Annotated in this window: 58 protein-coding genes and 5 pseudogenes (2 of these 63 running past the window's edge); 52 read left to right on the plus strand and 11 right to left on the minus strand. The window is 36.7% G+C overall.

The window, feature by feature from the left end; genetic code table 11:
- On the plus strand, positions 1 to 325 hold the 3' portion of the coding sequence (locus tag LIT25_11400; GenBank protein ID USK35846.1) for a UPF0489 family protein. It extends 185 nt beyond the left edge of the window; only the last 325 of its 510 coding nucleotides appear in the window; its start codon lies beyond the left edge, outside the window; the stop codon is at positions 323 to 325.
- A 479-nt stretch (positions 326 to 804) separates the two neighbouring features.
- Here the strand turns inward: LIT25_11400 and LIT25_11405 are convergent, their stop codons facing one another.
- The gene (locus tag LIT25_11405; protein ID USK35847.1) at positions 805 to 1281 is read right to left on the minus strand and encodes a GNAT family N-acetyltransferase; all 477 of its coding nucleotides are present in this window, start codon (positions 1279 to 1281) and stop codon (positions 805 to 807) included.
- Between the two features lie 143 nt (positions 1282 to 1424).
- Between LIT25_11405 and LIT25_11410 the strand changes: the two genes are divergently transcribed.
- From LIT25_11410 to LIT25_11420, 3 genes are all read left to right on the plus strand, one after another.
- Positions 1425 to 1859 carry a MarR family transcriptional regulator gene (locus LIT25_11410; GenBank protein USK35848.1) on the plus strand — a complete coding sequence of 145 codons (435 nt, stop codon included), beginning with the start codon at positions 1425 to 1427 and terminating at the stop codon, positions 1857 to 1859.
- Between the two features lie 311 nt (positions 1860 to 2170).
- Entirely contained in the window at positions 2171 to 2401 is a 231-nt protein-coding gene (locus LIT25_11415) for a hypothetical protein (GenBank protein ID USK35849.1), read from the plus strand.
- Positions 2402 to 2624: 223 nt separating this feature from the next.
- Positions 2625 to 3179 carry a cysteine hydrolase gene (locus tag LIT25_11420; GenBank protein USK35850.1) on the plus strand — a complete coding sequence of 185 codons (555 nt, stop codon included), beginning with the start codon at positions 2625 to 2627 and terminating at the stop codon, positions 3177 to 3179.
- A 336-nt stretch (positions 3180 to 3515) separates the two neighbouring features.
- Here LIT25_11420 and LIT25_11425 read toward each other — a convergent pair whose 3' ends face one another.
- Positions 3516 to 3752 carry a hypothetical protein gene (locus tag LIT25_11425; GenBank protein USK35851.1) on the minus strand — a complete coding sequence of 79 codons (237 nt, stop codon included), beginning with the start codon at positions 3750 to 3752 and terminating at the stop codon, positions 3516 to 3518.
- Positions 3753 to 3904: 152 nt separating this feature from the next.
- On the opposite strand from LIT25_11425, the gene LIT25_11430 reads away from it, so the two are divergent.
- From LIT25_11430 to LIT25_11460, 7 genes and pseudogenes are all read left to right on the plus strand, one after another.
- On the plus strand, positions 3905 to 4279 hold the full coding sequence (locus tag LIT25_11430; protein USK35852.1) for a hypothetical protein: 375 nt from the start codon (positions 3905 to 3907) through the stop codon (positions 4277 to 4279).
- 1 nt (position 4280) lies between these two features.
- Positions 4281 to 5036 (plus strand): lipase family protein, encoded by a 756-nt coding sequence (locus LIT25_11435; GenBank protein ID USK36240.1) that lies wholly within the window; start codon positions 4281 to 4283, stop codon positions 5034 to 5036.
- Entirely contained in the window at positions 5029 to 5337 is a 309-nt protein-coding gene (locus tag LIT25_11440; protein ID USK35853.1) for a hypothetical protein, read from the plus strand. Before LIT25_11435 ends, LIT25_11440 begins: the two co-directional genes overlap by 8 nt.
- A gap of 382 nt (positions 5338 to 5719) precedes the next feature.
- Positions 5720 to 7011: pseudogene (locus LIT25_11445) on the plus strand (IS110 family transposase).
- 312 nt (positions 7012 to 7323) lie between these two features.
- Positions 7324 to 8444, plus strand: a protein-coding gene (locus LIT25_11450; GenBank protein USK35854.1) for an IS3 family transposase whose coding sequence is annotated in 2 segments (ribosomal slippage) — positions 7324 to 7573 and positions 7573 to 8444 — 1122 coding nt in all. Because the reading frame shifts where the segments join, the coding sequence is not laid out codon by codon here.
- A 248-nt stretch (positions 8445 to 8692) separates the two neighbouring features.
- Positions 8693 to 9160: a hypothetical protein gene (locus tag LIT25_11455; protein ID USK35855.1), complete on the plus strand. Its 468-nt coding sequence runs from the start codon at positions 8693 to 8695 to the stop codon at positions 9158 to 9160.
- A 59-nt stretch (positions 9161 to 9219) separates the two neighbouring features.
- Positions 9220 to 9513 (plus strand): hypothetical protein, encoded by a 294-nt coding sequence (locus tag LIT25_11460; protein ID USK35856.1) that lies wholly within the window; start codon positions 9220 to 9222, stop codon positions 9511 to 9513.
- A 112-nt stretch (positions 9514 to 9625) separates the two neighbouring features.
- Here LIT25_11460 and LIT25_11465 read toward each other — a convergent pair whose 3' ends face one another.
- Both LIT25_11465 and LIT25_11470 read right to left on the minus strand, forming a co-directional pair.
- A complete protein-coding gene (locus tag LIT25_11465) occupies positions 9626 to 10351 on the minus strand; it encodes a hypothetical protein (GenBank protein ID USK35857.1) in 726 nt (241 codons plus the stop codon).
- 30 nt (positions 10352 to 10381) lie between these two features.
- Complete coding sequence (locus LIT25_11470) at positions 10382 to 10939, minus strand: signal peptidase I (GenBank protein ID USK35858.1); 558 nt, start codon at positions 10937 to 10939, stop codon at positions 10382 to 10384.
- Positions 10940 to 12020: 1081 nt separating this feature from the next.
- Between LIT25_11470 and LIT25_11475 the strand changes: the two genes are divergently transcribed.
- The 4 genes and pseudogenes from LIT25_11475 (at position 12021) to LIT25_11490 (ending at position 13884) form a co-directional block, all read left to right on the plus strand.
- Positions 12021 to 12098, plus strand: a complete 78-nt coding sequence (locus LIT25_11475; GenBank protein ID USK36241.1) for a peptidoglycan-binding protein — start codon at positions 12021 to 12023, stop codon at positions 12096 to 12098.
- Between the two features lie 523 nt (positions 12099 to 12621).
- The gene (locus LIT25_11480; GenBank protein USK35859.1) at positions 12622 to 12825 is read left to right on the plus strand and encodes a hypothetical protein; all 204 of its coding nucleotides are present in this window, start codon (positions 12622 to 12624) and stop codon (positions 12823 to 12825) included.
- 404 nt (positions 12826 to 13229) lie between these two features.
- Positions 13230 to 13601 carry a hypothetical protein gene (locus LIT25_11485; GenBank protein USK36242.1) on the plus strand — a complete coding sequence of 124 codons (372 nt, stop codon included), beginning with the start codon at positions 13230 to 13232 and terminating at the stop codon, positions 13599 to 13601.
- A 16-nt stretch (positions 13602 to 13617) separates the two neighbouring features.
- Positions 13618 to 13884: pseudogene (locus tag LIT25_11490) on the plus strand (hypothetical protein).
- 62 nt (positions 13885 to 13946) lie between these two features.
- Here LIT25_11490 and LIT25_11495 read toward each other — a convergent pair.
- Positions 13947 to 14444 (minus strand): annotated as a pseudogene (locus LIT25_11495) (transposase).
- Between the two features lie 235 nt (positions 14445 to 14679).
- On the opposite strand from LIT25_11495, the gene LIT25_11500 reads away from it, so the two are divergent.
- The 16 genes from LIT25_11500 to LIT25_11575 all read left to right on the plus strand — a co-directional run bounded on the left by LIT25_11500 (position 14680) and on the right by LIT25_11575 (position 33706).
- Positions 14680 to 16413 (plus strand): sensor histidine kinase, encoded by a 1734-nt coding sequence (locus LIT25_11500; protein USK35860.1) that lies wholly within the window; start codon positions 14680 to 14682, stop codon positions 16411 to 16413.
- Complete coding sequence (locus tag LIT25_11505; GenBank protein ID USK35861.1) at positions 16391 to 17572, plus strand: response regulator; 1182 nt, start codon at positions 16391 to 16393, stop codon at positions 17570 to 17572. The genes LIT25_11500 and LIT25_11505 overlap by 23 nt, the downstream gene beginning before the upstream one ends.
- Before the next feature lie 117 nt (positions 17573 to 17689).
- Complete coding sequence (locus LIT25_11510) at positions 17690 to 18967, plus strand: sugar ABC transporter substrate-binding protein (GenBank protein ID USK35862.1); 1278 nt, start codon at positions 17690 to 17692, stop codon at positions 18965 to 18967.
- Positions 18968 to 19051: 84 nt separating this feature from the next.
- The gene (locus LIT25_11515; protein USK36243.1) at positions 19052 to 19936 is read left to right on the plus strand and encodes a sugar ABC transporter permease; all 885 of its coding nucleotides are present in this window, start codon (positions 19052 to 19054) and stop codon (positions 19934 to 19936) included.
- Between the two features lie 36 nt (positions 19937 to 19972).
- The gene (locus LIT25_11520; GenBank protein ID USK35863.1) at positions 19973 to 20803 is read left to right on the plus strand and encodes a carbohydrate ABC transporter permease; all 831 of its coding nucleotides are present in this window, start codon (positions 19973 to 19975) and stop codon (positions 20801 to 20803) included.
- A gap of 122 nt (positions 20804 to 20925) precedes the next feature.
- On the plus strand, positions 20926 to 22188 hold the full coding sequence (locus LIT25_11525; GenBank protein ID USK35864.1) for an MFS transporter: 1263 nt from the start codon (positions 20926 to 20928) through the stop codon (positions 22186 to 22188).
- On the plus strand, positions 22178 to 25354 hold the full coding sequence (ebgA, locus tag LIT25_11530) for a beta-galactosidase subunit alpha (GenBank protein ID USK35865.1): 3177 nt from the start codon (positions 22178 to 22180) through the stop codon (positions 25352 to 25354). The genes LIT25_11525 and ebgA overlap by 11 nt, the downstream gene beginning before the upstream one ends.
- Positions 25347 to 27041: a hypothetical protein gene (locus LIT25_11535; protein ID USK35866.1), complete on the plus strand. Its 1695-nt coding sequence runs from the start codon at positions 25347 to 25349 to the stop codon at positions 27039 to 27041. The genes ebgA and LIT25_11535 overlap by 8 nt, the downstream gene beginning before the upstream one ends.
- 1035 nt (positions 27042 to 28076) lie before the next feature.
- Complete coding sequence (locus LIT25_11540) at positions 28077 to 28373, plus strand: antibiotic biosynthesis monooxygenase (GenBank protein USK35867.1); 297 nt, start codon at positions 28077 to 28079, stop codon at positions 28371 to 28373.
- Between the two features lie 230 nt (positions 28374 to 28603).
- Positions 28604 to 29890: an IS110 family transposase gene (locus LIT25_11545; protein ID USK35868.1), complete on the plus strand. Its 1287-nt coding sequence runs from the start codon at positions 28604 to 28606 to the stop codon at positions 29888 to 29890.
- A gap of 522 nt (positions 29891 to 30412) precedes the next feature.
- Entirely contained in the window at positions 30413 to 30727 is a 315-nt protein-coding gene (locus tag LIT25_11550; GenBank protein ID USK35869.1) for a hypothetical protein, read from the plus strand.
- A gap of 166 nt (positions 30728 to 30893) precedes the next feature.
- Positions 30894 to 31079: a hypothetical protein gene (locus LIT25_11555; protein ID USK35870.1), complete on the plus strand. Its 186-nt coding sequence runs from the start codon at positions 30894 to 30896 to the stop codon at positions 31077 to 31079.
- Positions 31080 to 31221: 142 nt separating this feature from the next.
- Complete coding sequence (locus LIT25_11560; protein USK35871.1) at positions 31222 to 31518, plus strand: hypothetical protein; 297 nt, start codon at positions 31222 to 31224, stop codon at positions 31516 to 31518.
- A gap of 206 nt (positions 31519 to 31724) precedes the next feature.
- Positions 31725 to 32282 (plus strand): hypothetical protein, encoded by a 558-nt coding sequence (locus LIT25_11565; protein USK35872.1) that lies wholly within the window; start codon positions 31725 to 31727, stop codon positions 32280 to 32282.
- A 591-nt stretch (positions 32283 to 32873) separates the two neighbouring features.
- On the plus strand, positions 32874 to 33044 hold the full coding sequence (locus LIT25_11570) for a hypothetical protein (protein USK35873.1): 171 nt from the start codon (positions 32874 to 32876) through the stop codon (positions 33042 to 33044).
- A gap of 401 nt (positions 33045 to 33445) precedes the next feature.
- A complete protein-coding gene (locus LIT25_11575; GenBank protein ID USK36244.1) occupies positions 33446 to 33706 on the plus strand; it encodes a DUF5063 domain-containing protein in 261 nt (86 codons plus the stop codon).
- A 90-nt stretch (positions 33707 to 33796) separates the two neighbouring features.
- On the opposite strand, the gene LIT25_11580 is transcribed toward LIT25_11575, so the two are convergent.
- Together LIT25_11580 and LIT25_11585 are read right to left on the minus strand one after the other, a co-directional pair.
- Positions 33797 to 34507, minus strand: a complete 711-nt coding sequence (locus LIT25_11580) for a substrate-binding domain-containing protein (protein USK36245.1) — start codon at positions 34505 to 34507, stop codon at positions 33797 to 33799.
- Entirely contained in the window at positions 34504 to 34779 is a 276-nt protein-coding gene (locus LIT25_11585) for a LacI family transcriptional regulator (protein ID USK35874.1), read from the minus strand. Before LIT25_11585 ends, LIT25_11580 begins: the two co-directional genes overlap by 4 nt.
- Positions 34780 to 34863: 84 nt before the next feature.
- On the opposite strand from LIT25_11585, the gene LIT25_11590 reads away from it, so the two are divergent.
- From LIT25_11590 to LIT25_11610, 5 genes are all read left to right on the plus strand, one after another.
- The gene (locus tag LIT25_11590; protein USK35875.1) at positions 34864 to 35691 is read left to right on the plus strand and encodes an HAD-IIB family hydrolase; all 828 of its coding nucleotides are present in this window, start codon (positions 34864 to 34866) and stop codon (positions 35689 to 35691) included.
- A 175-nt stretch (positions 35692 to 35866) separates the two neighbouring features.
- Positions 35867 to 36187, plus strand: a complete 321-nt coding sequence (locus LIT25_11595) for a MazG-like family protein (GenBank protein ID USK35876.1) — start codon at positions 35867 to 35869, stop codon at positions 36185 to 36187.
- 153 nt (positions 36188 to 36340) lie between these two features.
- Entirely contained in the window at positions 36341 to 37090 is a 750-nt protein-coding gene (locus LIT25_11600; GenBank protein ID USK35877.1) for a class I SAM-dependent methyltransferase, read from the plus strand.
- 127 nt (positions 37091 to 37217) lie between these two features.
- On the plus strand, positions 37218 to 37823 hold the full coding sequence (locus tag LIT25_11605; protein ID USK36246.1) for a helix-turn-helix domain-containing protein: 606 nt from the start codon (positions 37218 to 37220) through the stop codon (positions 37821 to 37823).
- Positions 37792 to 38742, plus strand: coding sequence for an IS3 family transposase (locus tag LIT25_11610; protein ID USK35878.1), 951 nt, complete (start codon positions 37792 to 37794; stop codon positions 38740 to 38742). The genes LIT25_11605 and LIT25_11610 overlap by 32 nt, the downstream gene beginning before the upstream one ends.
- Before the next feature lie 114 nt (positions 38743 to 38856).
- On the opposite strand, the gene LIT25_11615 is transcribed toward LIT25_11610, so the two are convergent.
- A complete protein-coding gene (locus tag LIT25_11615) occupies positions 38857 to 39546 on the minus strand; it encodes a GntR family transcriptional regulator (protein USK35879.1) in 690 nt (229 codons plus the stop codon).
- Between the two features lie 424 nt (positions 39547 to 39970).
- On the opposite strand from LIT25_11615, the gene brnQ reads away from it, so the two are divergent.
- Both brnQ and LIT25_11625 read left to right on the plus strand, forming a co-directional pair.
- Positions 39971 to 41320 (plus strand): branched-chain amino acid transport system II carrier protein, encoded by a 1350-nt coding sequence (gene brnQ, locus LIT25_11620; protein ID USK35880.1) that lies wholly within the window; start codon positions 39971 to 39973, stop codon positions 41318 to 41320.
- Between the two features lie 161 nt (positions 41321 to 41481).
- Positions 41482 to 41631, plus strand: a pseudogene (locus tag LIT25_11625) (low temperature requirement protein A).
- 459 nt (positions 41632 to 42090) lie between these two features.
- On the opposite strand, the gene LIT25_11630 reads toward LIT25_11625, so the two are convergent.
- The gene (locus tag LIT25_11630; protein ID USK35881.1) at positions 42091 to 42717 is read right to left on the minus strand and encodes an FMN-dependent NADH-azoreductase; all 627 of its coding nucleotides are present in this window, start codon (positions 42715 to 42717) and stop codon (positions 42091 to 42093) included.
- 71 nt (positions 42718 to 42788) lie between these two features.
- The gene (locus LIT25_11635; protein ID USK35882.1) at positions 42789 to 43373 is read right to left on the minus strand and encodes a DUF3238 domain-containing protein; all 585 of its coding nucleotides are present in this window, start codon (positions 43371 to 43373) and stop codon (positions 42789 to 42791) included.
- A gap of 151 nt (positions 43374 to 43524) precedes the next feature.
- Here LIT25_11635 and LIT25_11640 point away from each other — a divergent pair, with 151 nt between their 5' ends.
- The 13 genes from LIT25_11640 (at position 43525) to LIT25_11700 (ending at position 55695) form a co-directional block, all read left to right on the plus strand.
- On the plus strand, positions 43525 to 43998 hold the full coding sequence (locus LIT25_11640; GenBank protein ID USK35883.1) for a MarR family transcriptional regulator: 474 nt from the start codon (positions 43525 to 43527) through the stop codon (positions 43996 to 43998).
- 275 nt (positions 43999 to 44273) lie between these two features.
- Positions 44274 to 44597 carry a helix-turn-helix domain-containing protein gene (locus LIT25_11645; GenBank protein ID USK35884.1) on the plus strand — a complete coding sequence of 108 codons (324 nt, stop codon included), beginning with the start codon at positions 44274 to 44276 and terminating at the stop codon, positions 44595 to 44597.
- A 231-nt stretch (positions 44598 to 44828) separates the two neighbouring features.
- Positions 44829 to 44930 carry an IS3 family transposase gene (locus LIT25_11650; protein USK35885.1) on the plus strand — a complete coding sequence of 34 codons (102 nt, stop codon included), beginning with the start codon at positions 44829 to 44831 and terminating at the stop codon, positions 44928 to 44930.
- Between the two features lie 135 nt (positions 44931 to 45065).
- A complete protein-coding gene (locus tag LIT25_11655) occupies positions 45066 to 45362 on the plus strand; it encodes an antibiotic biosynthesis monooxygenase (protein ID USK35886.1) in 297 nt (98 codons plus the stop codon).
- A gap of 1294 nt (positions 45363 to 46656) precedes the next feature.
- Positions 46657 to 47364: a GntR family transcriptional regulator gene (locus LIT25_11660; GenBank protein ID USK35887.1), complete on the plus strand. Its 708-nt coding sequence runs from the start codon at positions 46657 to 46659 to the stop codon at positions 47362 to 47364.
- Positions 47365 to 47385: 21 nt separating this feature from the next.
- Positions 47386 to 48789 (plus strand): extracellular solute-binding protein, encoded by a 1404-nt coding sequence (locus LIT25_11665; protein ID USK35888.1) that lies wholly within the window; start codon positions 47386 to 47388, stop codon positions 48787 to 48789.
- Positions 48790 to 48820: 31 nt separating this feature from the next.
- Entirely contained in the window at positions 48821 to 49780 is a 960-nt protein-coding gene (locus LIT25_11670; GenBank protein USK35889.1) for a sugar ABC transporter permease, read from the plus strand.
- On the plus strand, positions 49777 to 50655 hold the full coding sequence (locus LIT25_11675; protein ID USK35890.1) for a carbohydrate ABC transporter permease: 879 nt from the start codon (positions 49777 to 49779) through the stop codon (positions 50653 to 50655). Before LIT25_11670 ends, LIT25_11675 begins: the two co-directional genes overlap by 4 nt.
- A 12-nt stretch (positions 50656 to 50667) precedes the next feature.
- A complete protein-coding gene (locus tag LIT25_11680) occupies positions 50668 to 51813 on the plus strand; it encodes an ABC transporter ATP-binding protein (protein USK35891.1) in 1146 nt (381 codons plus the stop codon).
- Positions 51801 to 52598, plus strand: a complete 798-nt coding sequence (locus tag LIT25_11685; protein USK35892.1) for an HAD family hydrolase — start codon at positions 51801 to 51803, stop codon at positions 52596 to 52598. The genes LIT25_11680 and LIT25_11685 overlap by 13 nt, the downstream gene beginning before the upstream one ends.
- 10 nt (positions 52599 to 52608) lie before the next feature.
- Positions 52609 to 53283, plus strand: coding sequence for a hypothetical protein (locus LIT25_11690; protein ID USK35893.1), 675 nt, complete (start codon positions 52609 to 52611; stop codon positions 53281 to 53283).
- Between the two features lie 209 nt (positions 53284 to 53492).
- A complete protein-coding gene (locus LIT25_11695) occupies positions 53493 to 54881 on the plus strand; it encodes an MATE family efflux transporter (GenBank protein USK35894.1) in 1389 nt (462 codons plus the stop codon).
- Between the two features lie 409 nt (positions 54882 to 55290).
- Complete coding sequence (locus LIT25_11700) at positions 55291 to 55695, plus strand: IS110 family transposase (protein USK36247.1); 405 nt, start codon at positions 55291 to 55293, stop codon at positions 55693 to 55695.
- Positions 55696 to 55967: 272 nt separating this feature from the next.
- Here LIT25_11700 and LIT25_11705 read toward each other — a convergent pair.
- Positions 55968 to 56305: pseudogene (locus LIT25_11705) on the minus strand (IS4 family transposase).
- 367 nt (positions 56306 to 56672) lie between these two features.
- On the opposite strand from LIT25_11705, the gene LIT25_11710 reads away from it, so the two are divergent.
- A protein-coding gene (locus LIT25_11710; GenBank protein USK35895.1) for a thiolase family protein crosses the window boundary here: on the plus strand, positions 56673 to 57671 show its 5' portion. The gene runs 180 nt beyond the window's last position; the window shows 999 of its 1179 coding nt (coding positions 1–999); its start codon is at positions 56673 to 56675; its stop codon lies off the right edge, out of view.

The following is a 57671-nucleotide window of genomic DNA, read 5'->3' on the forward strand; positions in this document are numbered from 1 at the left end:
AAAAGTAATGGAAGTTAAATCAAAACAAGATGCTCTTAAAACCGGTGAAAAATTACATATTTTTGAATTCATTATAGCAGCTGAAGAAACCGGAACCATAGAAGACGTATATATGATAGGTGACTATGACAGGCCAGCCGGTAACGTTATTCATTCTTATACTTATAATCAGTTTGAAACCGAGCATCGAATGAAGTTTTTTCGACCGGAGTGTCAGAGCTTTATTTTAGACTTGGACTTGGATTTTTTTAACTTACATGCCTATCAAAACATAGAGAATAACTTTGATAGTAATCCTTATCTTTATAGCGATGAATATATATAAAAACATTTAGAACGTTTCAAACAATATGAAGAAGATTGGAGTCTAATTACGGTATGTATTTCTCCTGAATATTGTGGAGGAAGTGAATCTGCTCAACGCCTTCTCGACTTATTCATTGAATACTTTGAACTAAAAGATGAGGAGTATGTTCATTGGTAAAAAGGTGTAAGAAAAGCTGATTCAAGAAGCTTAATACTAGCACTCGATTAAACTTGGATAGTAGATATAAATGAGTAGATTAGAAATCATTCGACATATTCCAGAAAAGGGGTGTTTACGAAATAACCCCTCAGCAATGTAGTTGAAGATCCTTCTTCAACAATCGGGCGCAATTGTTGAATAATATGGTATGGAAACTGGATTTTCATACCATCTTTTGTTGATTGATTTTAAACTTCCTTGGTTATGGAGGGGGTTTACCGATGTACATCTTGATTCAATGGAAGTTGTTATCTATAAGAAAAAAGTTTTTCTTATGGTTAATTCAAATCTTTTATATACCACGCATTCATAGCAGAATGGTCAGAACCTAATAGTGGTTCATGTAAAAGTGTAAATTCAAATTTTTCATATAATATACATGCAGTTTTTAATTCATGCTGTGTTTCTAAGTAGCACTTTGTATAATGTTTAGAGGCAAATGACAAAGCTGTTTCCATTAGCTTCTTTGCAAACCCTAAACCTTGTGTTTTTGAACTTAAGTATAGCTTTTGCAATTCGCAAACTTTGTCTTGTTCGTTAAACGGCGCTATACCAATTCCGCCAACAACTTCTCCCTCCATTTCTACTACCCAATAGTTCGCATGTTTTAAATTAGTATAATATTGGTGAAGGTCGTTAAGTTGAGGATCAAAATAAGCTGTTCCAGGAATCGCTAAGCCAAGTGATTTTAGTGAATCTTGTATTATTTCTTTTACTTTTGCATTGTCTTCTTTTTTAATTTCTCGAATAATCATATATTATCTCCTTCAATTAGGTCTTAATAAAGATAGCTAAAGTTTTTTGAAAATGGCACACCTAAAATGTTGACTAAGTCCACATTTTAGGGATATAGTTATATTAATATTAAATGTGGACAAAGTCAACTAAAGGAGAATGTATGAATAAAGAAATCATTTATGATATCAGACAATTCAATCGATTTTATACAAAGGTACTTGGTTTATTTAATAACCAAATTCTAGATACAGATTATTCATTAACCGAAGCACGAATACTATTTGAAATTAGCGAGAGAACTGAGTGTATTGCGAATAATCTAGTTCAAGAACTTAATATTGATAGAAGCTATATGAGCAGAATTTTACGTAAATTAGAGAGGGAAGAATTAATAGAGAAAAAAAGCTCAACAATAGACAATAGAAAAAACTTTCTCTTTTTGACAAAAAAAGGAGAGGAACTGCTGGATAAAATTAATATTCAGTCAGATGAACAAATAAATCAGTTGTTTAATGGACTAACTGATAGTGAAATTAATGAAATTCGTATTTCGATGATGGTGATAAAAGGAAAATTGGAGAAAAATAAATTTTGAAAGTTTTAGGAAAAAAAATGAATACACAAAAACAAGTTAAAGGCTGGGCTTAAGTGGTTCTAATCCTGTACTATATGAATTAGTAGTAGACGGGGGTGTATTCCACACAGGGACCAAATCGGGCTTGCTTTATTCAAAAGGTGAAGCAAATGAGCAAGAATTCGCGACAATGATGCAGGGTTTCCAAGCACATGATTACAAAGGAAAACGATTAAAACTTTCCTGTTTCTTAAAAACAGAGCAGGTGAGAAAAATGCGGTGCATGGCTTCGTATTGATAATGCTTCCGGGGATACGCTTCAATTTGATAATATGGATAATCGTTCTATTCAAGGTACAACAGATTGGAATCACTATTCCATCGTTTTAGATGTGCCAGAAGAAAGTGCCTCCATTTACTTTGGTGTTTTACTTATTAGTAAAGGAAAAGTATGGGCAGATGGTTTCAGTTTTGAAGAAGTGAACGAGAAAGTAGCTACAACAAATATGCTTTCACAGGAGCATTTGCCAAAACAACCGATCAATTTGAATTTTAGTGAGTAACCCAAGTTAGAAGTAATAAAAGGAAAGTTAAATGAAAAATCGAAAACCTTTATATAATCATTCAATACATCTTCACCTAAAGGATACTATGATCGAAGTTCCTTATTGAATATTAGGTGATCATATACTAATAACGCTCGGAAAGATCGAAATCTTTTATTTCTATGTAAACGTATCAGAGTTTCGTTATTATTAAAATTAAGTGAATAAGGAGATGTTACGGTTGGGAAATAAAGTATTAGTTGTCATTGATGTGCAAACAGAAGTCGTGGAACATGGGTATAAACGTGATGAGACCATTGATAACATTAACCGATTAATTCATTGTGCAAGAGAGCAACAGATACCGATAATCTATATTCAACACGAAGAACAAGAAGGTCCCATGATTAAGGGCGAACCTGGATGGCAGTTTCACGCACGACTTGAGAAACCCCTCCATCAAGAGGTGACCATCCATAAAACTGTACCGAATTCATTTACAAACACATCTTTAAGACAAACACTCGACAAGCTGGACGCAACACATCTCTATATTTGTGGTGCACAGACAGAATTCTGTGTTGATTCCACATGTCGAGGAGCCTTTGATTTAGGTTATAATGTTACCCTTATCACAGATGCTCACACCACGAATGATGCAGATCATCTATCAGCTTCCAGCATTATCGAACATGTTCATGGAACGTTAAAGTATTTTTGGAGTCCAAATGGAGCGATAACTTTGAAAAAATCATCAGATTTAGACTGGATGAAAAATGAAGTAAACCTCAAATAAGGAATATCTCAGTAACCTTTCTTGGTTCTTCAGCAATCGGGCGCAATAATTGAAGAACAAAAAGGAACTCCAAAGTAATCGGAGTTCCTCTTTTTGGTTTATCTCATTTAAATCAGAGTTAATATCAGCAATACAGTTAGCAAGTGTCTGCTGGTCAACAGATACTTGCTAATTCCAATGCTATTCAAGTGCTAAAATAGGCTTTAATTTAATAACAAACCCTATCAAATTAATAAAAAAGCATACCAAACAATATGCTAATTGTGCTGTTAATTAATATGTTTGCACCCTTCAACCGAACCCGTTACATTTTAGCTGTTTTTTTATTGGCTTTGGTTATTCCTCTTTAGTTTCCCCGGACCCATACCCTTCAACTTCAAAGTCATTTAAATAATTTACCATAACCGAATATTCTTCTTTCTTGTCATTCTTCTCATACCCATTTACAAAAGCTACTCCAACATCGTCGTTCGTGATCTGTACATCAGTTACTACTAAATCAATATCCTCTTCGACCAGCATATATTCTATGGCCACATTAGTTGCCATTTCTTCAATCTCTTTCTTCTCCATTCCACCCTCCCGACCGCATCCACTGATGATAAATATTGCTAATAAAGAACTAATTAGTACATGCTTTTTCATCATTCATGCCCCAACCTATTGGTAAATTTTATATAATAGAATTATAACATATCCTAATAAATAGGGGTGAGGTGACCGGAATGTCTGATATTAATTCAGTTCGCGATAAACTGTACCATCGGTTAAGTCGCTATGCCTATAACGATAAATCTCTTCCAAATTTCAATATAAAGTTTCAGGACAGTAAGCAGACCTGGACACAAACAGGTGAGGAAGATTTTCTTCTGGATGACGAAGATACCGGTTTTAATGCAGTCATATATAAAAACAAAGATTATATCGTAATTTCTTTTCGTGGGACAGAAGGAGACCAATTATTTGGAGATGGTTTTAAAGATATAGTTGCAGATGTCCAGTATGTAGTCGGAAAGGACAAAGTAGATAAATTTGGCCTTAACATCCATACAGCCGGTGATAAGATTAATATAGACTTTCATAAAAAAAAATCAATTTAGACTGGCTGAGAATCTAGTTAAAGGTGTAAAGGAAAAATACCCCGATGCGAATATCTCTTTAACCGGCCATTCATTAGGAGGAGCCCTCGCTTCTTACGTAGCTGCAATGTGTAACGTACAAGCAGTCACCTTTAATTCGCCAAGCGTTGTTGGTTTACTTCCTAAGGATATGCAGCAAGAAGTAAAAGAGGGTAAATATGATAATCAAATAGTGAATTACGTCAATCCTAGAGATTCCATTAGTGCGGGTGCATTCAAAGAATATGAAAGACACATTGGATCCACATATTATATAGGAACTTTATTTGAATATGAAAATGCAGAGATTAATCCATTCTCCAGGTTTTTAAAATCCATTTCCGAGGAGAATTATCATGCACTGGATCATTACACATTTGACGAGTACGGAAACATAAATAATGCTGTTATTACAAATGTAGTAACCGGTAAGATGAGTTGGCAATCTCCGAGATTTTTCTCTAATTCTGTTGCAAGCATAGAAGTAACTCCAAGAGAACTTGAGGATACTGCAGAACGATTGGATGCTTATATAAACCGGATTGAAGATTTGTGCAATGATATAAAAAGAACTGCAAATAGGCTGGATAATGTTAAAAAATCAGAATATGTTGTTGATGAAGTCATTCAATCAGCTCAACAATTTAATGTTTGGTTCTCACAAAAAACTTTAGAGATTAAACATAATCTTAAATCTTCTGCACTTGCATATATAGAGGCGGATAAATTACATGATTAATAATGAAATTGAAATATTACTTAAAGAGCACAGTGACCTTGTAGAATTAAAATCTTCCTTTGATTTTTTTGTTGAACGAATTAGAGCTGAACAGGCAATCATCAAAAATATAATGGAGAATGTGTACACTTGGAAATCAGGGCAGGGAAATGAAGCATTTCTATCTGAATTAGAATATTATAATTATCAATATACAATGAAGATACTGCAGCTGGAATCTACATATCGTGAAATCGGACGAGCTGAGAAGAATATACGTAACAGGATAAATGTTGAATTATCTAAAGGCCCCAAATTTTAGTTTAGAGAAGAACTCAACTTGAAGAAAATATTTTTATCAATTCTCAACATGAGCTGAACTATAAAAGAACTTTATTGAAATGGCCAAAAGCTAAAAAGAACAGAGAATATCAAACAGCATGTTACATTCTTTCAATGCTGCTTCAGGCGCATATACCATGACAAAACTCAAGACGGTTTAACCGTCTGTCTTTGCATTATTTGCCCAAGTCTCATTGGGATTTTTAAATATAATTAAAAAAATGGTTCTTCCGTTAAAGGGCAGCATTCCTGTAATGAAGAAAAATGAGGTTTGAACAAAAAAATAACCTCTTGGTATGATATGAGTGTCCTGAAGCTAGGCAGAGAAAAGGACAAAACATATATACCAGGAGGCCTTCAATATGAATTATAACAAAAATGAAAAGATTGCTCAAATTACTTCTGAAACACTGATTATAGGTGTAGATATTGCGAAGTACAAGCATGTAGCTCGTGCTCAAGACTTTAGAGGCCTAGAGTTTGGTGCACCTTGTCACTTTGAAAATACCAAATCACATTTTGATCTTTTTTTAGGCTGGATAAAACATTTGATGGAACAACAAGGCATGGATAAGGTGATTATTGGAATGGAGCCGACAGGTCATTATTGGCTCAACCTCGCTCATTTTCTGAAAGAAGAGGAGATTAAGTTTGTCGTGGTAAATCCTATGCATGTGAAGAAGTCTAAAGAATTAGATGATAATTCTCCAACCAAAAATGATGTGAAGGACGCAAAAGTCATTGCACAGCTAGTCAAAGATGGAAGATATGCCGAACCTAATATTCCACAAGGAGTTTATGCAGAACTTCGTGTGGCAAGGAAAATACGCGATCTTTTATTTGTTGACTTACAAGCTGTGCAGGGGCAAATTCATAACTGGTTAGATCGATATTTCCCTGAATTCTTAACAGTGTTTAAAGATTGGGAAGGAAAAGCAGCACTACAATTATTAAAGTTAAATGTATTACCACATGAGTTAGAGATAGTCTCGGAACAAGAGATCCTCATTCATCTCAGAAAAGCTGTAAAACGTGCGGTTGGACTCAGTAAAATTCAAGAACTTAAACGAGTAGCCAAAGACTCTATTGGTATTCGTGAAGGTTCAAGGATGGCTAAATTAGAGCTTCGCACTTTACTAGACAAGTATGAATTAATAAATGAAAAGTTCGAAGAACTAGAATCTGATATTGATGGACTCCTTGAACGGATACCAGGTGTTCAACAAATGTTGGCCATCACAGGAATCGGCAAGGACACTGTAGCTGGCTTCTTTTCAGAAGTAGGGAATTTAAGTTACTATTCTCACCCTCGACAAATCATCAAGTTAGCTGGGTTAAGCCTAAAGGAGAATACCTCTGGAAAGCACAAAGGGCAAACGAAGCGAAGATTACAAAGAGAGGTAGGAAGACACTAAGGGCTCTCCTCTTCCGAGTAGCGATGCCTTTGGTAGCTAAGAACACTGCTTTTAAAGCTTTACATGAGTATTTTACAACACGTAAAAATAATCCTCTAAAGAAAATGCAATCGCTGATAGCGATATGTAATAAACTGATACGAATTCTATTTACGATTGGTACAAAACAATGTGAATTTAGTGAAGATAGAATGTTGAAGGATATTCCTCATATGGCACCATTACAGGACGTAGCTTAGGATTCATTTGATTTTGTTTTTACTTAAGTTTTATTAGATATATTATTTAGACATTTGAAGCACGGATTAGTCAGTAAAACCATTAAAGTACGGACTCTGATCCTGTCGGGCAGCATCACTGACATCCACCTCATGGAAAGGTTGGACGAAGGAATTTTGGAGCGAAGACTCTGTGAGACATGGGAGGGTTGACCTCCATGAGACATGTGGACATCCACCAGTGCGACCATACTTGAATCGGCTACACTAAGTTAGACAATTATTTTAAGGTCAAGTAGACTAACGGAAACAATGAAAAAAGGAGATTCTACTATGACTAAACGAGAGCGCCGAACATTCACACAAGAATTTAAAGAACAAATCGTACAACTATACCTAACTGGAAAGCCACGTAAAGAAATTATAAGAGAGTACGATTTGACGCCTTCCTCGCTGGATAAATGGATCAGTCAACAACGCAACTCAGGTTCGTTTAAAGAAAAAGATAATTTAACGCCTGATCAAGTGAAATTAGCTGAGGTAATGAAGAGAAATAAACAGCTAGAAATGGAGAATGATATTTTAAAGCAAGCCGCGCTGATCATGGGACGAAAGTAAATGTGATTCGAAACAACACCCACAAATACTCGGTATCAGCAATGTGTAACGTCCTCGAGATTCCAAGAAGCACGTATTATTACGAAGAAAAAATTCACCCTCAAACAGATGAGGTAACCCTCAAGGTGATTGAAATCTTTCATGCCAGCCGCCAAAACTATGGGACGCGGAAAATTAAAGTGGAACTCCAGAAATGTGGATACCAGGTTTCAAGAAGACGGATTGGCAGAGTGATGAAAGAGCAAGGTCTAGTGTCCACTTATACCATTGCCCAGTTCAAGCCCCATGCATCAACGTGTAACGAATCGAAACAAAAGAATGAGCTTAACCGTGAGTTCAGACAAAAAGCAGCTTACAACGTGGTTGTCAGTGATTTAACGTATGTGAGAGTCGAGAAAAAATGGCATTACATATGTGTATTTGTTGATCTTTACAATCGGGAAATTATCGGGTACAGTGCTGGTCCGCAGAAGGACGCACAGCTTGTGTACCGAGCCATTTCTTCAATTGAAATTGATCTAAGCAAGATCAAGCTATTTCACACGGATCGAGGAAGTGAATTCAAGAATAAATTGATTGACGAAGCCCTAGCAACATTTAAAATCAAGCGTTCTTTGAGTATGAAAGGCTGTCCATATGATAATGCGGTGGCGGAGGCAACATTTAAAATTATCAAGACAGAGTTTGTGAAAAAACGCCACTTCGAATCATTATCCGACTTAAATAGAAAACTATTTGATTATGTGAACTGGTTTAATGGAACAAGAATACATGGTACATTGGGTTATTTAAGTCCAAGAGAATACAAAAATTTACACCTTAAAAAAACTGTCTAGTTTAGTGTTGACATACCAACTTTTACTAGGTAACCACTTTTTGGATAGGAGTGGTTAGGCAGTTAAGGACTTTTTTTTTTTGACACTCCAAAAATATCCTTATTTTCAACTTACATCCATAACTTTGATATCTAATTAAAATAAATCATGTTGAAATCTTAAGAAAAAGCTAGAAATCCAGAGCTATTCCTTTCTTTATAGAGGGAGGATTGTTGAATAAGGGTTTATATTAAATTGGAGTGAGAATAGTGAAGTTTCGAGGAAAAAAACGTTACTTTCGTGAATTGGAAATTAGAGCATCTGGAGATCAATATAACTTAGATTTTAGTAACGATGGGTGGTTTGACTTGTGGCATACTCACCTTGATTTTTTTGGAGTAGGAAATATTAGACCAAAGTACAGAAGAGAGCACATAAATGCACATCTAGCTTTATATAATGATTTATTAAAAAAGCTAGATTCTTTTGAAAAACCTTACCAATCTTGGATTGAGTTAAACGAAAAAGATGCTGCTGTAGATGCCGTCTATATTCATACTCCAAATCCCAATGAAAATAACTTTCCATTGGAAATTACAGACTTAATTTTAAACTCCTCTATTCCTGATTATTTAAATGGCTTAATAAACCAGGAAGAATTTAATGTGGGGTATTATAAGTGGGGCTCTGACGGCAACTACATAGTGCAGTATAAAGATAAAGGTATTACTTTTTAAAAGTTCTTTAATTAAAGGGGGCTTTTGTGGCACAATTTGAATTTTAAAGAGGTGACGCGGTGAACACTTTACAATATGTTGAAATTGGTAGGGTGAAAATATATTTTCCTGATGAATCAATTTCTTACTTTTACATTGATCAGGATTTTGTCTCAACACTAAGTGTAGAATCAAATACAGAAGCCTTAAAATTAATAAAAGTAACTCTAAGGAAAGAGTTAAATGCAAAAGCATATAGAAAAATTGATTTCGATTCAGAAAGTGATGCTACCATTATATCCACTAGAAGTGCGGAACTAATTAAACATAGCTGGTTTTGTGGAACAAGAAAAAATCCTACATTACCACAATAGGACTTTTCAATTAAAATTTCATTGCACTGAACTTCCCCCCTATAGACAGCACCCATACTTGGCGCACGTCGAAAACAGACGACCAATTTGGCCGTCTGTTTTAATCATTACATTATTCGTATAGAGCACCATCGTCTTTTTGTTTAGCTTTAACAGAAAAATCAGCAGAGTATTTCACACCTTGATAATCATTTGACGCTGATTCATCGAGCTTTACACCGAATAAAAGATCAATGTATTCATCTGTTTTTAAATTCCAGAATTTATTGCCTTTTCCTGATTCCGCACCATCACCCAATAAAAATTCATTTTCACCAACAACTGCTGCAGAACGTGCCTCAGGAGCATTTAGGAAACCTGTAATCATTTCTACGCCTTCTGCAATTTTAACAGGTTCGTCCGAATCTAGAGAACGACTTACTACATTCGTAGTTCCTTCGTATAATTCTTCAAGTTTAATTAGAGATTCTTTGAATACATCTTCAGTTGGCTTCACTTTATATTTAAGTGCAATATAACCCACTTTGTAAGTATCTAAGGAAAGGTCTTTGTCTAATGTTTGATTTAATTTTGCTTGTAAGAATGTGTTGACAGTACCTGTGTTATCGATTGTCAACCAATCTCCAAACACAAGTTGTGAAGGAGCAAAATTTTCCTGTGCCACAATTTTCTCTTGAATGTTTTGTCCATTATTAATTTGGACGACTGCGTTTGTAATTTCACCTTGCGCAGTTGTTTCAGAAGTAAACCAAGAATAAGTTCCATAGCTTGTTGCAACAGCAATTACTCCTGCAATTGTAGTACCTAATAATGCTTTTTTTACTTTGACTAATTTCATAAAATAATTCCCCCAATTATAAAAAAAAATTTATTTAGATACAATCTCTTCATTCTTATGCTGCTTTTCTTGGCGGGAGAGACGTTCAAAAACCGTTAGACAGATGTAGCCTGTAAGCGGAATAGTAATAAATAATAGAAATCCTATTGGTCCGCTTGCAAAGTCAGAAACATACCCAAGTTTCGGGATTGATGCAACTTGTTTTCCAACTAGATGATCTTTCATGACGATCATCGAGTCCTCAACATTGTTGTTGTCACCTTTTGTTACAAAACCTGCTTGTCCATTTTGTTCTTTTTCATCAATTACTCTATGTGTAATAAATTTTGTATCCGATTCTTTAAAGGTAATAACATCATTCACTTCTATATCTTTAAATTCTACTCTTTTAATCAATACGAGATCTCCTGATTGAAGATGGGGCTGCATACTATTAGAGAGAACGGTTAACGGTGTATATCCAAAAAAACTCGGTAAGCTTCCAGGAGTTTTACTAGATTGGTATACCGTAACACCGATATAGACGATTAATAGAACAAAAATAACGATAAAAAATTTCGAAAACCATTTTGTTGTTCTTCTTTTCAAAAAATCCCTCCTGTTGATTCATTTGTAGTCATCTGGTTAAGTGCTGCTCTTTGTTCTGGTGTTAAATTAGCAAGTAAATTTTCAGTATTCGAATAACTAACCGCTTTCGCAGTAGTTGGTACTTGTCCAATAGAACCTAAAATAAAACTAGATGATAGAGCAAATACAGCTAAGCTTTTTAAGACCTTACTTTTGTTGTTTGCTTTTTTCCTATTTTCTTCCTCTGTATCTCTGTCTCTTTATTACATATGTAGTGCAATGATTTACGAAACAATGATTCTAATAGGTTTTAAGTATTTATTTAGAATTCATCTATTTTCGTTGATTCATAATAATTACATAATACTTACAATCATTAACTATATTTGGAATTTTGTAAATTGGGGGAATATTTCATAAATACATGATTCAAAATACGATTTTTTCATCAGTTTTTTTAAAATAATTGTCGTTTAATGTAGAACTTTGATTTCATCATTAATATTATGTTATTTATTGTGTCAAAATGATGAATGAAGGGAATCTAAATTTGGGGGAATATTGTACAAAACTATTAAATACTGTTGATTTAGTATAAAATATTTTTTCAATACGATACAAAACTAGGAAACTAAAAACGATTTTGATATTAATCGACAATTTACTTCATAAAAATGCTAAAGAAATATGCGTTCTTTTGAAAACTCCAATTCACAATATTTCAAATACATATATAATTATAAATACATAAGTAATTTGTTGCGGAAAAAACGAAGGGCAGGAAGTCTAAAACTATCTTTTAAAATCGTTTCGTTATCTATCAGCACTTACATATGTAATAAAGTGACTTGGAGGAAAAAAATGAAAAAAAAAGCACGCAAAAGTAGGATTGTCAAAAGCTTAGTTATTGATACGAAAATTCCTAAGTACAATTAAACAAACAAAGGTATTTATCGAAAAATTCAAAAAAGACACACAAATTATGTCGTTTTTAGGGGGAGAAGTGCATTGGGGAAAAATAAGTTTAAAAAAATGCTTGCTAAGACAGCAATGAGTTGTATTTTGATGTCTTCTATACAAGAACCACTGAATAAATAATGCAATAACAACATATTTTGGTCCTATAACAAAAAGCGCTGTAGTTAGGTTCCAAAAAGCTAATAGTTTAAAAGCAGCATAGAGAAGGCAGATTAGCAGGAAATAAATTTCGTGTATAATATCCATTTTACGAATAATTGATTATAGAAATCAAAACAAGCGTTTGCTATAATATTGTTAACCAATATATGGATGTATTTCCATTGGATAATTCTTCACTAAGTAAACAAACTCTACCCTACTTAACTACCTTTTAGATTTTGAGGATTTTTTTAAATGGATACAGACAGAAGGATTTACAAATTCTGAAACAATCTATAACGTCCCCCTTTCAGTCTTAGTAACTTTACCTCTTGATGCTGCAAAAAGCCTACTTTAACAAAGTTGCGAATGAGGAGATTATTGTTTCTAAACATGAGAAAAAAACAGTATATAAAGCCTTATTCTCATGGTTCTTCTCCTTGTAAATAGTGTTAAACCCTTTTTTATTAACTCTAATTATTTTGACTAAAATTCCTCGATAATATGATGGAAATTAGAGGGGGGGTAGAATGATTCCTCACGAATAACACAAACTACTTTAAAATGAACGGGGGAAATAATTCGTGATAAAGGTACTTTTCTTGCCATTCTTGCAGATATCCTCTGGCCACCATCATGTAGCAGATGGAATGATAGAATCCCTATCCAGAAAAAATGGCTTATTTGACTGTGAAAAAGTTGATATCTTATCTTATCGTTTCGGGAAGATAGAAGCTTTAGTGTCATCAATTTATTTGAAATGGATCCATCTCTTTCCAAGATTGTAGTTACAAAGGCCGTGAAGTGGTTCTATCAGATGGAACCATGATCAAAAAGAATGATGTCCTCGTGAAAATTCATCTTCATAATGTTCAATTATTAAAAGAGCTCCTAACTGTTAACAATGATATAAAAAAAGCCATGATATTATATAAAAGGGTAAAAGAATCATTACCTCATTTAGCGTCATATGTTTACCAGCATAAAGATATAGATGAGATTAAAGGGATTATTGGCATATCCTTGCTTAACAAGGGGTGTACAAGGTTAGGATTTGAGATTTTCACTATTTTAAGTCCCACCTATAACCTCTTCAAACAATTGGCGTTTTTTCCCATATATTACATTTCAACAACAAGACGATCAACAAAAGGGCAAAAAATTCCTTCTCCAAACTACTTATTATAGTTGGATTTATCGAAAATCAGTTTTTGAAAATGAAATGGACCATAATCGATACCGCATGTATGAACTCTTGTTTTTACTTTCGATGGAAAAATTAATTGAAGAAAAGAAACCTCACCTCATAATATGCACGCATGCATTGCCTTCTTATATGCTGAGCCAATTAAAAAGGAGGAAAAAGCAAACGATTCCTGTCGTCAATGTTTATACCGATTATTTCATTAATCACATATGGGGAATCGAGGAGATCGATTATCATTTTGTACCAAGCAGAGAGTTAATGGACTATTTAATAGACAGGGGAATTGAATCTGAGCGGATTTTTGTAACTGGGATACCAATCCATTCAAAGTTAAAGGAATTGAAAAAGGAAACGTAACCAATTTTCGATACTAATTTCAGGGGGTAACCTTGGTGCCGGAGCCATCCAATCATTAATTCAAAAGCTTCAACCGGCAGGTAATATTCATTACCGGGTTTTATGCGGAAAAAACAAAAAACTTTTTCAATTTATTGCAGAGATTTATAATCAGATGATCATCCCAATATCATACATTTCATCAAAAGAGGAAATGAATCAGTTATATCATGAGGCGGATGCGATTATAACAAAGCCTGGCGGAGTCACGATTAGCGAATGTTTATACAAAAAAATTCCGATTTTTGTGTATCATGCCTTGCCTGGTCAGGAGGAAATCAATTTATGCTATCTGAAGAAGCAAGGTCTCATTCTGCTGGATCCTCTTTTGGTTATGCGGTTCATAGTGGCTCTGAATTTGCCAGATTCAAAGACACTTGGGTCAACTCCAGCGAACGCCACAAGTTTTTGGGGAGCACTGAATCGTTCAATTTCCCCAATTTCGGAGATAATCGTTGCAGCGATTTTTTCTCCAATGCCGGGAATTGATTGAATGATTTCATATTACTCTACTTCTTTAGCGAGAGCATCTATTTCATCTGCCAACTTTGATAGATGCTCTTTGTACTGAAGAAGCAGATCACTGTACATATGCAGGCTTAGAATATGGCTGTGGTAAAGGGCTTTCTGAAACGGATTTCGGATCGCAGCCTCTTTAAGCTGTGTGGCTTTTTCTTTCGCCCACTTTTTAGACCGGCTATTACATAATTCAGCTATAGTACCTGCCAGAGCCTCTTCATCCGTATTTAGGATCTCTTCAGAAGAAGAGAATCTTCGTAAAGTGAGAAGGGAAACGACGGAATAAAAAGAACTTAAAATAAAAAGCTGACTCAAAAATGTTGTTATTCAACGACCTTTTGAGTCAGCCTCTTTTATTTTATTGGATAATTAAACTGAGCAATTTTTTTCTAGGGAATAAATGGGCTATCCACTCTAAAGGAAATCATTTCTAAGTATATTTTGTGTAAAAAGGGTTTTATTGAGGTCGCGGGAGTTTGCTATTATGATAATAGAATAATAGAAAAGGTTGGGGGATATGATGTTCAAAGTTTATAAGAATATAATGGAAAAAATTGAACGTCAATTTTATGGGAGCATTCGTACTAAGATGGTGCTGTTTTTTATTATGGTGGCACTGATACCGCTCTTTTTGTTCGGTTATCTCTCCTATCAAAAATCCTCATCCATTGTGAATAAGCAATTTAATGAATATGAGAATTTTGCTGTTTCCCAGTTAGAGAAGCAGATTGAAAATACGATTGACCAGATGTATGTTGTTTCAAACGACATCAACCACTATTTATCCGACCCTACTTTAATTGTCATTAAAGAGGAGCTCCCGCGGACGTATGCAGGATTCATCGAGAAAAAGAACTTTGAAAGATTCCTTGAAGCCCATAAAACGTTTAATACAAAAGGAATCTATCTTATAACCAGCTCAGGCTATTATTACGGTGGAGACCATCTGAATACTCAAAAGCTATTTCAAAAGCCCTTTTGGAAAGAAGCAGGCACATTAAAACAAGGAGAGCGCTGGGTCGGATTCTACAAAGCGGATCATTATGATGACAACAATCCGCCTCAACAAACTATTGGCCTCGTTTTGCCGATTCAGAGCCAATATGGAATATTAAAGGGAAGCAAGCTGTTAATTGAGACCAATGCGGAAGAGCTATTTTCATATATTGAATTTTTGGAAAGAGATGTCCATTCCTTTGTGACAATACATGATAATAGGCATAAGGTTATTTATCAAACAGAGAACAAAATGAAATCGCTACCAAACGATATTGTCAGGGTCACCACAATTGATGCCTATGACTGGGAAATTGAGGTCCGTGTCCCTGAAAAACTATTTTATCAGTCTTCGAAAGTCATTTTTAATTATACTATACTAGCCATTTTCTTCTCGATTTTACTTGCTAGTATACTTGCTATGGTCTTTTCTGCTCAAATAGCAAAGAGAATTAGAAGACTTAAAGATTCGATGGAACGAGTTAGTGCCGGCCATTTGCAAACACAGGTAGCTGTAAAAGAATATGACGAAATTGGGAAACTGACGATCAGCTTTAATCAGATGGTCCAACAAATAAAGGAATTAATCGATGAAATTAGTGAAACGGAAAGATTAAAAAGGAAAGCAGAGTTAAGGGCGTTTCATTATCAAATAAACCCCCATTTATTGTTTAATACATTGAATTCCATACAATGGAAGGCAAGGCTTTCTAACGCGAATGAAGTACAGCAGATGATCTACCATCTTACAGAGGTCCTGCATGAAAATCTTAATTTTTTGGATGAATTGATTCCGTTGAAAAAGGAGCTGGATACCATCCAGCATTTTTTGAAGGTACAGGAAATCCGTTATGGTCATACGTTTGATTATGAGGAGATGGTCAGACCGGAATGCTCAGAGTATTTAGTGCCAAGATTGTCCCTCCAGCCTTTATTTGAAAATATCTTTTTTCATGCATTTGATGATGGAAGGGGAAAGATCCAATTAACAGTTGAGGACAAATCTGATTTCATTCTGTTAACATTGATTGATAATGGAAAAGGGATGAATGAAGAAAATGCACTTAATCTACTGAAAGCTCAATTACCAAATGAAAAAGCACGAGGAATTGGCGTGAACAATGTTGATCAACGGTTGAAGCTTCATTTTGGGAATGAATATGGTCTTACGATTGAATCCAAGCAAGGAATAGGAACAACCCTCAAAATGCGCTGGCCGAAAAGGAGGCAGACAAATGATCAAAGTCATAGTGATTGATGATGAATATATCGTACGAAAAGGGTTAATGGCAACAATAAATTGGCAGAAATTTAATATGGAAGTGGTTGCGGATGCTGCAAACGGCAAGAAAGGCTGGGAACAGTTTCTTGAACACTCCCCAGATGTGGTGATTACTGATATTGTCATGCCAGAACTGAATGGAATTGAACTGGCTCGAAAAATAAAACAAGCTGCCCCAAGTACCAAAATATTGCTGTTAAGCTGTCACCGTGATTTTGAATATGCACAGGAAGGCTTAAATCTTGGAGCTTCTGGCTATATTTTAAAAACGGCATTTCAGGATCATGAATTTGAAGAATATCTCAAGCGGTTTACAGAGGAAATTGAAAAATCAGAAACAAAAAAACAGGCTTCTGCAGATTCTTCTACACTTACAAAAGTGTTTTATGAATGGCTGTGCGGTTTTGAAAACTCGTTTTCCGACTTGTTAAAGGAAAAGTGCCAATCGGAATGGGAGTGGATTGAGAAGCCATTTTTTATCTACCATCTAAATCGCCTAAACAATGGGGATATTTCAGTAGAAAAACAAATTGAAACCTTGTTTCCGGACATAACGGAGAAAATCATCTGCGGCCAGGATCAATGTTTTATGTTTATTTCCGAGCCGTACGGGCCCCATTTTGAGCAAAAACTAATGATAGCCAAAAAAAATATCCCGTCACTCCAGTGGAATGTGAGCGGCCCGAATAAAGGTGTCGAGGAGTGGATGAATGGTGTTAAATTTTTGTACAACCAGTTAAAAATCGAACAACAATTTAAGGTTTCCCTAAAGGAATGGCCTGATCCGATTCGAAAGGCAGTGTATCTGATCACGAAATACCTGTCAGAATCTTTTTCATCGGTTGAAATAGCTCATAAAGTGGGACTAAGCAGGAGCCATTTTAGTACACTTTTTAAAAAATCAGTTGGTGAAAGTTTTTACACATTTTCGGAAAAATTAAAACTCAGTGCTGCTTGCGAACTGCTTGAAATGACTTCCCTCACTTTGCAGGAAATAGGTGAGAAGATCGGGATACAGGACGGCAAATATTTCAGTAAGTGGTTTAAAAAATGTATGGGACAGACTCCTTCTGAATATCGCCAAACAAAAAGGAGAAAAAGCCCGGACAATGTTACACCTGCTTCGTATATTTGACAGAAAATTAAAACAATATGACGACCAATTTAAGATGGATTTATGTATGAGACCGCTTTCATTATAGGTAAAATGAAAGCGGTTATATTTTTATATAAAAAAAGGGGGAAATTCAAAATGAAGAAAATCAGCATTACAGCATTAATTTTATTATTGGTTAGTATATTCTCCTTGGCAGCTTGTTCGAACAGCAGTTCAGGTGAAAATGCTTCGGAAAGCAAGAGTGAAGAGACAGAAGGGAAAGGGAATACAACTCTTCGCTTTGCTACATGGGACTCCGGGGAGGAACTGAAAATCCAACAAGAGATTGCAAAAAGGTTTGAAGAAAAGAATCCTGGAGTAAAGGTTCAGGTTGAAGCTTACGGTGATGGTTTTGACCAGAAGTTGGCAGCATCATTCGGGGCAAAAAATCCTCCTGATGTGATGTATATGTGGAATTTTCCTGCGTATTACGAATCCCTTGAGCCTTTGGATGAGTACATCGAAGGTGACGCGGTTATGGACATGGACGATTTTTACCAAGGGTTATTTAATTATTCAAGCATGAATGGCAAAGTTTACGGAATGCCTGCTGGATTTACAACTAGGGTTGTGTATTATAACAAGGATTTATTTGATGCAGCAAACATCCCTTATCCTAAGGATGGCTGGACATGGGGTGAATTCAAAAAAATAGCCCAAAAATTATCAGATCCGAGCAAGAAACAATATGGCTTTGGGGTAGTGCCGGAGCCAGATACGTATGATCTCCAAGGGTTGGTCTGGAGCAATGGCGGCAGGTTCATCAGTGAAGATGGCCAAAAAATTAAGGGGTATATGAACAGCCCTGAAACAATCGAATCAATTCAACTATTAAGTGATCTTATTAAGGATAAAAGCGCTGTTCTAGTTGGCGGACAAAACCAGCAAAGCGGCGATGATATTTTCAAGGCAGGAAAAATTGCAATGTGGGAAAGCGGTATTTGGCCTTTAGAAGGTTTTAAAGAAGCTGGAATAAATGTTGGAACGGTTGAGGTTCCGTCCTTTGGCGACAAACCGGCTAAAGGTGTTATCGCTTCATCTGCCATTTCTGTAGCGAAGGATTCTAAAAATAAGGATCTTGCCTATGAATTTGTGAAATTTTATTCATCAGCGGAAGCGATTAAAATGCGTACAGCTGATTTACCAGTAAGGATCAGTGTTGTAAAAGAAATGAATATGGAGCAGGACCCATTATTAAGTCCGTTTTATAAAATGCTGGAACGCTCTGACGATACACCTGCATTTCTTTTAAACAGCAATTGGAATGAAATTAACCGTAATCTTTCCGCGGCAGTGAATGCAATCATGCTGGGACAAGATGCGGAAAAACTTCTAGATAAAGCCGGTCAGGACTCAGAGAAATACATCAAGTAATATGACTAAAAAAATGAGGTGTTATTGTTGAAATCTATACCAGCATCTTCAGCACCATATAGGGAATTAAGCAAGAAAAGGAAAATAAAGTGGGACAGTATTGTCCCCTTTCTTTTTATCTCCCCATGGATCATCGGATTTCTAGCATTCACGCTTGGTCCCTTATTATTTTCTCTTTTTATTAGCTTTTTTGACTGGCCAGTTGTCGGTGAGGCGACATTCGTCGGCCTTGATAACTATAAGACTATGTTTACAGAAGACCCGCTGTTCTGGAAATCACTATGGGTAACAGTAAAATTTGCTGCGCTTTTCGTCCCGTTAAATATCATTACAGCTCTGGTTTTGGCCATTTTACTGAATCAGAATGTCAAAGGGCATTCTTTTTTCCGAACCTTTTTCTACCTTCCATCAGTTATTTCCGGTGTCGCACTTGCGATGATTTGGGCTTGGGTCTACAACGGTGAATACGGGATTCTAAATTACGTTCTTTCCTTGATTGGAGTCCAGGGGCCCGACTGGCTGAATGATACGAGCTGGGCGCTATTAGCGATGGTCATTGCAAGCTTGTGGGGGCAAGGAACGATGATGCTGATCTTCCTAGCCGGTTTAAAAGGAATTCCGAAAGAGCTTTATGAGGCGTCATCGATCGATGGAGCCAAGAAGCTGCACCAGTTTTTTAAAATCACATTGCCATTGCTGACGCCTACCATTCTGTTTAATTTAATCACAACGATTATCACCGCCTTCCAGCAATTGACTTTAGCTCTGCTTTTAACTGGAGGAGGACCGCTTAATTCAACGTACTTCTATGCGATGTATGTGTACGAGAATGCTTTTAAATACTTTAAAATGGGCTATTCTTCTGCGAATGCGTGGTTTATGTTTTTAATTGTTTTGGGTCTGAGCATGCTTGTGTTTAAATCCTCGGCAGCATGGGTGTACTACGAAGGAGAAGTGAAGAATAAATAGATTTGCATCAATCTATGAAAACGAGGGGTTTTTACTATGAAAATGAAAAGAAGGGTCGAAAAAACCTTTATATATGGTCTCTTAATCTTGTTTTCACTGTTGTTTTTGGCACCGTTTTTTTGGATGGCAACGACATCGCTGAAATCACCGGACGAATTATACCTTTTTCCGCCAAAATGGATACCGTCCAATCTAGAGTTTGAGAATTTTAAAGAAGCATGGCTTTCACAGCCGTTCACGCAATTTCTGACGAATTCAATCGTGGTGACAGCCTTGGCAACTATTGGCCAGCTTGTTTCTTCTTCACTGGTAGCTTACGGGTTTGCGAGATTTACTTTTAAAGGAAGAGACTTTTTGTTTATGGTGCTTCTTGCGACGATGATGATTCCATGGGAAGTAACGATGATCCCTTTATATATGGAATTTAACTTCCTGGGCTGGATTAATTCGCTGAAGCCGTTGATTGTGCCCTCCTGGTTCGGGGCGCCATTTTATATCTTCCTGCTCCGCCAGTTTATTATGTCGATACCGAAAGAGCTGGATGAAGCGGCAAAAATGGACGGTGCCAACCAGTTCCAGATTTTTTATAAAATTTACCTTCCGCTGATGAAGCCAGCGTTAATCCTGGTAGGAGTGTTCAGTATTCTGGCTTGCTGGAACGATTACCTTGGTCCGCTCGTATTTTTGAATGACCAGAGCAAATACACATTGACATTGGGCCTTGCACAATTTAAAGGAATGTTCGGCGTAGATATGGAGGGGATCATGGCGATTACTTTCCTAATCAGCTTGCCGCCGCTTATTCTCTTCTTTGTTGCGCAGCGCTATATCGTTGACGATATTACTAAGACCGGAGTAAAAGGGTAACTGCTAAATTGAAAAATAGATTAGAGAACGGATCAGAAGGACACCAATCCTATGATCAGTCAGCTTCTATCAACGCGGAGCTGAACACCAAGTTTTTTAAAATGAAAGGTTGAAAAAGCGCTATGACACAGTCATTACACTTTCTATCTTTGCCGTCTGGTGTAAAGCGGTTTTTGGCCACTGAATCGCTGTACGGGCTGAGTATCGGAATGTTTACTTTGATCCTGAATCTTCATTTCATTGAAATTGGAATCACAGAAAAGCAAATTGGGCTGATCACATCAATGGGGATTTTGGTCTTGGGGATCTTTGCAATACCTGTAAGCATCTTGGCCAAAAAAACAGGCCGAAAAAAACTGTTGATTGCAGGCGTGGGATGTCTAGCCCTTGGATGTGCCATCTTTGCTTTTGCAGAAAGCTTTGCTTTATTTTTATTGGCTCAATTTGTGGTTTCAATTGGGTTCACACTTGTGGAAACAACGGAAATTCAGTTGTTGTTTCATTATAGCCGGACAAAAAAGGAAGAAACGCAGGCGTATAGCTTTTTATTCGCGGTGTTTACCGCATTTACCGGTGCAGGAACCTTAGTTGCCGGATTCTTGCCAAATTGGATCGAGCTCTCTGAGAATGGCTATCAGAATACCTTGCTGGTCACGTCCTTTTTGTTTCTTTTATTAGCGATTGTAAGAGGATGCATGCTGCCAGCCGAGCATCAGAGGGTAATAGCGCCTGAACAGAAGCGTTTTCCTTACGCTAAAGCCAAGATTTCCCGTGGTTTGCGGCATAAGTTATTGCTTTTCTCGACTTTTGCCTTTATTACAGGTGGCGCGGTTGCCTGCTTGCAGCCTTATTTGAATTTATTTGTTAAGCTTCGCTTTGATTTCTCGAATGAGGCTGTATCTATCCTGCTGGCTCTACATGGATTGGCATTGTTTATCGGATCCGTTTTTTCACCAACGCTTATTGAACGTTTTGGAGTGAAACAGACGTTTTTTTATGTATACCTGATGAACATTTGTTTCTGCTTTCTATTATTCATGAACAGTCATCCTTATTTCTTTTCGGTGCTATTGCTGATCAGAGGCGGGGTTTTTACAATGCTTACGAATCTGGTCGACAGCTTATCGATGTCATCGTTTAAGGATGAGGATCGGGACTTGTATGCGGGAATGAGGGCAGTGTTCCGGAGTGTTGGTTCCGCATTAGCCGCATATATGATTGGCACCATCCTAACAGGCAAGAACTATACACTTCCTTTCCTGTTGGCCGGCTTGCTCCTTCTGCTGGGATATGTGTATTTCTCTCAAGTAATCAGACCGAAATTTTTCGAAGGCGATCAAGAATTCCAAACAAACAGACGAGGTGAAATTACAAATGAAATTTAAAACTGATTTATTACTGGCAGACATAAAAAACCAGCATATTGTTGCAAGAAATCGTGAAAATTCCAGAGCCCATTTTTATTCGTTTGAGTCAATCGGGTCAGCTCTAACCATTGACCCTGCAATGTCTTCATTATACATGCTTTTAAATGGCAACTGGAAATTTGCTTACTCTCCTACACCTGAAGAAGCACCGAAGCATTTTTACTGTCAAGATTTTGTTTGCAGCGGCTGGAATGACATAAAAGTACCGGGACACTGGCAGCTGCAGGGATATGGAAAACCACATTATACCGATTTGTATTATCCGTTTCCTACACTTCCACCAAATGTTCCAACAGAAAACCCAACGGGATGTTACCGGCGTGAATTTTCCATCCCTGAAGATTGGGCCGGAAGGAACGTGTTTGTCCGGTTTGACGGTGTTGACAGTGCCTTCCACCTTTGGGTAAATGACGTTGAGGTAGGATACAGTCAGGGAAGCAGGTTGACAGCAGAATTTGATCTGACTCCTTATTTAAATAATGGGATAAATTCGATTTCTCTCCGGGTTTACCAGTGGTGTGACGGAACGTACTTAGAGGATCAAGATATGTGGTGGATGAGCGGGATTTTTCGAGACGTCTATCTTGTTGCCCAGTCAAAAACGTTTGTAAAGGATTTTCAAGTAACAACCACTTTTGATGAAGATTACAAAGATGGGCAAGTATCTGTCCGAACCGTTTTTGAAAACAGGGGCACCCAAAATGAAGCAGTCAGCTTTACCTATTTGTTAGTGGATGCAGAGAGAAACATTGTAGGTAAGAATGACTTGGAGAATGCGCTGGAAATTCACGCGCAAACCGAGCGTGAATTTTCGATTTCCCTTGACGTACTTGAGCCAAAGAAATGGTCTGCTGAAAGCCCATATTTATACAAGCTCCTTATTTTGGTAAAACAAGGCGAAAAACTTCTTGAAGTCATTCCAAGCCGGATTGGTTTCAAGCAGGTTGAAATAAAAGACCGGAACTTCTTGGTAAATGGCGTTCCAATTTTACTAAAAGGAGTTAACCGCCATGATCATGATCCGAATCACGGGAGATATGTTCCTTTTGAAAAAATGAAGCAGGATGTCATCATGATGAAGCAGCATAATATCAACGCTGTTCGGACGGCTCATTATCCGAACTCTCCTACCTTTTATGACTTATGTGACGAATACGGCTTGTACGTGATGAGTGAAGCGGACCTTGAGTGCCATGGATTTGAGTTAATCGGGGATATTTCAAAGCTCTCCAATGATCCTGAATGGGAAACTGCCTATGTTGACCGGATCGAACGGACTGTCCAGCGCGATAAAAACCACCCATCGATTATCATGTGGTCCCTTGGCAATGAATCAGGGATTGGCTGCAACTTTGAAGCTATGGCAAAAAGGTGCCGAGAGCTGGATGAAACCCGGCTTGTTCATTATGAAGGCGACAGTGAAGCAAAAGTGGCGGATGTATACAGCACGATGTATTCCTCAGTGGAAAAGATTATCGGCTTCGCCAATGAAGTGGATTGGCAAAAGCCGCATGTCCTTTGCGAATATGCCCACGCGATGGGGAACGGACCTGGCGGACTGCAGGAATATTGGGATGCGTTCCGCTCGCATAAAAGATTGCAGGGTGGTTTCGTCTGGGAATGGATTGACCATGGCTTAAAACAAACCACCGCTGAAGGAGACGTTTTTTATGCTTACGGCGGCGATTTCGGAGATTATCCAAACAATGGCAACTTTGTCATCGATGGATTAGTATTCCCTGACCGGACACCATCTCCAGGGCTGCTTCAGTATAAAAAAATCATTGAGCCAGTGCATATAAAAGAAATCGATGCCCTTAAAGGCCGTTTTACTTTGTACAACGAGTATGACTTTATCAGCCTGGAGCATTTGACGGTTAGTTGGACATTAAAAGCAGACGGGAAGGTAATCGAGAGTGGTATCATCGAAACTCCTTATATTGCACCTGGAGAGACAAAGGAAATCACGATCCCATACAAGACGATTATGAATCCACAAATCAATACCGATTATTGGTTAATCGTTTCGCTTATAAATAAGGATGCCACCCTCTGGAGCGAACAAGGGCATGAAATCGCTTGGGAGCAGTTCTCAGTTCCAGTTAATCAGCAGGTGAGCGGAGATATTAAGCTGTTATCATCAACTTCCACAGTCGAAGAAGACCACCAGTTGTCTACATCTGAGCTCACCGTTGAGGAAAATAACAAGTTCTACCGTATAAAAGGGAAAAATTTCTCCCTTGAATTCCATAAGGTTACCGGACGAATGCTTTCCTGGGAGTTCGACGGGACACAGGTTGTGCAAAATGGACCACAGATCAACTTCTGGAGACCGCCAATCGATAATGATATGTATGTGGTTAAAGAATGGCGGGAGGCCTATCTGGAACGGATGCAGCATCAAACAAGGAATGTGGAAATCAACCAAATTGAGCAAGGCATTGTAGAAGTGGCCGTTAAAACACTGGTGGCCGCGCCAGTCCATAGCTGGGGATTTGATTGCGTGTATCGCTATCAAATTTACGGGAACGGGCTTGTTTCTCTAACAGTCGAAGGCACACCAAACAACGTTCCAGTGAAAATGCTTCCGAAGGTCGGTCTGGAGCTTGAACTTCCAAAAGATATGCACCACGCGAAATGGTATGGAAGAGGACCAGGCGAATCTTACAGTGACAGCAAAGAAGCATGCCCAATCGATATATATGATCTAGAAGTTCACAAGCTTTATACGCCATATGTTTATCCGCAGGAAAACGGGAACCGTACGGATGTAAGATGGGTGTCTATGAAAAATAACCACGGTGCAGGATTATTGGCAGCGGGAAGTCCTTTGCTGAACTTCAGCGCGTCACAATACACCAAAGAGGATATTGAAAAAGCCGGTCACCAGTACCAGCTAAAGCCCCTTGATTACATTATCCTTAATTTAGACTATAAACAAAACGGGCTTGGAAGCAACAGCTGTGGACCCGGACAGCATCCGCAATACCAGGTGAACCCTGAAGATTTTTCATTCGAATTCTTTTTCCTGCCGTTTAACACGACAGGAAATTCGGAAATTAATCTAGCCAAGCAAATACAATGCTTTTCTAAAATTGAGAAAGAGAAGGGATCTTATGTTTGATATAAAAAAAATTCCCTTTAGCCGCTATGGTTCCTTTATTACTATTTCTCCAAATCATCATGAAGACAGTGAAGGGCCCCTTTACCTTCGTAACATCAGGAACGGGGACAACGATTTTGGAGAAGTATTTCAGATTGATATAGTAAGGCAGGGTATCTCACTGCCTTATAAGGCGGTTTTAACTCCTAGCTTCCTCCGGCTTGAAGCGGCTGAAGGGTTTGCGGAATTTTGCATAACAGAAGCAAAAGTACTACAGATAAGAAGCAAGGGTGTTGGGGTGAGGCTGACAGGCATTACAGGTGCATATGATTATGCAGTCCCTGTTGAAAAAAATCGCTGGGAAGTCAATCATTCGCGTCAGGAAATGCGGTATATGCTCACTGTTAAAAAAGGGCGTCTTTTAGTGGACGCCCCTTTTATAGAACAGCGCTGTGAAAAAATAATCGCTGACTTTCTTCCAGACCCCCAATTTGAGGAAATGGAATATGTGATTGAAGAGTTTACTACTGTCTACCAGCCCCGTTCTTATTCTGCTTTTTCAGTGGGACAAAAAAACGTTAAAAAAGAATACGATTCGTGGCTTGATAATACCCTTGAGACACCCGAGGAATATACAAAAGGCAAAGACCTTGCATCTTATATTACTTGGTCCTGTGTTGTTCCTTCAGAGGGGATGCTAATGAGGCCAGCCATGTATATGTCCAAGAACTGGATGACAAACATTTGGAGCTGGGACCATTGCTTCAATGCGTTAGCCTTAGCAAAAAATTCTCCTGAACTAGCCTGGGACCAGTTTATGATCTTTTTTGATTTGCAGGATGAGTCTGGTGTTCTGCCAGATTTCGTTAATAATCGGTTTGCATTGTGGAATTTTACGAAACCGCCCATCCATGGCTGGACACTGCGCCGCATTTGGGAGCAAAACAATTATTTTACCACGGATAAACTGCAGGAGATATATCAGCCTCTTGTAAAATGGACGAAGTGGTGGCTTCTATATCAGGATAGCGACCGAGACGGGATTCCCCAATACAATCACGGAAATGACAGCGGCTGGGATAATAGTACAATTTTCCACAAGGGGACCCCTGTTGAAAGCCCGGACCTGGCATCATTCTTAGTGCTGCAAATGGAAGTGCTGTCGGAGATTGCTAGTAAACTAAGTCTAATTGATGATGCAAGAAAGTGGATGCAGGAATCGGAAAACATGTTAGCAAGAATGATTGACCACTTTTGGGATGGACAACGATTTGTGGCAAAACGTTCAGGTACACATGAATCTATCGAATCAGATAGTCTAGTTTTATATGTCCCTCTGATTCTCGGAAAAAGACTGCCGGGGCATATCTTAAACAGACTGGTGGGGGATATAAGGAATAAAGGCTTTTTAACAGAGTACGGACTAGCAACTGAGCTACCCGAAAGCCCGTTTTATCGCCCAGATGGTTATTGGAGGGGTCCAATCTGGGCACCTACCACATTGCTGCTCGTCGATGGTCTTCTCTCATCCGGCCAAAAGGAATTAGCCCTCGAAGTTGCGCGGAGATTCTGTGCAATGGCAACCAAATCAGGCATGGCTGAAAACTATGACGCTCTAACCGGGGAAAGCCTACGCGACCCAGCATTCACCTGGACCTCCAGCGTATTCCTGATCCTTGGCCAACTTATCGCTACAGAGCGTAATTAACTACGTTTTTTTGCAGGGTTAGGATATGAAGAAATAAAGGTGCACAGAATCTCGAAAATTCCATTATTTTAGGTTCTTGTGCAAAGATTCCACTCGTTTGAAAGAAGCAGATAGATTTCTAATAAAATCTGGACTTATGCAGCAATAGAAGTTGCTATTTTATGCAAAAAGAACAGAGAGAGATTAGAGGCTATGAAGGACTTTATAACATTTCTAGTTCAGTTAGAGTAATTTCTTTAAGGATACAGATGCCGTTGTTGCCAAAGCTCTTCGTCTCGAACAACCTAAGTCAAAAAAAAAGGTAGATATTTTTTACTCATCTTATGCAGCTTAATGCTGTCATTAATAAAAAGCTGTCTTTCTTTTGTGATAAAGTAAAATTTATTCATGCTGGGGTCGGTTATTTCAAAGATGTGATACCCAAAAAGATTTAAGATAGGATTTGTGTAGATCATGTTTGACTTCACGTAGTTAATCCCCATCTCGAGGAATAGAAGTGACATGGAAAGCAAGTCTTTTGGATTGCTAGATTAATAGGTAAAAACGGAAAAATGTTAGACAAGATGTTGTTAATGGCAACACCGTCATGTGAGGTAATTTCTGATACTGTTGTCCGGCTAGGGGAAATTGATTTTGTTTTCCTAATAATACCTAGCAATATCAAGATTGAACTTAAGGCTAGCCCTAGCAATGTGCCAGTAATCCACAAATAATCTAGCGGAGCTTTAATTACAAAAATTAAAAACATGGGTGAATACGAACTTAAAAATAGAATCATTTTTACAAAAGGTCCCATGTTTTCATCGCCTTACTTCCTTTCTAATGGGAGTGAATGTTCTGACATATAGTACCATCAAAAGAATACTAGAATAAAAAATCACAAAAAAACCACTGTGAATGTTCCAGAACGATCTTTAACAATCGGGCGCCTTTCTTGAATAGAGAAGGGCTCTTTTTGAAGGGATTATTAATCATAAAAAGAAGATATAGAGTGAAAATATTCATTCTATAATTGGACACAGAAGGGGAGCTTTGATGATATTAGAAGCTGTTATGCTTCAAGTTAAAAAAGGTATGGAACAGGAATATGAAGAAGCTTTTCGTAAGGCATCTAAAATTATTTCAGCAATGAAGGGCTATATATCCCACGAACTACAGCGTTGTATGAAAGCTGAGGGGAAATATTTGTTATTAGTAAGGTGGGAAACTTTAGAAGATCATACAGTTGGATTTAGACAATCAGACGAATATCAAGAATGGAAAAATCAACTCCATCATTTTTATGAACCATTCCCGACAGTTGAACACTTTCAAAAAGTTGATCTTTCGTAAAAGTTTTACTTTACAAACGGTTGGCGTAAGGTGAGCATCTTCAACAAACGGGCGCTTTTCTTGAATATCCTTGCAGCGTGGATGTTCCAGGACGATCTTCAACAATCGGGCAGCATTCCTGTAATGAAGAAAAATGAGGTTTGAACAAAAAAATAACCTCTTGGTATGATATGAGTGTCCTGAAGCGGGCTGCGAAAAGGACAAAACATATATACCAGGAGGCCATCAATATGAATTATAACCAAAATGAAAAGATTGCTCAAATTACTTCTGAAACACTGATTATAGGTGTAGATATTGCGAAGTACAAGCATGTAGCTCGTGCTCAAGACTTTAGAGGCCTAGAGTTTGGTGCACCATGTCACTTTGAAAATACCAAATCACATTTTGATCTTTTTTTAGGCTGGATAAAACATTTGATGGAACAACAAGGCATGGATAAGGTGATTATTGGAATGGAGCCGACAGGTCATTATTGGCTCAACCTCGCTCATTTTCTGAAAGAAGAGGAGATTAAGTTTGTCGTGGTAAATCCTATGCATGTGAAGAAGTCTAAAGAATTAGATGATAATTCTCCAACCAAAAATGATGTGAAGGACGCAAAAGTCATTGCACAGCTAGTCAAAGATGGAAGATATGCCGAACCTAATATTCCACAAGGAGTTTATGCAGAACTTCGTGTGGCAAGGAAAATACGCGATCTCTTATTTGTTGACTTACAAGCTGTGCAGGGGCAAATTCATAACTGGTTAGATCGATATTTCCCTGAATTCTTAACAGTGTTTAAAGATTGGGAAGGAAAATCAGCACTACAATTATTAAAGTTAAATGTATTACCACATGAGTTAGAGATAGTCTCGGAACAAGAGATCCTCATTCATCTCAGAAAAGCTGTAAAACGTGCGGTTGGACTCAGTAAAATTCAAGAACTTAAACGAGTAGCCAAAGACTCTATTGGTATTCGTGAAGGTTCAAGGATGGCTAAATTAGAGCTTCGCACTTTACTAGACAAGTATGAATTAATAAATGAAAAGTTCGAAGAACTAGAATCTGATATTGATGGACTCCTTGAACGGATACCAGGTGTTCAACAAATGTTGGCCATCACAGGAATCGGCAAGGACACTGTAGCTGGCTTCTTTTCAGAAGTAGGGAATTTAAGTTACTATTCTCACCCTCGACAAATCATCAAGTTAGCTGGATTAAGCTTAAAGGAGAATACCTCTGGAAAGCACAAAGGGCAAACGAAGATTACAAAGAGAGGAAGGAAGACACTGAGGGCTCTCCTCTTCCGAGTAGCGATGCCTTTGGTAGCTAAGAACACTGCTTTTAAAGCTTTACATGAGTATTTTACAACACGTAAAACAAATCCTCTAAAGAAAATGCAGTCTCTTATAGCGATATGTAATAAGCTGATACGAATTCTTTTTACGATTGGTACAAAACAATGTGAATTTAGTGAAGATAGAATGTTGAAGGATATTCCCCATATGGCACCATTACAGAAAGCAGCTTAGAATTCATTTAGTTGGTTATTTATTTAGTTTTATTAGGTTTATTATTTTAGACATTTGAAGCACGGATTAGTCAGTAAAACAACAATACTACGGACTTTGATCCTGTCGGGCAGCATCACTGACATCCACCTCATGGAAAGGTTGGACGAAGGAATTTTGGAGCATAGACTCTGTGAGACATGGGAGGGTTGACCTCCATGAGACATGTGGACATCCACCAGTGCAACCATACTTTTACTAGGTAACCACTTTTTGGATAGGAGTGGTTAGGCAGTTAAGGACTTTTTTTCTCTGACACTCCAAAAATATCCTTATTTTCAACTTACATCCATAGCTTTGATGTCTAATTAAAATAAACCATGATGAAATCTTAAGAAAAAGCTAGAAATCCAGAGTTATTCCTTTCTTTATAGAGGGAGGATTGTTGAATAAGCCTTTTAGTAATTGTAATTATTAGAAAAGTGAAACTTTTTAATATTGAATTACGTATTATAAATAATTTAATTATAACGGGGGTGTAAAATGAAGAAGTACATTTTTTTTGTCTTATTAACATTGGTAATTGAGTCTTTATTAATTACTGGGACAATAGTTATTTGGGATACGCGTTTTCCAGAAACAATGTTCTTCGGTTCCTGTTTATTCATTTTCATTGCATTTTTACTAAGTTCTTCAGGAGATTTTTTATCTAAGAATTCTGAATACTCTGTTTTTGGGGCGGTGGCAGGAAGTTATCAACCCAAGCGTGAAGAAACTTATTTGATTATTAGTCCATTTTTAGTTGGTTCTATTTTGTTTCTCATCAGCTATTTTATAATATATTATTTTATTTATTGAATGTTTTCCAGCAAAAAGATGCACTTAAATGCAACAGTAATAAACCTTATTCGTAGTGTGTTACTCCATTATAGGGGGCGTTAATCGAAGATGGAATAGTACATTTCTTGTTGAAGTTCCTAAACTTTAGAAAATATTATATAGATGCCACCAGGAGGGAAATGCATTGAAGTATAACGATAAAGTTAAAATAATATTTGTTTTTTTATTATTTAGTTCCGTCGGCACTTTTACAATTGGTGAACTTGGACTATTTATAGGGATTATTATTGGTACCCTATATATGATACTTATTGAGTTATCTAAAATTTCTTCTTATTTAAAGGGTATTTCATCTAAAGATATTTCGTGAAAATAGTTTTTAATGTGTTATTCCACAATCGGGGGCGATTGCTTAACAAAGTGTCGTCTCTTCTTACTGAGTAAAGGGACAGGTTAGTTCAAGAAGGACTATGATAAGATAGAGTCAAAATATCTTATAAAGGACGACTTTTATGGATAAAAGATACTTTGAACTAGAAAATTACAAGGGTCCCCATATTCATATAGATAATTGGGAACCTTTTTGGGCAGAGGCGATTGCTTGGAAACGGTTAGACGGAAGCTGGGATGTTATGTTTTATGATTTCCAGAGTCAAGAAGAATTTGGCTTACTCTTCGGAACAAAAGAATACTATAAAGATGAAGTTGGAGGAGTTTTTCTCTTTGATACTCAAACGGACGAGGAGTGTACAGAAAAATTCATTAAATGGGTTCATTCTAACTTACTACCTTTAAGAACAAATAAGTGATTATCCTTGTTGCACTAACGGGTAGCGTTTGTTTAAGAAGAATTGTGAATTGAGTGAACAATTTTAGGACTGAATCCAAGTTGTAGCTATTCAATTAAAGGGGGCGATTGCTTAACAAAGAGTCGCCCTTACCTCAGAAAGCTATATAAATTTAAGAAAAGCGATTTAATGATTATGCTAATGAAAATAACAAAAAAGGTGAATTTTTGATGGAACAATCAGATCCTTTAATAATAAAAATTGAGAATCAAAGATGGCTTTACAATGATGAAGAAGACTTATGTTCTCACGGTGAAATTATCTTGAGCGTTAATGGAACTACCATTACACAATCTTATATAGACGAAGAATGGGGAATTAGTGAGTCTGCTTTGGCATTGTTAAGAACCCTTGATAAAGATTATATTTGTGACCCCGATAATGAGGAAGGTCTAATCCTCCACGGATGCGGTACAATTTTAATGATGGGTTGCCCTATTTCAATACATTGGACCGTAAAACACATTGACGACCAAGTGATTTTATCGGATTTTGTTAAAGTTACTACAACCAACCCAAAAACGGGAAGTATATATTATCCTGGACTAGAAATCAAATTAAGCAAAAACGAATATAAAAACCAAATTGTTTCGTTTGCCCTTCAAGCTAAAAAACTCTTTGATAATTCGAAAAAAAAGCTGATTTCTGATGACTTTGATAAAGAAATGTATGAAGAATTTTGGGATGAATACATCCAGCTATTAAAAAGTAATTCGCATTGGTAAAGTTCTTATTATTGGCGACTATAATTATCAAACTCTTATTCAACAATCGGGGGCTTATCTGGAATATCAATGCAGCGTGGATGTTCTAGGACGATCTTCAACAATCGGGCGCGTGTGCGGCCGAGCTTAGGTCGTATCATATAACGGGTGGGATTCCCGTCGAGTAAGAACTAGCCATTCGCTCGTAGCGAGTCTTGGAGGACTAAAGGTAACTTTAGTCTTTAAGCGTAGACAGTTAGGTGGAGCAGCCGTCAAGGCTGAAAATCTGATGGAGTGAAAGTCTCCTGTCATCAATTGGTCGATTCAGATGAATAGCATATCCAATGCGTGGGGAGGTAACAAACCACGTTCTGCTTGGAAGTAGAAGTCACGGCGGCCTGTTCTACACAGAGGGAACAGGGTCGGAACAGCCTGCGTGGCGAGCAAACACAGAGGCCGGAAGGCTTTAACGAATACTGCAGTCCCGAAATCTACGCCCCTCATTAGAAGCTGTTGGAGGGATTGTTGCTTAGCGTCGACCTTTGTCTAACGGGGGAAGACCGATGTCCTACAGGAAGAAACGATCAAAAGCACTGTAGGAGCAGCCGGGATATGGGTTCTAGCATTTGTGGAAAGATTTTCAGAGATAACGACGGGAAGGTCCTACTTCAAATTGAGAAGGTATTTATCAATAAAGACTTTCCATATAAGAGGCAAAATAGAAAATGGGAAGATGATTTAGGACTGGCGCATGAGGTCGTAGTAGCTATGAGGGAAGAGTAATGTCTTCTTAAGTATAAGTAAATTATACTCCTAGTCAAGGTAACACCTCTGATAGGGCAAAGGGCCTCTGGGCACTTGGAAAGTTCGAACATTATAGACACTGAGCTATATAGTATGTTCAGAACTAGCTTACTAGTAAACCTACAAACGATGGGGGAATATGTGTACCGACATTTAAGCCTGCGGTTGTATGGGAAGGCTTGTATGTGATTACCAAGGTCAGAACCGGACTCGGGAAATCCGACCGTCCGGGATCGTAGGGGGGCTACAGGAAACGTGATTCAATCGAATAAGCGCGCCTGTTTTCTACCCGACGGCGGGCCGAAAGCCAACCGGTTGAAGGGATTGAGCTCCATAATTGATTGTAAATCGAGAGGGCTGATGCTTTACGCAATTTAGAACTGGGAGATGCAGATAATTATTGGGCAGTCTTTGAACCATACTTACAAGAAGTACCTGTTCCTTGCAGTTTGAACGACGATCTCAAAGACATCTATAAAGATGTAAAAGAAGGAATTCTTTTGTATCAGAAAGATGAACGCTTAGAAGCCATTTGGCATTGGAAGTTCAACTTTGAAATTCATTGGGGTAGACACGCTTTGAATGCAATGCGTGCTTTACATTCAAATATTCTTAAGCAAACGGAGGCATTTCTTGAATAAAGTTATGCCCCTCATACAATTACATTACTTTAGTGAAATCCAATAATCAACTTGTCAATCTAAACGTAAAAGTTTTGAGTTCACTGCTTCTCATGAGCCCCTGATTATCAGTTCTCCTTTGTAGACCTTTCTAATAGTGGAAAATTCATGACCGGCAAGCCTGTCTAACAAACAAGCAACTACGTCCTTCACCATTTTATCAGTCTGGTTCTCAATACTTGAAAGTGCTGGAGAAGTTGTTAAACAAATTGGGTGGTTATCAAAACCGATTATGAATAAATTTTCGTTCAAAAGAACATTATGCTTTATTGCTGAAGTAACAATTCCCGCTGCTAAAAAGTCACTCCCCGAAATAATTCCGTCATATCTGCTTTGTTCTGAAAAAATTTCATCACCAAGCAAAATACCATCTTCAATTGAGGAATAACCACTTATCTTTTGGTCTTTGGTAATAGTTATATTTAAATCTCGATGGGCTCGAACAAACCCTTCCCATCTTTGTTTTTGGAGTTGAGTTCTTTCATCATCTGCACAGAACAACAAGTGGCTAAGTCCTTTTTTAAGCAGGTATCGTGTAGCCGAATAGACCGCCTCATCTTCATCTAGTGAAAAAACATCAAATTTTTTTGTTTTCAGTGGCTCATTACAAACAACTGCCACTTTATCTCTTACCCTCTCTTTTAATTCATCCTCTTCTAATAAAGTATGGGTAATAATAATTGCATCTAACTCATTTCTAGTTAATTGATTGTAAATCTCGCATTCCTCACTAAGTGAATAAGAGGTTTCGAAGACGACTATCTTAAATCCATTTTTCTACATTCTTTCGCTATTTTACTTACAAGAGGACTGAAATAAGGGTGATCCATTATAGGAATAGTTACACCAATGGTTTTAGAAGACTTAGTTCTTAGGCTAACCCCTCTTGCATTTCGAACGAAGGACAACTCCTCAATTGCTTTCATTACTCTTTTTCTGCTGTCTACTGAAACATGAGGATGATTATTAATAACACGAGATACGGTTGATTTGGAAACGCCACTTAAACGTGCTATATCAAGAATGGTAGCCATTAATATCACCTCTAAAAAAAGATTTGACATGGGAACGTTCCCTGCCTGTAACCTATAAACCATATTGTACAGGGGGGATTAAAAGTGCCACTAAAAGTTTACCATTCAAACGGAAAGCCTGACTACTTATTATTATTAGATTTTGATGAGACATACTATCCTCACGAATTAAAAAGATGGCAGTTGAAAAATTTATATGAGCTTGAGGATTACTTAGAAAACCTTCTTTATGAAAAAAATATTTTAATCGGCTGGGTAACAGGTAGTAGCTTGGTTGACATTCATAAAAAGATGAAAGCAGCTGGAATGAATTACCTTCCACACTTTATTGCTTCCAATTTAGGTACCGAATACTGGGAACTTAATCAAGACGGGGAATACATCCAAAATAAAACATGGTGTAAGAAAATAAAAACCTCTGGATTTTGTCAAAAGAAAGTAGAAGATTTGGTTCTTGATTTAAAGCAAATATATGGGATAGATCTACAGAAACAGACGCAATTTGGTCAACAAACGCTAAAGATGAACTATTATTATTTTATTGAGAATAGCGTAAAGACCAAATACGCTATTGATATCATCAGGACAATAGGAGCCTCTAACGGAGTATATATAAATATTAACCGTTGTAATCCTTTGGCCGGAGACCCAGACAATGCTTATGATGTAGACTTTATTCCACAAAACACAGGTAAACGAGCAGTTGCTCAATTTGCTATGGAACAGTTTAGAATTCCATATGAGAATACACTTGCGTTTGGGGATAGCGGTAATGATATTGAAATGCTAAAGGCAGTAAAACATGGATACTTATTACAAAATGCTACTGAGGAAGCAAAGCAATTACATTTATCTCTAACGTCAGAACCATATGCAAATGGAATAAAAAAGGTTTGTATGGATCTCTTCTAATTTACAATAATCTGTAGCCCTTAAAACATCGTTTGTTCGCCTTATTTCTTAATTGGGTTAATTAAAAAGGAACTTCATTGGAGTTCCCTTTCTTTATTTCGTTAATCATTAAAGATTATATAAATCTTTCATTTTATTGTTAAACTTAAGGTATGAATTGGAGGTTAGATAAAAAATGAATGTCACTGAATTTCAACAATGGGTCAAGGAGTATTATGAAAGTAGGGGCTGGTCTGAGTTAGACATTTTTATTCGGATTGGCTTTTTAGCTGAAGAAACTGGCGAAGTTGCGCGAGCTATAAGAGCCCTTGAGATAGGCAGGGATAGGCCTGATGAAGTAAAGGTATCTTATGAGGAAAATAAACAAGAGTTAACTGAAGAATTAGGAGATGTATTAGGTAATTTAATTGTGATTGCAAACAAGTACAATATCCCTTTAGAAGAAGTGTTTCAGTCACATAAAAAGAAACTGTCAGAGCGTTATTCTAATGATTAAAGCCTTTATTCAACAATAGGGGGCTTTTCTGGAATATCCATTCAGTGCGGATGTTCCAGGACGATCTTCAACAATCGGGCCAGATAATTGAATAAGCTTCCCCTTACTTTTACAGTATGATAGAGGGAAATAAAATAAGTCTCTGGAGGTATTATGGATAGAAACAGATATTCAGCAATAGCCCATCAAAGCCATACTTTTTATAATCCGATTAATCCATCAAAGATAGACAAAGTTATTGAGTTACTTGCTTTAAAAGATAATGACAAAGTAATAGATATAGGTGCTGGGAAAGGTGAAATTCTTCTTCGGATTATTGAAAGATATAGATCTAAATGTATTGCTATCGAAAAATATGGTGATTTCACGGAACAACTTCAAGTAAATGCTAAAAATAGAGGGGTTTTAAATAATATTGAAATCATTACAGAAGATGCTAAAGTAGCAATTAAGACAATAAATGAGCAGTTTGATGTAGCGATTTGTATTGGTTCAACTCACGCATTAGGCGGATTGCATGAAACGTTGGATACGCTGAGGAAGTGTGTAAAAAAGGGTGGATATGTGCTCATCGGTGAAGGCTACTGGAAGCAGCAGCCAAGTTACGAATATTTGGAGGCGCTCGGAGGAGCGGAAGAATCCGAATTACGAAGCCACTTCGAGAATGTGAAGGTTGGCGAAAAACTAGGCCTAATTCCACTCTGGTCTTACACTACTAACGACGATGAATGGGATGAATATGAGTGGCTTTATGCTATGTCCATTGAGAATTATTGCTACGAACATCCTGATGATCCGGATTGCGATGCAATGTTACAAAAGATCCGAACTTGGAGAAGTACATATCTGAAATGGGGCAGAGATACCCTTGGGTTTGGGATATATCTTTTTAGGAATATGTAAAATTCAATTAAAGGACGCTATTCTTCGATAAGACAACATAAATGATCTTCAACAATCGGGGGCGAGTGCGGCTGAGCCTAGGTCGTATCATATAGCGGGTGGGATTCCCGTCGAGTAAGAACTAGCCATTTTAGCTCTTTATAAAGATGGTCATCATTCAATAGCTGATATTACGGCCAAGTTTTCTGTTGATCCTGGTACGATTAAAGATTGGAAGAGAAGATATGAAATGAATGGTGAAGACGGTTTAACAGACGCGACTTCTTGGAAGTCTTATTCAAAAGAGCTAAAGTTAGCTGCCGTCAATGATTATCTATCAGAACACTATTCGTTATGCAAGGTTATCCAAAAATACAATATATCCAGTACTGCGGTTTTGAGAAAATGGATTAAAAAGTATAATAGTCATAGAGAATTAAATGATACCGGTAAAGGAATGACAAACTCTATGACAAATAGAAGAAAAGCAACTTTAGAAGAACGAATTCAAATTGTAAATTACTGTCTACAACATCAGAAAAACTATCAGCTCGCAGCCGAAAGCTATGAAGTTTCTTATCAACAGGTATATCAATGGGTCAAGAAGTTTGAAGCGCATGGTGAAGAAGCACTACAAGATAAACGCGGTCGAAAGAAAGAGGAATATGAATTAACAGAGGAAGCAAAGTTTAAGCTGGAAATGAAACGTTTAGAGCAAGAAAATGAACGATTACGTGCAGAAAATGCTTTTTAAAAAAAGTTGGAGGAACTCGAAAGGAGGCGTCGTTAACAAGCTTCTTCGTCTACACAATAAATATAGAGCGATTCAAGATTTACATGCGAATGAAAATCTACCAGTAATCCTTTTATGTGAAATTTCCGGTGTATCTCGTGCTGCTTATTATAAATGGCTACAGCGTACGCCAACAGCTAGAGAATTAGAGAATGAAGCAATTCTTCAGGATATTCAAGCTATTTATGCACGAGTAGGAGGCATTTATGGGTACCGAAGAATGAAATTAAATATTAATTGGATATATCATAAAAAGTTTAATCACAAACGTATTTATCGCTTAATGCACATCGCTGGATTACAGTCCGTGATTCGTCGGAAAAGAAAGCGCTATGTTCCCTCATCTGCGCAATATGTCGCTGAAAATCGACTCAATCGTGAATTTACTGCAAGCAAGCCCAATGAAAAATGGGTAACAGATGTCACGGAGTTCAAATTAGGAAATGGAAGGAAAACGTATTTAAGTGCCATTTTAGATCTTTACGATGGCTCCATTATTAGTTATGTATTGGGACATTCAAACAATAATAAACTGGTATTTCGAACATTGGATCAAGCTATCGCTATATTAAAAGAGAATGAACATCCATTGATTCATAGTGATCGAGGGTATCAATATACGTCACATGGGTTTAAGAGAAAAATAGAAAAGGCAAAAATGATTCATAGCATGTCACGTGTAGGAAAATGTATAGATAATGGACCAATGGAATCGTTTTGGGGAACGTTGAAGTGTGAAAAATATTACCTACATAAGTATGAAACATTTGAAGCGTTACAACAAGCAATAGATGATTATATCCAGTTTTACAATAACGAACGTTACCAAGAAAGATTAAACGGCTTGAGCCCATTGGAATACAGGGTTCAAGCCGCTTAAAGTATTTTTATTATTTCCACTGTCTACTTGAAAGGGAGCTGTTCATCTTTTTTCAAAATGGATTCTTTTTATTTATCGTAAAATACTGGTTCGTGAGTTATTTTTGATCAAACTTTATTTCAAAGCAACAGCAGATATTAATTTTTCGTTTTGTTCAGCATAAAACTCATCAATAGCACGAATCCAATTCTTTCGGGCAAGACTTGCAGCTTTCTCTTTATTTTTATTTTCAAAGGCCTGTAAAATAGCTTCATGTTCCTGTATTGAATCATTTGTAAGAATGATTGATTGATGAAAATACAGGCGAAGAACATGAGCCTGGAGATTTGAAACTGAATTCGTGATATATTGATTCTGTGCATTCTCCACAATGATATTATGAAACTGTTCATCTTGCTTTAATGCTGAATAAAAATCGCCTTTTTTAATGGCCTCAGCAAATTTAGTATTAATTTCACGCAATGAATCAATCGTTTCCTGACTTATAACCGGTGTTGCCAATTCGGCAGCTAAGGCTTGCAAGACACCTAAAGGAGGCAAAATTTTGTTAATATCCTCTTTATTAACAGATGTGACTTGAGTTCCAACCCCTGGAAACATTTCAACAAATCCTTGAACATTAAGTAATTGCAGTGCTTCCCGAATAGGAGTCCTGCTTACTCCTAACGCTTGCGCAAGATCAGCATCATTAAGCTTTTCTTTAGGCTGAAGAGTGCCATCAATGATCCATTCTTGAATTTGAGCAAATGCACGATTTTTTGCAGATACACGAGTAGGGGATGAAAAATTGGTAGGTATGGGCATGATAAAACCACCTTTTGATTTTTCATAAGGTAAATTGAAATACTTAAAACTCTGTCTTCATTTAATAGTAGAATATTCTAGATAGATATATTGAAAGTGTATATGATTCTCCTTAAAAATGCAATATATTACATAAAAGAACAAAAAACGTGTAATATATTGCATAAATATTTTGTATATGATATCTTTTGGTAAGCGATATATTACATACGTATAACAGAAGGAGGAATATAGCAAAATAAATTAGTACAAGCTAAATAATTTGAAAATTTTAATTAAAATAAGAATTGCGATAACATCAAATGGATTTTTTAGTATTTTTCGATTATAAAGATTATTTTAAATATAATTAAGAAAAATGTTTAAATGCTTTTTTTAAGAAACTTAATCATTCCAGATCAATAGACTTCTAGGAGGAAATCATATGACTAATAAAATATCATTTTCATTTATAGTTGCAGTTGGTTTTATGCTATTCGCTTTATTCTTTGGCGCAGGAAATTTAATTTTCCCTGCAATGCTTGGTCAATCAGCGGGAACGAATGTGTGGTCAGCTAATGCCGGATTTGTCGTTACTGGAGTTGGCTTACCTTTGCTTGGTGTAATTGCATTAGGAATATCAGGAAAAAGTGATTTACAATCATTAGCAAGCCGTGTACATCCTATTTTCGGTATCATCTTTACTGTTGCTCTTTATTTATCAATAGGACCTTTGTTTGCAATCCCAAGAACAGGTACTGTTTCATTTGAAATCGGGGTGAAGCCTTTTATATCTGAAGAATACAGTGTTATTGGTTTAATAATCTTTACCATTATCTTTTTTGGAATTACAGCCTTTTTTTCATTAAAGTCTTCTAAGATTGTTGATATTGTTGGAAAATTCTTAACTCCACTTTTATTACTTTTTATTGCGATTCTTATCATAACAGCATTTTTTAATCCTATTGGGCAATTTCAAGCGCCTGCTGAAAACTATATGAATAATGCCTTCTTTAAAGGATTCCAAGAGGGATATCTTACAATGGATGCCCTTGCAGCCTTTGTTTTTGGAATTATTGTTATCAATGCGGTAAAAGAAAAGGGTGCCTCTACTAAGAAGGAAATTATGATCGCTGTTACCAAAGCAGGAGTAATTGCAGCGGCACTTCTAGGAATCATTTACACATCTCTTTCCTTTATTGGGGCTTCAAGTGTAGAAGGTCTTGGACTTTTAGATAATGGGGGAGCCGTTCTTTCAGGTGCATCAAATCATTACTTCGGTTCATTTGGCGGGATTCTGCTTAGCTTAATTGTTTTTGGAGCTTGTTTAACAACTAGTATTGGACTTATCACTTCTTGTTCTTCATATTTCTCTAAAGTGATGCCAAGTATTTCTTACAATAAATTCGTCATTATTTTCTCTGTTTTTAGTGCTGGTTTAGCCAACTTCGGCTTAAATGAATTAATTGCTGTCTCTGTTCCAGTTTTAGTAGCCATTTATCCATTAGCTATCTGTTTAATGGCTTTAACATTTTTACATCCATTATTTAAGGGTAAAAAAGAGGTTTATCAAGGAAGTATGTTATTAACTCTAATTGTAGCTATATTTGACGGATTAAACGCAGCGGGAATTACCATTGCTCCAATCAATGACCTATTAGCCACTGTCCTTCCATTGTATGAAGTAGGCTTAGGCTGGATCGTACCAGCTATTATCGGCGGGGTTTTAGGATATGTATTCGGGATGGTGATAAAAAGCAAATCCCCTTCTGCTCAAGTTGAGAAATATATCTAAATTGTAATAAAAAGGTCAGCCAGTTATATGAAACTGGCTGACCTTTTTTCGGTTTAGCTTTTGTTAAAAGGTATTGTTGTTTTGTGTTTTTACAGTAAAAGAGCGTTGATTAATGGCTTAAATTTAGTAATGATTGAACCAGTTAAAGAATAGAAAATATTGTGTTATATGCAGGAATTATGGTCGATATTATTGTGCCTGTTTTCGGACGAAAGTATTTAATTAAAGCCCCGAACAATATAGCTCATTTATTAGAACGTTTTGCATTATTTACATTTTTCCTTTTTGGAGTATCGGTCGTCAGCACCCTTTCTGTACAGGTGTGCAAAATAGCACTTAAAAATATGCGGAATAAATCTTCTAAAGTGGCAACAGCAGGTTATTTTTAGCAGTATAAATGTCTGTTTATAAAATCTAATTTATGAACTTAAAAATAGATTGCTAAAAAAGTGCTTTGTTCAACAATCGGGCCAGATTGTGGAAGATCATTTTAAAAGAAAATTCGATATTTGTCGGTGAGATTTTGAAGGATTGTACTTAAGCTAAAGGACAGAATAGTTGAAGAAAGAAATCATTTATTTATATTTTGTCCATCAACTTTTCATTGTAATGTAATCCTTCTTTCTATCGTTTTATAAGATTAAAATGGAATTATTACATCAATTGGGTTCTAACTTCTCCAAAAGTAGCAAGATAAGCGAATAAAAAAAGCAGTATCACCGCTATAAAAGTGTTGGTACTGCTATATTGAGTGACAAGTTTTTTATTAATTAGAACGTACTTGCTACTTTAACAGCTTTTTCAAGCCCTGCAGCAATAATTTCTTCTGCTTTATCTGGGAATTGATTGTGACCTTCAATCACTACTTTCTCTATATTTTTTACACCGAAGAAGCTCATCATACATGCTACATATTTAACAGCCATTTCTACTTCAGCTTTTGGTCCTTCAGAATATACACCGCCACTTGCGTTTAATAATACAATTTTCTTATCTCCAATCAGACCTACTGGACCTTCTGGCGTATATTTAAATGTTTTGCCCGCGCGGTTTAAATAATCAATATATGTGTGCAGTACAGCCGGAATTGTTAAGTTCCATAATGGGAATCCAAACACAACTTTATCAGCTGCAAGGAATTGTTCTAAATATTTATCAGCAACAGTTACTGCTTTTGCTTCTGCTGCTGTTAAATCAAGTCCTCTACTAGCCTTAAATGTACCGTTAATCATATCTACTCCTACATATGGCAATTCTTCCTTGTATAAATCAAGTTCTACCACTGTATCATTTGGATGTGATTCTTTATAGCTTGCTAAAAAAGCCTCATATAATTTCACACTCACCGCTTGGTTTGCGGGGCGATTGTTTGCTTTTACAAATAAAACTGTTGTCATTCTCTTTTCCTCCTGTTACTCACTCTTATGTTGTTATATATTTATTCACTAAAAAGGGAATCCTATTATCTTTACAATATCTTTTTAAAACTATATTCCATATCTCCACCTAGAGCTTCAGCTGTATCACCAGTTTCTCTGAAGTCATGTGTATGAATCTTTTCAAACGGACCAAAGTTTACTTGCTTATAAAATTCAAAACAAGGGAATCCGTCATGTGCACCTTGAATATCGATAGTACCATCTTTTTTGACATGTACAGTTAATAGATAATCAACGGGAGGTGCATATACATTTAATGGGTTACTAGCACTAGCACTCATTTGAAATTTGACGTCATCTGACCTCCATACAACATCAGTGCACAAAATACCTTCCGTACTAGCTTTTCCTGTTTTTTTATTAACGGAACCATCAGGAGTTGTTATTCTTTCTGTTGTTATGCCAGTATTCGCATATGTGAAGATTTCTTTTTTATAAAAATCTACAACTACTTCTTGTTCAATTCTGGAACGCATAGCGTTTACAGCATATGGTGTAAATTCACGTGAGTCACCTTCGAATTGAATCACGTTTCCTGTTTGAGTATCCTTCTTAGGTTCAGTCCAAGACATTGGAATAAATACACTTGCTCTAACTTTAACGATATTAGTCATGAGAACCCTCCATAATGTATTAATTTTGTTTCGGTGAATCCAATTTCTTTTATAATTGAACTGTGGTCAACTTGATTGACTACATTGTGTATAGTACAATGGTCTTCAAATAAAGTCAACCTAATTGACTTTATTTAAGGAGGTTTTATGTATGAATCATGAAGTATTTAGTGAATTGGATCTTACATCACTTTTATCATTATCCTTTAGTACATCAATTAATGAATTACATGACAGATTGAGTGAATTGGGATTTGGAGATATTAGACCTGCACATGGTTTTATGTTTAAATGCATTACTCCCAATGGAGCAACAGGTATAGAACTAGCCGAATATTTAGGAATTACAAAGCAAGCTGTGAGTAAAATGGTGGATTATCTTGAGAAAAGTGGCTATGTAATGCGCAAAGCTCATCCCACTGATAAGAGAGGGAAAATTATTGTTTTGACCGAACGAGGTTGGTTAGTAGTGAAAGCAAAAGAGAAGATACTAACTGAGATTGAGCAACGTTGGATTGAAAACATAGGTGCTGAACGCCTGCAAATGCTCAAAGAAGATTTAACAAAATTAGTTTATGAAGAAAATGAAGATAAACTATCATCGAGGTTAAGACCTGTCTGGTAATTATAGAATTTATAAAGGGAACTTTTAATCGTGCTTAAATTCGTACTAACAGTACAGCATTCCTGTAATGATATAAATTAGCAGCAAGGTTTGTGAAGGATTGTACGGGAGCGTTAGTTCAAGAAAAACAAGCTAAATTGCATTTGTGTTTCTATTTTCGTTGTTCCATTAAAGGGCGCCTTTCTTGAATTGGAGAGACCCAGTTAAGTGAGACAAGGAAAAAGCACCCCCTGAAACGTATTAGTAAACTAAACGATTTTGGAGGTGTTTTTCTTATGGGGAAAATAGTTCATTACCCTGAAGAAATAAAGTGGGAAGCAGTTCAATTAAGACAAAAAGGATTAACTTATAAAATCATTCAAGAAAAGTTAAATATAAAAAATAAAAGACAAATTCAAAACTGGATGAAATGGTATGAAAATGGAGAAACTTATCGGTTTTCTCAAGGGGTGGGAAAACAATATTCCTATGGTAAAGGAATGGAAGAATTAAGTGAAGTGGAGCAGTTAAAAAAGAGAAATAAACAATTAAGTATCCAAGTAGAAATTCTAAAAAAGTACCAAGAAATCGAAAGGAGTTGGTACCAAAAGTTATTCTAGAACTCGTAAAAATTTTGAAATATCCCATTCAATTAATATGTGAATGTATGGGAGTTGCTAGGTCTAGCTACTATCGTTGGTTAAAGAAAGGTATTAAGTTAATAACGAAGTTGGAAAACAAGATAAAAGAAATTTGTATCAAACATAAGTATCTCATTGGTCACCGAACAGTGAAAGCTTGGCTTTTAAGAGAATACTCAGCCACGAGAGGATCTTACAAACCCTATTGTAGTGGAAAAAGTAAGAAAATTCATCTATTATTACAATACAATACGACTTCAGGCAAAATTAAACTACCTGTCCCCGATAGAATTTCGGGAACAGGCAGCATAGGTGTTTTTTTCATGTCTCATTTCTGTGGGCCAGTTCAAATAGAGAAGGGCTCTTTTTGAAGGGATTATTAATCATAAAAAGAAGATATAGAGTGAAAATATTCATTCTATAATTGGACACAGAGGGGGAGCTTTGATGATATTAGAAGCTGTTATGCTTCAAGTTAAAAAAGGTATGGAACAGGAATATGAAGAAGCTTTTCGTAAGGCATCTAAAATTATTTCAGCAATGAAGGGCTATATATCCCACGAACTACAGCGTTGTATGAAAGCTGAGGGGAAATATTTGTTATTAGTAAGGTGGGAAACTTTAGAAGATCATACAGTTGGATTTAGACAATCAGACGAATATCAAGAATGGAAAAATCAACTCCATCATTTTTATGAACCATTCCCGACAGTTGAACACTTTCAAAAAGTTGATCTTTCGTAAAAGTTTTACTTTACAAACGGTTGGCGTAAGGTGAGCATCTTCAACAAACGGGGGCGATTGCTGAACAATGAGCAGTCTCTACTAGGCGTATCCGAATAGTTCTATAAATAATTAAGAAACCCTGCTAATCTTCTGATGTGAAGGTAGCTGGGTTTTTAAAGTTGGATGTGCAAAATAACACTTAAACGTAAATTGAATGTGTACTATCATCGAGGCAAGATACCAAAACCGGATTTGGAACTGGGAGGAACGGTCTATTGGAGCAGGGCATCGGTTGAGACATTTTGTGTACAAGAAAAAAGCCGTTTGAAAACGGATTAAACGGTAAGGGGAAGGGTCTTGTCTTAAGGGAATGGCTATATCTGAATCCTAGAAAGATCGTGGCAAAGGGTATGTATTATCATGTTCTTGTTGATGTGCGTTTTTAACCAGGAGTCTAGGGTACCTGTTCTATTTACTGCACAAATAAAAAGGTAAAGAACGTAAGCAAAGGATATAAAACTAAGTTCATTAAAGCCATGGTACTTTTGGGGAGACCTAAAGGGACTGCTCATCGATTGTAAGGCTGCAAAAAACGCATCCTAACATTCTCTGGCATCGCGCTTCACTCTTAAATTCAAGCGAACAACATTCTGTAAGAATGATAGCCATCATTCAACATTCTGTTTGTTCCACTTTGATAATGGAGAGAAGTAACTTTCATCATAATTTGTCAATTGTATCCAGGTGGTAACCAGAATGCATTTTTTCTGGAATAATACGTTCTCTTTTCTTCAATTTAAAAATCTACTTAAGGAATCATGAAGGTTTGAATGATTCTCATATTAATATTTACTAGATTTAATTAACTAATAAGTCGAAAGAACCATGATCATCTCCTTATTTTTCTTTACTATTTCTAATCTTATGGAATTCCACAATCGTGTCCTTTTTTCAAGCACTAGAACTCGGTGTGAGCACACTTGAACTCAACGTGCAAATCATCGAGGACCATCAATCATGAACATCCAGTTCACACCTGAAATCCATAAAACGGAATTTCAGGTGTTTTTTTATTTTTTTCACGAGCAATGAATCGTTGATGAGGAGATAAGAAGAATTTTATAGCAATCTCATTTAAGCACAGGCCTCAAATAGTTTTCAATTGGACTTAATATAAGATTTTATATAATCCATCTAGACAAATTAAAAATAGTCTAGACAAATTTACGAATCTTTTAGAAAATCAACCACGTTTATTAATACGCCCTTTATAAAGCGTTTATATAATTATTTTTGAAAGGAAGGTGAGGGATTGAGAAATGTTAAGTATTTAGACATTAGCGAGCAAATTGAAAAGATGTATGTAGATCAAGCCCATGAAAAAAAATTGCCAAAAGAAATGGAGCTCGCAAACCAATTTAATGTTAGTCGAGAAACAATTCGAAAAGCATTAAACCAACTTATAACGAGTGGAAAATTATATAGTATTCAAGGATCTGGATACTATGTAAAGAAAGATGGTATTTCCATTGTAAATCCATTAAATAAATTAAGTAGTGTCACTGAAATGATTCAAAATGCATGCCTTGTTGAGGGGGATATGGATACCAAAATTTATCTTGGTCATCCAACGGAAATGGAAAGGGAACAACTTGATTTAAATGAAGGCGATGAAGTGTATTTCATTGAAAGGATTCGAACGGCAAAAGGAGAGCCTGTTGTGTATTCGAAAAACTTACTTCCTTTCAAGTTAGTAGGGGAAAGCTTCCAAGAGTATTATCATCAAGGGTCATTATCACGTTTCCTAGAAGTATTTTATAAGATTGAAATTACAGAAGCGTTAGCTGAGGTACAAGCGATTTCTTCTGGAGAATTTTTGCCTGAGGTTTTTGTTGAAATGGATATTCATGTACTAAAATTTACCCAGTTACACAGAACGATTAAAGGAGAGCCGGTTTTGCTTTCCTATGATTACATGAGAAATGATACAATACGTTTTTTTATTCAACGACAAAAATAAACTCAATGATGAGGTGCACAAATGAAGAAAAATTGGATATTCGTACTCGCGATGCTTTTCGTTCTAATGTTAGCAGGATGTTCTGGAAAGACAGCAGATACAAAGGGCTCAGAGGCTGAAAACGTATCAGTTGATGAAAATGGAAATAAAATTATTACATTAAAAATATTAACACGCGACGCTTCTGCTCCTACTCGTGTAACGAACTTTGAAGGTGCAGTCAAAAAAATGAATGAAGATTTAGAGAAAGCTGGAGAAGATTATCGCGTACAAGCTGAAGCAATTGTAAAACCTTCGGACCAGGGTGTGTTCGATCAAAACTTTATTTTTGCTTCACAATCTGGTAATGCAGCTGATATCTACACAACACCTTATACGTCCATTGGTTGGATGGCAGATGGTGGATATATTCAAAAGTTGAATGGAATTGAAAAGGATCCAGCCTTTGCAAACATCATGGAAGGATATTGGAAACCAGTTACGTTGGATGGAAATATTTATGGAGTAATTCAAGATACTGAAGCTCGAGTTGTCTACTTTAACAAGGAGCGTTTACGACAATTCGGTTGGTCAGAAGAAGACATCAATAACTTGCCTGAAAAAGCATTATCTGGTGAATTTAAGTTATCAGATATGATGGATGTTGCTAAAAATGCTCAAGCACAAAATATTGTGAAAAATGGTTATGAGTTTGATGGTGGATCAAATGATAATCCAATGAATTTCTACAATTTTGGTGCAGCTTTTTACGATTGGGACAATAAAAAGTTTATCTTAGATAAAGAGAATACGTTAAAAACTTTCAAGTGGTTAAAAGAAAGTGTTGAATCTGGTGTGACTCCAGAAAATACCATTACGATAGATAAAGATGAGAAATTAGCAAATTTGATTAATGGTGAATCACTCTTCGTTCAAGCTGGTATTTGGGATGAAGCAAAATTTAGAGCAAACGGTTATCATAAAGAGCTTGGCAATGTAACGACAGATTGGATTAAAGAAAACATCGGTGTCATGAACTTACCAGTTGTAAAAAGTGGTGATAAGCCATTGACAGTTTCCAATCCTTGGGTGTATGTGATTTCAAAAGATACTCCACATAGCGATGTTGCAAAGAAATTATTGACATATGTGAGTGAAGCTGAGTTTCAAGCGAAGCATGCTGTCGATACAAGTCATATCCCATTCACAAAAGAAGGACAAGAACATGAAAAAGTTCTTGCAAATGAGTGGATTAACTCTGTGAAGCACTTTACGAATTATTCTCAATTTAACGGAAATCATCCAGACCAAGGAAAGTATGACAAAATCATCGCTGATGCTACTAACTATGTAATGACTGGTGAAATGACGCCAGAAGATGCTGTTAAATACATGGAGGAACAACTAGCATTAAACATCGATGAAAAAAATTATGTCATCAAATAAAGTTCTGACGATCGAGAGGTTTAATAAAAAGATGTCTAAAGATAAATCTAAGTTGGAACAATCAATCATCCAGAGAGAATTTTATCAAAAAAAATCAGTATTTCGTCAAATGAAGGAAAATAAATATTGGGGCTTGATCTTAAGCCCCTACCTCTTTAATCAATTTATCCTTTTTCCGATTACAGTTGTCATTGTCATTTTAATTTCTTTTACATCTATGGATTATAGTATGAAATGGGATTTTAATGGTTGGACCAACTATCGTAAAGTACTAGCCGATCCGAAAATCAGCATGATTTTCTGGAATACAATCATTTTTATTATTTCTACTTTAGTCATTAAGATGTTTCTAGGATTTCTCATTGCAGTGACGACGACTTACTTTATGAGAAACTCTAGAGCCGGTACTTTGTTCCGAGCTATTTGGTTATTACCGAAAGTGTCTCCGTCAGTCGTTGAAGCACTTTTGTGGACTTGGATTTTCAGTCCAACAGATAAAGGGATCTTGAATATGCTGTTATTTGAGTTTAATGGAAGTGAACCGGTTGCCTGGCTGACGGAATATCCATTATTAATCAATGTGTTGCTTGCAGGAGTTATGGGAACGACCATTACAACGATTATATTGTCTTCAGCGATTCAATCAATCGATCCAAATCTGTTTCGAATCGCTAAAATCGATGGAGCTTCCGATCTGACGATTATTCGTCGCTTGATCCTCCCGCATTTACGTTGGCCCATTACATTTTTAACCCTTTGGCAAGGAATCTCATTACTAACTTCATATGAATCTATCTTATTGTTAACGGATGGAGGTCCTAATTATCATTCAGAAGTATGGTCGCTATATTCCTTCCATACGGCGTTTTCCACATTAGATTTTGGATATGGATCAGCTATTTCATTGTATATGCTTCCAATTATTTTCCTAATTATCTTTTTAGCGTATAAGCGTTTTGGATTTAAGAAATTGATGGATGGAGAGAAATGATGGTACCTCAAATGATGAATAGAAAAAAGGAATATTTCTTGAAGGACCAGTTAACTGAAAATTGGCTGAAGTATTGTACCATCCTTTTTATTACAGTCATGTCTCTCTTACTGCTTTGCCTCTATGTCGGCATGGTGGTGTATAGCTTAGGAGAAGTAAAAGGTGGGAAAATTACTGGTTTCACATTCGATAACTGGGATTTTCTTTTCAGTCCAAATTTGGTGGTGGGGAATAATGTGTATCCAGGAATTTGGAAAATTTTCTCGAATACGATGATCATTGCAATTGGCAGCATGGTCCTAGAAGTCGGAATCAGTGTTCTATCTGGTTATGCTTTAGCAAAAGGCTCATTTCCTGGTAAGCAGTTTCTAATTCAATCAACATTATTTTCAAGAATTATTCCTTCAATTACGACGCTTATTGCAAGCTTTTACATTTTGAAAACGGTCGGTCTTTTAGATACGATGATTGGTATCATCTTGATTAAAGGATTTGCAGAGGTTGGTATGTCAACTTGGATTATGAAAGGCTTTTTTGATGAAATTCCGAAACATTTAGACTATGCTTCCGAAATTGATGGGGCTTCAATGTTAAAAAAGTTTTTTAAAATTTATGTTCCGATCGTTTGGCCTGGTATAGCAGCAATCTCTTTATTCGCTTTTTTAAACGGATGGGGAGAGTATGTCATCGTATCTGTATTTACATTTGACGAAGCAAAAGTAACATTACCAATCATCTTAAATACACTTTTAGAACAGCAATCAACAGGAACTGTTAATTACGGCATGATTATGGCATTGGCAACCTTCTATATGTTACCAGCTATCGCTTTGTATCTATTCTCTCAAAAATATATTTCCAAAATGAAAGTTTAAGGGGGCCACATCATGCAAATAGTTTTGCAAGAAATTTACAAATATTTTGATCCAAAAAAGCCTGCCGTTCGAGATATAAATTTGACAATCCCATCAGGAAAATTGACGACGTTTTTAGGTCCATCAGGGTGTGGGAAGACAACGACAATGCTTATGATTGCAGGATTAGAAAAGCCATCTAATGGAGAAATCTTTTTCGGTGATCGCAATGTAAAAAACGTCTCTCCAAAACTTCGGAATATCGGAATGGTTTTTCAAAACTCTGCGTTGTATCCGAGTATGACCGTTGAAGAGAATATCGCATTTCCATTGCAAAATATAAAATTGTCGAAAAATGAGATTGAGCCAAAAGTAAAAAAAGTGTTGGAACTAGTAAACATGCAAGGCTACGAGAACAGAAAACCCCATCAATTATCTGGGGGACAAAGACAACGTGTTGCGATTGCTAGAGCATTAGTGAAGGAACCAGACTTACTTATTTTAGATGAACCTCTATCAGCCTTGGATGCTTCATTACGAATGAAGTTGAGAGAAGAAATACGTAAAATTCAACAACAGCTTGGAATTACGACGATCATGGTTACTCATGATCAAGAAGAAGCGATATCAATGTCTGATTATATTGCAGTCATGAAGGATGGGACATTGCAACAGTTTTCTACGGCATCGACTATCATCCAAAATCCAGAAAATTGGTTTGTTGCAAGCTTTATGGGAATGCCATATATGAACCGGCTTGAATGTCAGTATGATTATTCTTCCCATTCTCTTGTCCTGTCAGATTATCAAAAATTACTTTCATTCGATACGGCGAGAATTAAACCTGAAAAATTGAAACCGAAAAATAGACTAATTGTTGGCTTTAGACCCCATCATGCTGACCTGTATATAGAAGAGCCGTTGGATGTATTGAGTTTAAAAGGGAAGGTTTTGTATGCCGAACATACAGGAAGGGAATTGATGGTGACCGTTGAATTGAACGATCGAGAAAAGACAACTTGTAAAATCTTATGTGAAGAACATTTGCCAATCTGCGAGAACTTAGATGTTTGGATCGCAATCAAAAATGATCAATTTATCTTCGAGAGTGAGGGTAAACAGCAAAATCTTCAACTAACTAGCTTTGAAAGGAAAATAGGAGAAGTATGTGGTGTGTAATTTCGGATTTAGATGGCACTTTATTAACAGGTAAGCAGGAAATTTCAAACGAGACGTATGACTGTATTACGAGTTATATCGAAAAGGGAGGCTATTTTACTTTTGCAACTGGCCGCTCTCTTCAAAGTGCCTTACCTTTTATAAAACAATTAAATATTCAACTTCCTGTTATTTTATACAATGGGGCGAGAATTTATCATCCCATCACCAAACAATATATTTATCAGCAATCAATTGAAGCAGAAAAAGTCCAACAAGTAATGGATCTATATAATGAGCTAAAAAAAGTGAAGGAAGTTAGTATGTTGGCATTTGATCAGAATGGAGCATACTATTTAGATTTTAATCCTTATATTGAAAGACAAGTAAAGAAAGATGGTATTTTAGCAGAGAAAGTGACAGAACAACAAATCATGAGAAAAGAGATTATAAAACTTTTGTTTATTGATGATCCAGAAACAATCCAGTTTTATCTATCATTTTTTCATTCATTTAATACTGTAAACTCTGAACCGGAATTGCTCGAAATACTTCCGTATAACGCAAATAAAGGTATAGCATGTGAGTTTTTAATTAACTATTTACAGCTATCAATCGATCAATTAGTCACGGTTGGTGATAATTGCAATGATGTGGAGATGATTCGTTTAGCAAAATACGGAGTGGCAGTGAACAACGCCAATTTGTATGTCAAAAAAATTGCTAAACATGTCACGACACAGACAAATGAAGAAAATGCAATTGGAGAACTGCTGAATTGGCTTCCAAAAAAAATAAACATTTGAGGTGTTAACTATGCTAACAAAACTACCAAATAGAGATAATTTCCCTAATTCTGCGCCGAGATATCCGAACCTTTGGCTCCTCGTTTCTGTAGAGTTTGCGAAAACATATGCGCATGCCATGAAGTTTGTCACCGATCGTTTAGAAGAAACCGTTGAAATGATTGATGACTATGGGTATTTACATACAGCTGAAGGATGTGACGCTGTAGGAAGAAGAAGGGGATTGCAGTACATTGAAATGGGTGAGAATGGAGAGTTCACACATGACCATGCCCTTCATTATCGCTTTTATACGCATTACCTTAAACAGCAAGGTACGATAGAGTGGGAAGGTGCAACTTATTATCCAATCGCAATCAGTGTTCATTTCGAAGTAGACCGTCCGAGCAAATTGCACCCTTATATAGATGATTGCCCGATCTGTGGTTGTCATGGGGGATACGAACATCTTTATGAAAAAGAGTTTCACGATCGATCTTCTAAACGAAAAAATGAATTTCTACATGACCCGTTTGGAGTTGAAGCGACTCTTAATGGAACGGTTAAAGGTAATAAAATTCCTCTTTTGACGGGATTGTTAACATTAGAGGATGAGTATGAAATTTCAGTTGAACAATATGAAGCAAATGAACTTCGAGAAGATATGAACACTGGAAGATTAGCCATTGTTAAATTCACTTCGTAGCAGAACAATAAAAACGGGTTTTTTATGTTGTTTAATGTCTTTTTTGAACTGTATGTAAACTTGAAGATTCGTTGTTTTTAATGGATAGGAAACCGAACCCTTTCTTATGAGGAGGGTTCGGTTCTATATGTATCGTATTAAATTTCAAATGAAGTGTAGACAGGATCGATGAATGTTGTCAGTTCCTTTTTTGATTTTAAGGAGAATTTATGAAAGCGATTAAGAATAAACATAATCAATTTTCAATTTTTCATTTAACATGGCCCATTTTTTTAGAGCTTTTTCTGTTCATGCTAATGGGTTTGATGGACACGTTTATGCTGAGTGCCGTTTCCGACGAGGCAGCAGCAGGGGTCGGCGCAGCGAATCAATATATACAAATTGCGATATTACTTTTAGAAGTGGTCGGCATCGGTGCAGCGATTGTTGTGGCACAGTACCTCGGCTCACGAAAATTTCAAGAAGCTTCACAAATTTCAGCACTTGCCATAACGATGAACATTCTACTTGGTTTATTGATCAGTAGTTATTTTATTTTTTTTGCAGATGAATTGATGTCCGTCTTACATGTACAAGGCGATGTATATAATTACGCATCTCAATATTTGTTCATCGTTGGTGGAGGGATCTTTCTTCAAGCACTGATTAATGTAAGTGCTGCGATTATTCGAGTACATGGTGCAACGAAACAAGTGATGTATGTCTCATTTGGTATGAACATTATTCACGTTATCTTGAACTATCTATTAATTTTTGGGACGCTTGGTTTTCCAGAACTTGGTGTGAAAGGTGCGGCGATATCATCCATTGTCAGTCGTTTGATTATACTACTTGTTTTTATTTGGATGCTGTACAATACGATGGAAGTTCGCATTCAATTACATGATTATAAAAATTTCTCTAAGGACTATGTGAAGAAAATACTATCAATTGGATTTCCTGCAGCAATTGAGCAGGTCATGTATCAAGCTTGTCAGTTAGTCTTTTTATTTTATGCCACTTTCTTAGGGGCAGAAGCTTTAGCTGCTCGGCAGTATGCGATGAATATTTCGATGTTTACGTATCTTTTCGCAGCCGCTATTGGCATGGGAACAGCAATTATCGTCGGGAGAAGAGTTGGGGCGAATGAAAAGATGGAGGCGTATGAACAAGTTTGGAAAAGTGTTAAATGGGCATTTGGAGTAACCGTTTTGATGGTTTTGCTCGTTGCCATCTTCCGTTATCCACTAATGGATTTGTTTACAGATAATCCAACAGTGATTGAAATGGGTGTTTCTGTCTTGTTGCTAAGCGTTCTTTTAGAGACTGGCCGCACCTTTAATATCGTTATTATTAACTCATTGAGAGCTGCAGGTGATGCAAAGTTTCCGGTCATTGTAGGCGGTTTTTCAATGGTATTAGGGAGTTTATCTTTAGGGTATTTATTCACCTTTCATTTTCACATGGGATTGACTGGCATTTGGCTCGCCATCGCAATCGACGAATGGACGAGGGGGATTATCATGTCTTTCAGATGGCGAAGTAAAAAGTGGGAAAAATACGCACTCGTCTCTACTGAGAATAAATCAGCTCCAACGGTTGGAATAGAGTCTGCCTAGATCTTTACCCTATGTCGTTTTCGTCTGTTTAATAGAAGAATTATTCAATAAAGGAACAGGATAGCAAAGCGCTTTTTCGTTAGCCATTCCTGTTCTTTTTGTTTTCTGTGATTAGGATTAAATGACAAAATAAAGGACGTTCACAAGCGAAAATCATATGTAAATAGACCTTAACACTATGAGTTAAGGTGTTTGTTTGTAATGGGCAATAGATGCTAACAAGCGAAGAAATGACACTACCTACAAGGGTGTTTAGGGGTACCGGCAATAACCAATGGGAAAGGAAGTATTAGGACATGGATCCAGTCATAGGTGTGGACATTGCAAAAGAAGAAAGCCAGGTTCAAGCCTTTTTACGAAGGAAACAACCTTATAAAAAGAGTTTTAAATTTGAGCATATTTAGAAGGGCTGAATGAATTTCACAAGTTTTATAAAGAAGTAGAAGCTGAGGCCGAAAAACCACCTATTGTAATCTTGGAGTCTACAGGTCACTATCATGAACCAGTGGTACAATTCCTGGAAAGGGAAGAATTCGTTTATATCATGATAAATCCTATTGTTTCTCATGGAGCAAAGAAGTCGAGTATGAGAAAGGTGAAAACAGATGCCATTGATGCTTCTCATTTATGTGAGCTGTACTATAAAGAGGACTTAGAACCTTATCAAAAGAAAAGTGTTCAGATTTTAAATCTACGTAATTTGACTAGGCAACATGATGCGATAACGGGTTCCTATGTTCAAATGAAACTTCAATTTCAAACCAATTTAGATCAGGTATTTCCAGAGTACAAGAAGGTGTTTGGAGACACGTAGGGTTTCGTTAAAGACTTTATTATTATTTCCTACCGCAGAAAAGGTATTAAGCGAGGATATTAATTGCTTAGCTGAAAAGATCAAAGAGCTTTGTCCAACGAGGTCTTATAATTGGGCATTGAAGAAGGCTGAAGTATTGAAAGGAGCTGCATCAAGGGATCCATTTCAACAGAATCTTTACCACAGTCACCTAATCAGTCTGAAAATGTATATTCAAATTCTATTGGAATACCAAGAGCATGTATACGCTGAAACTGAGATGCATAACGATGAGAAAGAGCCTGATAAGTTTGTATCTTCTGAGTAAGTAAGGAAGTGAATACGTTTCGTAGGAGCCTGACTGCTGAAGGATTGAATCGTTGATTGAGTCCTTCGGGACTCATTAATACACCAGTTGAAGATTCTAGACAGCAACATAGCTGAGTTAAGGAAGTATTCGCTACCTTTTGGCTTAACCATACGCACAAAGCAACTAAATCTTTCGCTTGATACTTACTGGACCTCTTAACAAAATCTACCTTTTTGGCCAATTGTTTGAGGACATGAGGGATAAAGATTGTTGTAATTCTAGCGAAAACAGGTTCAATTCATCTGAAACATCACGAGACATAAAAAGCACCATCCTTTCCATCATATTACAGAAAGGATAGCGCTTTTTTCGTTTAGGGGGTAACAATTTGCCTTCGCTTGATGGGCATGTGGTTACCCTTATTTATAAAGACTAATTGATAAACGATAAAGGGCACTTTTCGCAAACCATTTAAGTATTGGATTAAAATGTTGCGGGAGAAGACCAAATAGGGGTTAAAGGGCCCCTTATTTGCCATCATAAATCTTAAAACTATAGAGATTTCGGTTTTTTGTTAACTGAAAATTCGGAAAAATGTGTTGACAATATTCAATAAATATTATATTTTTTAAACAGAGATTCAAAAAAATACTCTTTGTTTGAATTTTTATTATAGGGAGGTTTGGAAGTGAAAGAAGCTGTAATTGTTTCTTATGCAAGAACACCTATAGGTAGGTTTGGTGGTGTTTTAAAAGACTTATCTGCAGTTAATTTGGGTACAATTGCAATTTCAGGAGTATTAGAGAGATCAAAAGTAAGCGCTAATGATATTGATGAAGTTATCATGGGGGTTGTATGGCAAGCAGGACAAAAAGCAAATCCAGCAAGACAGGCTGCAATTCGAGCAGGTATTAGTGAGGAAGCATCTGCAATAACAATTAACCAGCAATGTTCTTCAGGAATTCGTGCTATTGATATGGCTGCTGATCAAATTAGACTAGGAAAGTCTAAAGTTGTGATTGCAGGTGGTTTTGAAAGTATGAGTAATGTTCCCTATATTGATATTAATGGCCGATGGGGGTACAAACGAGGTAGTAAGAGTTTAGAAGACGGGCTTTATTATGATGGTTTAGACGATGCATTTAATGGTACTCATATGGGGACTACTGCTGAGACTGTAGGTAGAAATGCGGCTTTGACAAGAGAGGAAGTCGATGCATTTGCTTTAGCAAGTCAGCAAAAAGCTTCCAGGGCTATACAAAAAGGACGGTTTGTTGAAGAAATTATTCCGATTAAATTAATGACTAAGATTGGTGAGATTGTTGTTGAAAAAGACGAATGTCCTCGTCTTAGTACTACTTATAATGATTTGCAAAAATTGAAACCTGTTTTTGAAATTAACGGGATATCAACAGCAGGAAATTCCCCGCCATTAAGTGACGGTGCTTCTGCACTTGTACTAATGGAAAAATGTTATGCAATAGAAAAGGGGTATCAAATCCAAGGTACTATTATTGATACGGTCTCTATCGGGGTTGCTCCAGAAATTATGGGTTATGGACCAGTTCCAGCTATTAACAAATTATTAAAAAGAAACAAATTAACAATTGATGATATTGACTTATTAGAAATTAATGAAGCTTTTGGGGCTCAGGCTCTAGCTTGTATAAAAGAAATTAAAATTCCT

The sequence above is a fragment of the Bacillus sp. F19 genome, assembly GCA_023823795.1.
GTDB lineage: Bacteria > Bacillota > Bacilli > Bacillales > Bacillaceae > Bacillus_P.

What these genes read in the sequence shown, in the direction of transcription:
- LIT25_11615 (USK35879.1), bottom strand. Translation starts at nt 39,546, where the DNA reads ATGCCCATACCTACCAATTTTTCATCCCCTACTCGTGTATCTGCAAAA.
- LIT25_11635 (USK35882.1), bottom strand. Translation starts at nt 43,373, where the DNA reads ATGACTAATATCGTTAAAGTTAGAGCAAGTGTATTTATTCCAATGTCT.
- LIT25_11685 (USK35892.1), top strand. Translation starts at nt 51,801, where the DNA reads ATGTGGTGTGTAATTTCGGATTTAGATGGCACTTTATTAACAGGTAAG.
- LIT25_11675 (USK35890.1), top strand. Translation starts at nt 49,777, where the DNA reads ATGATGGTACCTCAAATGATGAATAGAAAAAAGGAATATTTCTTGAAG.
- LIT25_11655 (USK35886.1), top strand. Translation starts at nt 45,066, where the DNA reads ATGATATTAGAAGCTGTTATGCTTCAAGTTAAAAAAGGTATGGAACAG.
- LIT25_11430 (USK35852.1), top strand. Translation starts at nt 3,905, where the DNA reads ATGTCTGATATTAATTCAGTTCGCGATAAACTGTACCATCGGTTAAGT.
- LIT25_11630 (USK35881.1), bottom strand. Translation starts at nt 42,717, where the DNA reads ATGACAACAGTTTTATTTGTAAAAGCAAACAATCGCCCCGCAAACCAA.
- LIT25_11410 (USK35848.1), top strand. Translation starts at nt 1,425, where the DNA reads ATGAATAAAGAAATCATTTATGATATCAGACAATTCAATCGATTTTAT.
- LIT25_11570 (USK35873.1), top strand. Translation starts at nt 32,874, where the DNA reads ATGGGTTCTAGCATTTGTGGAAAGATTTTCAGAGATAACGACGGGAAG.
- LIT25_11550 (USK35869.1), top strand. Translation starts at nt 30,413, where the DNA reads ATGAAGAAGTACATTTTTTTTGTCTTATTAACATTGGTAATTGAGTCT.
- ebgA (USK35865.1), top strand. Translation starts at nt 22,178, where the DNA reads ATGAAATTTAAAACTGATTTATTACTGGCAGACATAAAAAACCAGCAT.
- LIT25_11405 (USK35847.1), bottom strand. Translation starts at nt 1,281, where the DNA reads ATGATTATTCGAGAAATTAAAAAAGAAGACAATGCAAAAGTAAAAGAA.
- LIT25_11595 (USK35876.1), top strand. Translation starts at nt 35,867, where the DNA reads ATGAATGTCACTGAATTTCAACAATGGGTCAAGGAGTATTATGAAAGT.
- LIT25_11670 (USK35889.1), top strand. Translation starts at nt 48,821, where the DNA reads ATGTCTAAAGATAAATCTAAGTTGGAACAATCAATCATCCAGAGAGAA.
- LIT25_11680 (USK35891.1), top strand. Translation starts at nt 50,668, where the DNA reads ATGCAAATAGTTTTGCAAGAAATTTACAAATATTTTGATCCAAAAAAG.
- LIT25_11540 (USK35867.1), top strand. Translation starts at nt 28,077, where the DNA reads ATGATATTAGAAGCTGTTATGCTTCAAGTTAAAAAAGGTATGGAACAG.
- LIT25_11440 (USK35853.1), top strand. Translation starts at nt 5,029, where the DNA reads ATGATTAATAATGAAATTGAAATATTACTTAAAGAGCACAGTGACCTT.
- brnQ (USK35880.1), top strand. Translation starts at nt 39,971, where the DNA reads ATGACTAATAAAATATCATTTTCATTTATAGTTGCAGTTGGTTTTATG.
- LIT25_11600 (USK35877.1), top strand. Translation starts at nt 36,341, where the DNA reads ATGGATAGAAACAGATATTCAGCAATAGCCCATCAAAGCCATACTTTT.
- LIT25_11415 (USK35849.1), top strand. Translation starts at nt 2,171, where the DNA reads ATGGATAATCGTTCTATTCAAGGTACAACAGATTGGAATCACTATTCC.
- LIT25_11560 (USK35871.1), top strand. Translation starts at nt 31,222, where the DNA reads ATGGATAAAAGATACTTTGAACTAGAAAATTACAAGGGTCCCCATATT.
- LIT25_11520 (USK35863.1), top strand. Translation starts at nt 19,973, where the DNA reads ATGAAAATGAAAAGAAGGGTCGAAAAAACCTTTATATATGGTCTCTTA.
- LIT25_11545 (USK35868.1), top strand. Translation starts at nt 28,604, where the DNA reads ATGAATTATAACCAAAATGAAAAGATTGCTCAAATTACTTCTGAAACA.
- LIT25_11505 (USK35861.1), top strand. Translation starts at nt 16,391, where the DNA reads ATGATCAAAGTCATAGTGATTGATGATGAATATATCGTACGAAAAGGG.
- LIT25_11645 (USK35884.1), top strand. Translation starts at nt 44,274, where the DNA reads ATGGGGAAAATAGTTCATTACCCTGAAGAAATAAAGTGGGAAGCAGTT.
- LIT25_11510 (USK35862.1), top strand. Translation starts at nt 17,690, where the DNA reads ATGAAGAAAATCAGCATTACAGCATTAATTTTATTATTGGTTAGTATA.
- LIT25_11535 (USK35866.1), top strand. Translation starts at nt 25,347, where the DNA reads ATGTTTGATATAAAAAAAATTCCCTTTAGCCGCTATGGTTCCTTTATT.
- LIT25_11500 (USK35860.1), top strand. Translation starts at nt 14,680, where the DNA reads ATGTTCAAAGTTTATAAGAATATAATGGAAAAAATTGAACGTCAATTT.
- LIT25_11465 (USK35857.1), bottom strand. Translation starts at nt 10,351, where the DNA reads ATGAAATTAGTCAAAGTAAAAAAAGCATTATTAGGTACTACAATTGCA.
- LIT25_11695 (USK35894.1), top strand. Translation starts at nt 53,493, where the DNA reads ATGAAAGCGATTAAGAATAAACATAATCAATTTTCAATTTTTCATTTA.
- LIT25_11640 (USK35883.1), top strand. Translation starts at nt 43,525, where the DNA reads ATGAATCATGAAGTATTTAGTGAATTGGATCTTACATCACTTTTATCA.
- LIT25_11665 (USK35888.1), top strand. Translation starts at nt 47,386, where the DNA reads ATGAAGAAAAATTGGATATTCGTACTCGCGATGCTTTTCGTTCTAATG.
- LIT25_11525 (USK35864.1), top strand. Translation starts at nt 20,926, where the DNA reads ATGACACAGTCATTACACTTTCTATCTTTGCCGTCTGGTGTAAAGCGG.
- LIT25_11690 (USK35893.1), top strand. Translation starts at nt 52,609, where the DNA reads ATGCTAACAAAACTACCAAATAGAGATAATTTCCCTAATTCTGCGCCG.
- LIT25_11610 (USK35878.1), top strand. Translation starts at nt 37,792, where the DNA reads ATGAACGATTACGTGCAGAAAATGCTTTTTAAAAAAAGTTGGAGGAAC.
- LIT25_11585 (USK35874.1), bottom strand. Translation starts at nt 34,779, where the DNA reads ATGGCTACCATTCTTGATATAGCACGTTTAAGTGGCGTTTCCAAATCA.
- LIT25_11425 (USK35851.1), bottom strand. Translation starts at nt 3,752, where the DNA reads ATGGAGAAGAAAGAGATTGAAGAAATGGCAACTAATGTGGCCATAGAA.